Genomic DNA, 57,355 nt, shown 5'->3' on the forward strand with positions numbered 1-57,355 from the left:
ACCTTCCGGCACCACTATTTTATTGGGGAGATGACAGATATGAGAAAGAATGTCACGGTCGCGTTGTTGTTGGCGACTTTTTTAGCGGCGATTGAAGGGACGGTCGTCTCGGTCGCGACGCCGGTCATCGCGAGCGAGTTGAACGGGGCCGCCCTCGTGAGTTGGGTGTTCGCCGCCTTCTTGCTGTTCACGGCGGTGTCGACACCGATTTATGGAAAAGTGGCCGATTTGTTCGGTCGCAAGCGGGTCCTACTGTTCGGGATCGGTTTGTTCACCCTTGCCTCGCTCTTATGCGGTCTCGCCACATCGATGGAGCAATTGATTATCTTTCGGGCGCTCCAAGGACTTGGTGCCGGGGCGGTATTGCCGATTTCGATGACCATCATCGGCGATTTGTATAAGTATGAGGAACGTGGCAAGATTCAAGGCATCTTAAGCGCGGTCTGGGGGGTCTCGGGCGTGCTCGGGCCGGTCATCGGCGGGTTCTTGGTCGAGACGTTGTCTTGGCGCTACGTCTTCCTCTTAAACGTACCGTTCGCACTGTTATCGTTCATCATGATCATTGTCTTCTATAAAGAGACGGTGACCGAGACGACGGAGCGGATTGACGTCAAAGGGGCGCTGTTGTTCGCGTTCGGTACGACGGCATTCTTATATGTACTGATCACGTTCAGCGAAACGAACGTCTGGACACCATCGATCATCGTCAGTGCCGTGTTCAGTGTCGTTCTGCTTACCAGTTTCTTTTTATCAGAGCGGCGTGCGAAAACACCGTTACTACCGCTCGATTTATTGAAACAACCGATTATCGCATCCATCAATGGCGCCGTCTTCTTCGCGGCATGGGTGCTCGTCTCGATGTCGGCCTATATTCCAATCTGGGCCCAGGCCGTACTTGATAAATCGGCGACGGAAGCCGGATTCATGCTGATGCCGCTCTCGGTCGCTTGGACGTTCACATCGATTATCGGCGGCCGTACACTTGGCGCGGCCTCGCCACGGCGTCGAGCCGTGACAGGAATGAGTCTCTTGTTGATCGGGACAATCATCTTGACGCTGCTCACGCAATCAAGCCCAGATCTGTTCGTCTACCTCGCTGTCGCCATTATCGGCGTCGGGTTCGGCTTGTCGCAGCCGATGTTCATCGTCGTTTTACAGACGGTCGTGTCATATCGTCAACGCGGGACCGCGACGGCGGCAAACTCCTTCTTGAGTACCGTCGGTCAGACGCTCGGTGTCGCCGTATTCGGTGCCGTGTTTAACTTCATCGTCCTTAGTGGCTTCCGTGACGAGCCCGGGTTAAGCGGTGTGTCACTCGAATCGTTCTTCAATCGGAGTATGACCGAGGCGCTAAACGCGACAGTCAGGCTCCAAGGCGAACAACTCATCGCCACAGGATTGAACACCGTCTTCATCGGTGCGGCACTTGCCGCATTCATCGCACTGTTGATTGCACTACGTTTACCGGTTAGCCCACCTGAACCTTCACGCGATAACTAAAGACACGGTATGATGGTGAAAAGGAGGCGATCATGTTGAGACGATGGATGTTCATCTTGTCGCTCGTATTTGTTGCCGGTTGTGCCTCGGAATCGACCGAGGCGCCGGAACCTGAACAGGCACCAGTCGAAGAGTCGACCGAAGAAGCACCGTCTGATACGGCACCAGAGCCGGAACCAACTGAGCCGGAAGGCGACGTGTCGACCGGTGCAACCGAATCGATTGTCGAACAGTTAGAGGCACCGTGGTCAATCGCAAAAACCGATGACGGATGGCTCATCTCGGAACGCGGCGGCACGATTGCCGTCATCGATGCGGACGGGAATCTCGACCGACAAGCGGTCATCTTGGACGAGGACGTGCTTGAAATCGGGGAAGGCGGTCTCCTCGGACTCGCGTTGACCGCAGATTTTGCGACGTCACGCCAACTGTACGCTTATCATACGTACGGGACACCCGGGAACGTCAAAAACCGGGTCGTCGAGTTGACGTGGGATGGCAATCAGTTTGAAGAGACGGACGTCGTGCTCGATGAGATTCCAGGGGCCCAGTTCCATAACGGCGGACGGTTGTTGCTCGACGGTGACGTGCTTTGGGTCACGACCGGAGATGCGCTCGTGCCGGAACTGGCTCAAGACGAGACATCGATTGCCGGAAAAGTGTTACGGGTGCCATTATCCGGAGCGGGCAATCCGACCGATTGGATTTATTCGTCCGGACACCGCAATCCTCAAGGTTTGACGAAAATCGAGGATACGTTCTATGCGAGTGAACATGGGGCGTCCGGTCACGATGAAGTGAATATCATCGAAGAGGGTAACAACTACGGCTGGCCGCTCATCGAGGCAGACCAAGAACGAGATGGGCTCGAGACACCATGGTTCGAGGTCGGGGAGACGTCGTGGGCACCGTCGGGCATCGTTGCCGACAATCGTTACGTGTATATGGCGACGCTGCGCGGGAATCGCCTCATTGCCATCGACCGGGAATCACGTGAGGTCATCCCGCTCGTCGAGGATAAAGGTCGCATCCGTGACGTCTGGTTGGAAGACGACGGACTTTACTACATCACAAACAATACGGACGGACGTGGCAACCCTGGAAGTGGGGACGACCAGCTGTATCGCCTCACGATCGAATAGAAACTGACATACGTGTCAGTTTCTATTTTTTTGTTGAATACATCCATTTATCCGGTATAATGGACTTCATATGGAAAATGAAGGGGATTTTTACATGAAACAATCGCAATTGGTACATAAGAACGAAACATTGTATTTTGGACTGCTCGTCGCCGCCAGCGTGTTGACGGTGGTGCTAGGAATTGTCTTCACGATTGCCTCGCTCGGCATCTTTTTATGGGTGATCGGATCAATTTTAGCACTGTCTCTATTCACACACTGGCTCCAAATCGGATATATTCGCACGAACGGCGTCAAAGTCACGGAGCGTCAATTCGCCGACCTGTATCAGACGTATCAGCGTGTCGGGCAGGAAATGGGAATTCGCTTACTCCCAGACGTGTACATTCTTCAAGCCGGAGGCGTCTTGAACGCTTTTGCGACTCGTTTCTTCCAAAAGAACATGGTCATTCTGTATTCGGATGTCGTCGAGTTGTCACGTGACGGATATACGAAAGAAGTTGAATTTGTCATTGCCCATGAGTTGGCACATATTCGCCGGAATCATGTCCAAAAACAATGGGCGATGATGCTCGGCGGTTGGATTCCGTTTTTAGGGTCGGCTTATTCGCGTGCTTGTGAGTTTACGTGTGACCGTATGGCCGCCCATCATATTCAAGATCAGGCGGCATCGAAACGTGCTCTCACGATTCTTGCGATTGGTGGGAAATTGGCAAAAGAAGTGAGCGAGTTTGACTACTTATATGAAGCGAGTCGTGAGAACGGATTTATCGCCAAGTTGAGCGAGTTGTTATCGACACATCCGCCACTCCCGAAACGAATTGCGGCCATCGCGACGAACGCCGGTGAGACGAACGTTCCGGTCTTCAAGACGGCAGGGTATGTCAAAGGGTCGATTATCGGGACGATTGTATTGAGTGTCATTGTCAATGTGGCCATTGTCGCCTGGTTGTTCACGAGCGACGGATTGACTGGCTTCTCAGAAGGGTTCGGCTCGCTTGATGCCATGGCAGAAGAGCCGATTCAAGAACTTGCCTACAACGCCGCAACGTACGAAGAGTTTGAGGCCTTACTGGCAGACGGGGCTGACGTCAACACGCAAGACTTGTACGGCGACACGCCGCTTCATAACTTGCTCTATAATGAAGGCGTGGACATCGATACGGTTGGGTTGTTGCTTGAGAACGGCGCCGACGTCTCGCTTGAGAACGAGGATGGCATGACGCCGGCCGAACTCGCAGCTGACTCCGGGCAACCGACAGGCATCATCGAATTGATTCAATCATACGAATAAATAACGAGGTTTATGGCCGGAACAAAGGTCATAGACCTTTTTATTTTCAAGTATTGCAAACGCTTGCATAAGCCGTGATATAATGACAGCGAGGAGGCGATACGTGGATGAGCATTCGGACGAAGCTGACGGGAATGATCGCATTGACGATTATCGTTCCCGTCATTTTGGCGACGATCATTTCCTTTTGGTACGTCAAAGACCGGGAGCGGGAACGGGGGCTTCAGCTCACGGAATGGTCGCTTGAGCGAGGCACACTACAGATGGAACGGTATGTCTCGGACTTGAGTCGCTTGCCGACGAGTCTGTATGCGAATCGGGATGTGCTCGATATTCTCGAGTACGGCCCGGGACTGTCGCTCGAACAGACTGAACTCGAGGTACGACGGGCGCTGCTCGGGATGTACTTATCCCGTGAGGATGTGGCCCAAATCCAACTGCTCATGCTTGAGGATATGGATTCGTTCGCCGCCTATAAGATGAAAGTGTCCCCGCGCTCGAAACGGCAGCCAAGTGAGATTCAGCAACAACTATTGAAATATGAGGAGAGCCGCGTCCTGCTTGAGGCCTCGCATCCGCTCGTGCCCTATCATGATTTCGGGCCGCTCGTCTCGGAAGAGCAGGTCGTCACACTCCATTTCCGACTCGACAAAATCGAGACGGATCAGCCACTCGCGATATTGTCGATTGATATTCCGGAGGACATTTTCATCGGCCAACTCGCCTCACTACAGAACAATCCGAGCGAGAGCCTCTGGTTCGTCGGGGGAGGCAATCAAGTGTTCGCACAACTCGGTGACGGTGAAATCCCGCAAAATGTATCGACGAACTCGCTGTCGAGCGATGGAAAGCATCACCGTATCGTCAAATCGTTCGAGTTTGAGAACCAGACGTTCTACGTCGGAAAATCGATACCGGATCGATTGTTGACCGAGCCGGCGTCGCGGACGTCGTTCATCATCTTTGTCGTCGGGATGGTGTCGCTCGTATTGGCATTGATTGGGGCGACCTATGCCTCGATGCGTTTGACGACTCCAATCAAGACGCTCACGTCGAACATTTGGCGAATCGAACAAGGGGACATGACGGTCTCATTCGATTCCCTCGGAAATGATGAGTTCGGCGTGCTCGGACGGCAGTTCAAGCGGATGATTGAACGAATCGATGATTTGATTCAACGGGAGTACCGATTGGCGCTCGAGAATCGGACGAATGAGCTGAGGGCGCTCCAAGCCCAGACGAACCCACACTTCCTGTTCAACGCCTTGCAGTCAATCGGGACGCTCGCATTGAAAGGCGATGGCAAGACGGTGTACCGTCTCATCACGCAGCTCTCCTCGATGATGCGCTATACGATGCACCCTGATGAGTCGCTCGTGACGCTAAAGCGAGAAGTCGATCACCTCACGTCCTACATTCGCTTGCAACAAGTCCGGTTCCCGGATCAATTTGAGATTGAGGTCGATGTGCCGGAGCCGCTCCTCGATTTGATTGTGCCGAAGATGATTTTGCAGCCGCTCGCCGAGAACTTTTTCAAGCATGGGTTTGAGCGCGACGGTGCGACAGCGGCCAACCGTTTCTCCGTGCGAATTCATCAGTCGGGACAAAATCTTGTGATTCATTGTGAGAATAGCGGACGCGATCTCTCGGATGAAGAGTTGACGCTATTGAAAGAACGGATCGAGGTATCGACCGAGCCATTGAATGGGGCGGAAGGTACCGGTTTAAAGAACATTCGGGATCGACTCATGTTAAACTATAATCGGGAGGCTCAATTTATGTTGGCTACACCAGAGACAGGCGGATTTCGTATTGTCATGCGTTTCCCGGCCGTAAAGGAGGCGGATGCGTCATGACGAAAGTGTTGATCGTTGATGATGAATCGCCGGTACGGGAAGCGGTGAAACTGCTCGGGGAGTGGGACCGGCTCGGCGTCACGAAAGTGATTGAGGCGCAAGACGGGGAAGAAGCGAAACGGATTATCGTCAAAGAACGGCCGGCGTTGATTTTATCGGACCTTCAAATGCCTCGATGTAACGGCATCGAGTTGATGGAGTGGGTCCATATGGAGGCGGAGACGGCCAAACTGATCGTCTTGACGGGCTATGACGAATATTCGTACATGCGGCGCGCGATCCAGCTAGGCAGTTTCGACTACTTGCTGAAACCGATTGACCCGGATGTCTTGAACGAGACGCTCGCACGTGCCCTCGCCGACGTCATTCCTGACGAAGACGATCCGATTCTACAGATTGGCGCGTTCATCGAACGCCATTATGCGGAAGAACTCAGCTTACAAGGGATGAGCGAGCGCTTTTACTTGAGCCGCGAATACATATCGCGTCGCTTCAAACAGCAGTACGGCGTCAACTTATCCGAATACTTGCTGTCGATCCGGATGCTCGAGGCGAAACGTCTCCTTGAGACGAGTAGACAACGTATTTATGAAGTCGCCCAAGCGGTCGGCTTTTCGGATGATAAGTATTTCCGGAAAGTCTTCAAAAAACAGATTGGTATCACCCCGAATGAATATCGGGAGCAGTGCCAACGACTATCTTGAAGGAGGAATTTAATCATGAGTGTACACATTGGGGCAGAAGCAGGACAAATCGCAGAAACGGTATTATTGCCAGGAGATCCGTTGCGTGCGAAATATATCGCGGAGACGTTCCTCGAGGATGTTGAGTTATACAACGAAGTCCGCGGCATGTATGGCTTCACAGGAACATATAAAGGAAAACGTATTTCCGTTCAAGGGACTGGGATGGGTGTTCCATCGATGTCGATTTACGTGAACGAATTGATTATGTCATACGGCGTAAAAAACTTGATTCGTGTCGGTACGGCTGGCGGAATTCAAGAAGACGTCAAAGTACGTGACGTCGTCATCGCGATGAGTGCATCGAGTGAGATGGCCCAAAACCGGGTTCGTTTCAACGGCATGGACTATGCACCGACAGCGACGTTCGACCTCCTACATCGTGCATATTTGAACGCCGAAAAGGCTGGTATTCCGGTCAAAGTCGGTCAAATCTTCACAGCCGACCAGTTCTACCAGGATGATTTCCACCATTTCAAGAAGTGGGCCGACTTCGGTTGCCTCGCCATCGAGATGGAAGCGGCAGGTCTCTACACACTCGCTGCGAAACACAAAGTGAATGCGTTGACGATCCTCACAATCTCAGACCACTTGTTGACAGGTGAAGAGACGACATCGGAAGAGCGTCAATCGACGTTTGACGAAATGATTCGTGTCGCACTCGATACAGCGGTCGAAGTCACAAACTAATGAACACGCCTTACAGACCATTGGTTTGTAAGGCGTTTTTGTGTCCGCGCGCCTTGTCTTGTATACAAAGTGAAACTGGCAGGCTAGACTGAAGCTGAAACGAACAGTTCCCGTATCGGGCTGGATCAAGGAGTTGTCATCATGAATAAAGCGTCCGCTTTTGTCATTTATAGTATCGTCTTTTTTGCCTTCTTTGATTTATTCGCCCAGCTTCCGGTCATGAGCACGTTTGCGACATCGGTTGGTGCGACACCGTTCATCGCAGGGCTCGTCATCGCCGTCTACTCGTTGTCGAATACGTTCGGCAACATTTTATCCGGCATTTGGACCGACCGGATTGGTCCGATCGTCATCTTGCTCGTTGGTCTTGCGCTGTCGAGCCTCAGTCTCTTGTCGTATCATCTCGTCGACACAGCGACGACGCTATTAATTGTCCGGATCGTGCACGGCTTTGTAGCGGGTTTGATTGTCCCAGCCGCGTTCACGTTGTCCGCCAATCTGACTGCCGCGAACCGACAAGGTAAAAAAGTGGCATTGACCGGCAGTTTTGTTGGTTTGGCAGCCATCGTCGGTCCGGCGTTCAGCGGCATCATGGCCAGCCAGACGACCGTGCCGATCGTCTTCACGTACGTCGCGCTGTTCGGGGTAGCCGTCGCGCTCCTCGCACTCGTCTTTTTGCGCCCGTCGAAGTTAACGCTTGAACCTTCCCATCGTACAGATGAAGGGACGTCGCGTCTGGAACGAGACGTAGTGAAAGCGTATATCGGCGCCTTCCTCTTGATGTTCTCGCAAGGGGCAATCGCGTACTTGCTTCCCCTTTACGTGCAGGCGCTCGGGTATGACTCTCGTCTGAGCGGGACATTGCTCAGCACGTTCGGTATCATGGCGGTGCTCGTGTTTGTGTTGCCGACGAATCGCCTATTCGACCAAATCGAACCAGCGAAGCTCGCGGCACTCGGTGTCGGCATTCTCGGTGTGAGCCAACTGTTGATTGGCCAATCAGAGACGTCGCTCCTCTTGTACGCTGTCCTCGCCTTGTATGGCGTCGGGTTCGCCATCTTATTCCCAGCCATCAATACGATGTTGATTAAAGCGACGAATCAGGCCAATCGTGGTAAGTCGTACGGCTATTTTTATGCGTTCTTCTCGCTCGGGACAGTGACGGGCTCGGCATTGTTAGGCTGGCTCTCGATTACGCTGACACAAAAATTCGCGCTGACAGGTGGCATCCTGCTCGTCGCCGGTTTGATATTTGTCGTCATGCAACAAACGAAGAAACGGGACGTGCCTGTCAGATAGGACGGACGCATATCGAAGGTTCAAAATGGTCGCTGACCGAGTGAAGATGATAAGATGAAGCTAGCGTTATCATCCAAGGGAGGCAGATTTATGCTCGCACCAATCGAACAGTTGACCATTGAAGAGCTCATTCGTAAACAGCGTCGCTTCTTTCGGACGCAAGCGACCAAGTCGCTCGCATTCCGTCTCAGCATGTTGACGTTTTTAAAAGAGTCAATCAAGCATCATGAAGCAGAGATTCTTCAAGCGTTGGAGCAGGATTTGAACAAATCAGAACTCGACGCGTTCACGACGGAGATCGGTTTCGTCTATGACGAAATCACACGGACGACACGTGAGTTGAAGCGTTGGATGCGCCCGAAACGTGTCCGTGGCGCCTCAATCCATCTGGGGACGCAAAGTGAGGTCATGTATGAACCTTACGGAACGGTACTCGTGATCGCTCCGTGGAACTATCCGTTTCAATTGGCGATGGCGCCGCTCATCGGAGCGATTGCCGCAGGCAACACGGCTGTCGTGAAACCTTCGGAATTGACACCGAACGTCGCCCAAATGATCACGAAAGTGCTCGAACGGGCGTTCACCGACCGCTACGTCGTCAGCGTCGAAGGGGATAAGGACGTTGCGACCGAGTTGCTTGCCCAGAAATGGGACCATATCTTCTTCACAGGGTCGACGCCAGTCGGGAAAATCGTCATGGAAGCGGCGGCGAAGCACTTGACGCCCGTCACGCTCGAACTTGGTGGGAAATCACCGGCCATCGTCCATGAAGATGCCAATATCGAAATTGCAGCCAAGCGCATCGCCTGGGGCAAATGGATGAATGCCGGGCAGACATGCGTCGCTCCGGATTACGTCCTTGTCCACGAATCTAAACGAGAGGCATTCCTCGAGGCCATCAAACGGGAGGCGTTCACGATGTTCGGAAACGGCGTCGGGACGAAACGGTTCACACGAATCGTCAATGAGACCCACTTCGACCGCTTGACCGCATATTTGACAGAAGGAGACATTTTCTTTGGTGGCCAGACGGACCGGGATGAATTGAAGATTGCCCCGACCGTGTTGACGGATATCGAGGAGGACGCGAACGTGATGAAAGATGAGATTTTCGGACCGATTCTACCAGTCCTCACGTACCGCCAACTCGACGAAGTGATTGAGTTTGTGTCATCGCGTCCGCATCCGCTCGCGCTCTATTTGTTCACCGAGACGAAAGCCGTGGAGCAGACCGTGATGAAACACCTCACGTTCGGTGGAGGCTGTGTCAATGACGTGCTCATGCATTTGACGAACCCGAACCTGCCGTTCGGCGGCGTCGGCGAGAGCGGGATGGGCTCGTACCATGGACGTTACAGTTTTGAGACGTTTAGTCACGCCAAATCGATTTTACGAAACACGACGAAATTTGATTTACCAATTCGTTATCCGAACTTCAAAGCGGCCGAGAAGTTGATTCGACTCGTCTACCGTTGACCAGACTAGACTGCAGGGAGCCTGCAGTCTTTTTTTGTGGGCAAAGAATAAGAAGATTGTTTGAAATGTCACATACTTTTATGAAACTAGCTACATACCTCTTGTATAATATAGCCATACACATGACGTACGAGACTTAATCAGATATACGATTAGTGGAGGGAGCAGATAACATGACTATGAAATGCGGAACGACCAAACCGAACAGCTTTGTCTTTTCGCAAGAGACGAAACAGCTCTTGCTCGAGATGATGACGTTTCAAGATCATTCGAAAGGGAGCATCGTTTGTTGGGAAGGCGAGAAGTGCAACAAGTTCTTTTATTTGAAGAGCGGTTCCGTCAAATTCACGAAGCTGACGAAAAAAGGGAGCGCACTCATCATGTTCATCTATGGGGCGGACGACTTCTTCGGGGAGTTCGATATCGACGAGGTGTTCCCGAGTTCGTATAGCATCGAGACGACATCGGACAGTGTCATCGGTTGGATCTCGAAGCAAGAGATGGATGAACTCGTTCGGCGCGATGCGCAGTTGGCCACTGAAGTATTGCGGTGGACGTCGATGATGCGCAAGCAGTCCGAGATGAAACTCCGTGACTTGCTGCTATATGGGAAACCGGGTGCCCTCGCCTCCACGTTATTACGCATGGCGGCGATGGACGGCGTCGAGTCAGCAGAAGGGATCGTCGTGCCGAAACATCCGTCAGACGGGGAGCTCGGTCAGCTGATTGGCGCACCTCGCGAGACGGTGAATCGGATGATGAACCAGTGGCGGAAGGAAGGCATGTTGACGACGACGGGGACAGAGATGATTTTGCATGACATCGATTTCTTGAAAGAACTATGTTACTGCGAAGGCTGTCCCGCCGGTATCTGTCGGCTTTAATCTTTCAAGAGAGCTGCAACATTTCACCTTGTCAAAGCGCGTGAAACCGAACAGGTGGTTGACTCGATTCGTGTCGGGACAATCGCCTTTTTTGTATGCCTTTATACCAAATGTGAACTTTATGTGTGGAAACTACGCAAATTTGATGTGATTGTCACTTTTGGAGTGATAAATGTCACATATTAATCCCCATCCCATTTCATACAATAAAAGTGGAAATCACAGGGAAAGGGGTCCTTCACGTGGAGAAAAACGATGGACAAGAACCGAACTTAAAAGGCACGTTCACATCGGTCATGATTGTCGCGGGCGTCATCATTGCCATGTGGTCGTCAGTGTTTTACCTATTTATGACGCGATAACGAGCAGGAGGAGAGCAACAGATGCATATTCATAAACTTGAAAAATATTGGCTTGTATTCGGCATCATTTTATTAGGTGTGTTTTTAACCGTGCTTGGTATCTCTGCCTTTGCGGCAGGAAATCAACCGGCTTCGGACGCGGATTTAATCGATCCGGCGAAAGTACATCAAACCGCACCGTTCGACAAACCGGGACTTCATAAAATTGACGACAACGAATATGAACTTGTCATGGTCGCGCAAGCGTTCACGTTCACGCCGGGCAACGTCGAGATTCCAAAAGGGGCGAAAGTCACGTTTCTCGTCACGTCACCGGACGTCGTTCACGGTTTCCAGTTGACGGGCACACCGGTCAATATGATGGTCGTACCTGGTCATATCAACTCGCTCACGTATACGTTCGATGAGGCGGGCGAATTTTTAATACTTTGTAACGAATATTGTGGTACCGGACATCACATGATGTCGACAAAAATTAAGGTGGTGGACTAAATGAATGACGTAGCCTCAAAACTAAAGCAGTGGGAAATGGAACGCGGCGTACCGGTACCGAGTATCGGTGTCAAAGAAGCACGCCTCGCCTATGCCCACGTCGTCATCTCGGTCCTCGCCGTCTTAATCGGTGGACTAGCCGGACTCATGCAGACGCTCATCCGGACCGGTGTCATCCCGGAAGTGTTCGGCTATTATCAACTGTTGACTGCACACGGCATCATGCTCGGTCTCGTTTTCACGACAATGTTCATCATCGGTCTGCTTTACGCGCTCCTCGCCAAGTCGTTCGGACGCTTTGAGTCGTTCCCAACGAGGGTTGCTTGGCTCGGGTTTTGGATGATTATCGCCGGCGCCGTGCTCGTCACGATCATGGTGCTCGCCAATAAAGCGACCGTTTTGTATACGTTCTACGCACCACTCATGGCCGACCCAGTGTTTTATATCGGTCTCGTCTTGTTCGTCGTCGGTACGTGGTTATCGGCGTTCGCCATGTTCCGGATGTATGCGGACTACAAACGGGAGAACCCAGGTATTCATCCGCCGCTTCCGGCGTATATGAGTATCATGACGATGCTCTTGTGGGTCATCGCCACGCTCGGTGTCGCCGGAACGATTTTATTCCAACTGCTCCCGCTCTCGCTTGGTTGGAAAGACACGGTCGGAATCGAGTTGTCACGGACGCTCTTCTGGTATTTCGGTCATCCGCTCGTCTATTTCTGGCTCATGCCGGCCTATATTGTCTGGTATACGGTCGTGCCGAAAGTCATCGGCGGAAAGATTTTCTCCGATGCGCTCGCCCGGATGGCATTCCTGTTGTTCCTGCTATTCTCGTTCCCGGTCGGCTTCCATCACCAGTTGACGGAACCAGGGATTGAACCGTTCTGGAAGTTCGTTCAAGTCATCTTGACGTTCCTCGTCGTCATCCCGTCTTTTATGACGGCGTTCTCGCTTTTTGCGACGTTCGAGCTGCGCGGCCGCGCACTCGGAGCTCGCGGTTTATTTGGTTGGGTCAAGAAGATGCCATATGGGGATGTCCGTTTCCTCGCTCCGTTCGTCGGCATGTTGTTCTTCATTCCGGCTGGAGCCGGCGGAATCATCAACGCATCGCACCAATTGAACGCGATGGTCCACAACACACTTTGGGTCACGGGCCACTTCCATATCACGGTCGGAACGGCCGTCGCCTTGACGTTCTTCGGAACGGCATATTGGCTCGTGCCGGTATTGCGCGGTCGTATTCTAACGAAAAAGATGAATCGAATCGGATTAATTCAAGCAGGCACGTGGGCGTTCGGAATGTCGATCATGTCTTACGCAATGCACATCTCAGGACTGCAAGGTAATCCGCGTCGGACCGGTCCGGCAACGTACTTCTCGGATGCGCTTACGCGCGAATGGATTCCATACCACATCGCGATGGCGATTGGCGGGACGATCCTCTTGATTTCGGTCCTCATCTTCGTCTATTCAATGTTCAACTTGTCGTTCCTCGCTCCGAAGGGAGAAGAGGAGTTCCCGCTCGCCGAGACCGAAGAGGCGGCGATGGAGACACCGCGTTTCTTCGAGAATTGGAAGCTTTGGATTACCGTCACGTTCGTTTTAATTGCCTTCGCCTATACGATTCCGATTTGGCACTTGATTGAAAGTGCGCCGCCGGGAGCGAAAGGTTGGGTGCTCTGGTAAACTGAAGTCAGCCCTGTATTTTAGGGCTGACTTTTTCATGTGAGGAGATGGAAAGATGGAGCTACTTCGTGCAGATATTCACCGTGAATATGTTAGACGCGAGCCGGATCGGCCGTTCCTCGTCGCGATCGACGGGTTGAGCGGGGCAGGGAAGACGACGATGGTCGAACAACTACGCGGGATTGCAACGAATGAAGTGGTGTTACATATTGACGACTTTATCGTCGAGCGGCACCGACGTTACGCGACGGGACAGTCAGAGGCGATGGAATATTATGCGCTCCAATGGGACGTCGAGTTGCTCGTGGAGACCTTGTTCAAACCGCTTCGGGAAGGGCAGACGAATCTGATGTTGCCGTATTATGAGCGAGACCAGGACGCGGTCAACATGCGAACAATTGAGATTGCTCCGAACACACTTGTCTTGATCGAAGGGATCTTCTTATTGCGGGACGAGTGGCGTCCTTATTTTGACTACATCGTCTATCTCGACTGTCCGCGGGAAGTCCGGTATGAACGGGTCTTGAATCGTGATACGTATATCGGCGACTTGTCGGAGCGGCTTGCTAAGTACGAACGCCGGTATTGGCCGGGAGAAGCGCATTACATCAAAACGATCAACCCGCAAGCCCAGGCCGATCAAATCGTTCCATCTAGTTGACGCATCCATTTATAGGGGATGCGTTTTTGTTTTGGAAAAAACTGTTGACTCCGTTAGTGTACTATGGTGATAATACAGTTAGATAGTGTATTATTCGCATCATACACTTAGAGAGGTGACAACATGATCATACAATTCAACACGAGAGCCCCGGTTTACATTCAAGTCGTCGATTACTTCAAAAAGAAGATGGCGCTTGGCGAACTGCAGGCGGGCGAAGAGATGCCGTCGCGACGTGAGCTCGCGACCGAACTGAAAATCAATCCGAACACCGTCCAAAAGGCGTTCAAAGAGATGGAGGAACAACAATTGATTACGACCGAACGGAACCGTCCGAGCCGCGTGACGACCGATGAACATGTATTGAAACGCATCCGCACGGAACTCGTCGATGAGGCAGTCGCTGTCTTTGTCGAATCGATTCAAGAACTTGACGTCACGATGGATGAGCTCGTCGATAAAATCAAACGGCAATACGGGGAGGGGAATATTAATGATCGAAGTACTGGGAGTTAAGAAGCGTTACCGCAAAAAACAAGTCATCGAAGAGGTGTCGTTCACGGCCCCAAAAGGGGAAATCACGTGCTTGATCGGGTTGAACGGTACCGGGAAATCGACGATTTTAAAAGGCATCATGGGACTGACTCCGTTCGACCAGGGGTCGGTGCTTGTCGACGGCAAACCGATTGATTTGAATCGTGTCGCGTTCGTACCGGACCATTCGACGTTTCCCATCCATTTCACCATTGAACAGTGCGAGGCGTTCATGCGCGACTTTTATCCAACGTTCGACCCGAAATTGTTTGCCCGTCTCGTCGACGAGTTCAAGCTGTTCCCAGAGGACAAGTTGAATGAGCTGTCGAAAGGGACGCTCGCCAAAGTGAATTTGGCGCTCGGGATTGCCCAAGATCCGGACTATCTATTGCTCGACGAACCGTTCTCGGGCATCGACGTGTTCTCGAAAGAACAAATTGTCGAGTTGTTCTCGAGTGACATTATGGAAGACCGCGGCGTCTTGATTACGACGCACGAGATTGAAGATATCGAATACTTGGTCGACAAGGCCGTCATGTTGAACCGCGGCCGGATCGTTCGTGAGTTCGACGTCGAGGACGTCCGCTTCATTCATGGGAAGTCGATTGTCGATGTCATGAGAGAGGAGTATGGCGCATGAATTTGTTGAAACTACTCGGATGGGAAGTCGAGCGGTTGACGAAACCGTATCTCATCTTAATCACGTTACTCGTCGTCACCCAGTTCGCCTGGCTCGGCGTCTTCCTATGGAGCGAGACGAATATGTATGAAGAAATGCGTCGTGCTGGAACGCCGGATTACACTTTGACGTTCGGGAATTATCTTGGTGGCACACCGTTCATCTTGTCGATTGGGGTTGCTGTCACGGCGATGGTATTCTTCAGTTTTTGGATTTGGTACCGTGACTTCCAAGGCCGTGGGACGTTCATGATGCGCCTATTGCTCATGCCGCAACAACGGATGCTCGTCTTCGGTGCGAAGCTAGTGACGATGATGTTGATGATCCTTGGCTTGTTCTCCGTCCAGTGGATTGCGCTCAAACTCCAGTACATAGCGTTTTCGAGTTGGTTGGACTCGCAAATGATTCCGATGAGTGGCTCCTTCGAACAGGCCATCGGCTACGATGGGGCGCTTTCGGTCATGTTCCCGGCGTCACTGTTCAACTTCTTTGTCCATCAAGTATTAATTGCCCTCGCCGTCTTATTCATCTTCGCATTTGTGTTGATTGAACGGAGCCTGTGGCAACGGACGGTGTGGGCGCCGTTCCTCGCCTTATTGATGATTGGGGTTGTCGTAGTTGTGCCGATGATTGGGTTCTTTATCATTGAGAACTATCTGTTCATGGAAGAGACGCTGGCCGTCTTCACTCTTATTTTAGTGATTTGGTTTATTGGGGTCGTTTGGATTGGATATCGTCAGTTGACGAAGAAATTAAGTGTGTGAGGTGAGCAGATGAAACGAATGTGGAATGTGGCCGCGCTCGGTGCGGTCGTCATCATCGGGCTCGGTACGTTCGCCATTGATTCGAAAGCATCAACGGCGGAGTGGGTGCTCGATGTCAAAACAAATGAAAGTGTATGGGAAAATCAAAAGATACAAGCATTTTATGAAACCGAGGATGAGGTCCAGGAACGGTTTGAAATCACCAGGTCTGGTAGCGAAGTGACGACCCATTTAAATTACGTCGAAGAAGCGCTTAAACAACGCGAACGGGTCAATCCTACGATGCGAAAGTTCTATCGTCAAATGACAAACCTTAGTTTCACCCAATCGTTACGCACGAAAGAGGAGTATGTCGGCATCGGACAAAAAGGAAACGATGAAATCGTTCTTTTCCGAACCGAAGGCAACGACATTGCCACGACAACGTTCCCGTCAAATGTCAGCGGTGCAGTGGAAGTCATGGAAGGGAACTGGCACGGCATATTCGTTCAAGATGGTCGTGTTCATTTGATTTATCGTGACGGTTATGACAGACAGGCAGCAACAAAAATCGCCGTATTTGATGAAGGGGCGGCTGAAATCACCCTTGAAGAAATCTCAATAGAAGACGGCTTTATTTCTAGTGTTGTCGGAACATCTAGGTTTTACGATGAGAACCGGATGACCATCGCAGCCGATAATCGTTTCCTCCCGGTACGTCTTGGGACATACGAAACGATAACCGAAGATGGTCAGACGTACACGAACGAGACGGAACGTCCAGGCGTGTATGCCTATGACACCGAAGAGAAGCGTGTCGTCGAGTTAAAAGCTGAAGGGGATATGTGGGGCGCAACCGTCTATGAGGATCAATTAATCGTCTTGCAGGAAGATGGGACCGAATTCGTTGTCGACTTGAAGACAGGGAAGCAATCGACGCGACAAGTCATCGATGGTTCGGTCGGTACGACTTGGTATGTCGATAACCAACTGTATCATATTCGCCCGACGAAAGATGGGGCCGTTATCGACGTCTATCAAGATGGGAAAGCCATCTCGAGCGCCGTCGTGAAGGCGACGAACGATGCGGCGAAGGCATTGTTATCCAACACGAAATATTATGTACAATAACAAATAACCGAGAGGCAGCCGCCTCTCGGTTATTTTGATGGTTTCGGGACGATGACCCCGTCTTCTAAATCGAGCAACATGTCGATCAGTTCTGCACAGAACTCTGGGAACTGATCGAGGAACGCACCCGGACCGACCTCATCGGTGAAGTCGATATACAGGTCCGATACGTTACCGGCCATTTTCGCCGGAAGAGCGAGGAACGCCGACCCGAAACGCCAGCTGCCTCGGATATCGAGCAGCTTGCCGAGCATGATGTCACCGACCTCACGTTTTTCCGGGAGATTGACGCGATACGTCTCTTTCGTCTCCCAGTCGCGCAGTCCTTCCTCGGTCACTTCAAACACCGAGCAACGCGGGACCGCCAAGCCACGGAGCGCGTGATACAAGGCAGGGGACATGTCGGCTTTTTGATCTGCCAAGTAGCGGCCGTGCGGTGTCATCCCGTCCTCGTCCGTCTCGAAGAAGACGGCCCAGTCGATGAACAGGTCGCGGAATAGCTCGGCGTCTTTCAACTGCCATGTGCCTTCCGAGGCGATCTCTTGAATATAGTTCGTCCAATGTGTGCTGCGCGCGAGCGCGGCTTGCTCATACAACTTTTTCAGCTCGGCCAGCAATTCGGACTCTTCTACAAGCAAAGGGAATGGAATTACTTTCCGGTCTTTTTTCATCGGCGCGGTCCTCGTTTGTTCGCAGGACGCTTCACGACCGGCGGTTTATCCTCAATCCGTTTCTCGATGACGTCGCCACGATAAATCTCGAGTTCTTTCAATTCGACGCCGAGTTGGCGAGCGAACGATTTCAAGTGCGTCAAGTCTTCGTCCGTCACGAGCGAGAGCACGGTCCCGGCCGCATTCCCGCGTGCCGTCCGGCCGGAGCGATGAATGAAGTCATCAATCGATTCTGGCAAATCGAAGTGGACGACGTGCGTCACTTCTTCGATGTCGAGACCACGGGCCGCGAGACCCGTCGTGATGAGAAGTGGATAGTCGCCTTTCCGGAATTCGCGGAGCGTCTCCACGCGTTCGCGTTTCCCTTTTAGGCTGTCGAGCATCCGGTAGTTCACTTTCATTTTGTCGAGTTCACCTCGGAGTGGTGGCAAGAATGAACGGTTGTTGATGAAAGCGAGTGCTTTGACGCCGTTGACGTGTGACAAACGACGAAGCAGTTCCGGCTTATAGCGGCGTGTCGTCAACATATAGCCGTACGTCACTTGACTGCTCACGGCTCGTTCGATTTTCACGTGTGCCGGCTCCTTCAAGAACGGGGCCGCCCATGCTTGAAGCGTGTCTGTGAGCGTTGCCGATACGAGGGCGATTTGATGTTCGTGCGCCGTGTGCTTGATGATGCGTTCGGCAGCTTCTGTTAATCCGCTATCGATGATTTGGTCAGCTTCATCGAGGACGATTGTGTGCGTCTCATGAAGCTTCAATTTTTTCTTGTCAATCAGTTCGACGAGTCGGCCCGGTGTCCCGACAATCAAATGGGGCTTTTTCTTCAAGCGGTCGATTTGACGTTTCAATTCGACACCGCCAATAAATGAAGCGATGCGGACATCACCTTTCTCGGTGAAGCGTTGCGCGACCGTTTGAATCTGCATGACGAGCTCACGCGTCGGCGCGACGATGACGACTTGAATCCGGTCGTTCGAGGCGTCGATTTTTTCAATGGCGGGTAACAAATAAGCAAGCGTCTTCCCGGTACCTGTCGGCGCTTCGATCGTGACGTCTTTTCCGTCAAGAAGAAGCGGGAAGGCTTCGGCTTGGACCGGCATTGGTTCAGTAAAGCCAAGGCGATCCCAGGCTTCGTTAATAAATGGTTTTGTAAAGTTCATATCAATTCTCCTTATCGTGGGGCAAAAACAAAGGAAGCATAAGCGCTCCCTGTCTTAGATATAGCGAACATGTTCCGTGTCTTGGTCGAATGAAGAACGGAGTGTCTGTGTGAACGTCTGTCCGTCCTCGATGAGTTTGATGTGCACATCGATTTGGTCAGCCGACGCCTCGACGCCTTCGACGGTGAAGCCTTGATAGACACGATACTGCAATTCTTTCGTCAACCGTTCGTATGAAGCGAGCTCTGGATACGTCGCTGCCACGTCAATCGGGCGCGAGATGAGAGCAACGAGCAAGTTATCGCGGTAGTCGATGAAATCCTCGTTTTCGATGTCGTCGTCAAACCGAATCCAAAAACCTGCGTCTTCAAATTCTGTGATAAATCCATCACGTTGTTCACCGTTCGCTTCTACTTTAAGGGAGATGCGGTCACCGGCTTTCAAGTCGTGATCAGCTGTCAATAATTCGTACGTCATGGGAAGAACCCCTTCCTCTTCTACAATGTTCTGCCTTCATTGTGTCCGATGTAAGGCAAAAATTCAAGTTCTATCCCCGAGTCGTGATATACATCACACTAAAAACTGTATAAATCGTCACATCCGAATTCAGATGATACAGAATCGATGTAAATCCTATCGTGACGTGAATTATCTGTTTCATAGTGAATGAGAAATGCGTTATAACAGATTTTAAAGCGCTTACAAAAATGGCTTTAAGCCAACGTTCATGAGATTGTTACAACTTTCACAAGAATGTAAAACATAATGTTCACGTTTTCACGTACACTCAACTTATAGAAAGCACGCAGTTATCTCAACTATGAGGAGTGACCCACAATGGCAACCGAAATTAAATCAGCCTGGTCAGGATTTGTACCTGGGCAGTGGACGAACGAAGTGAACGTCGGTGAGTTTATCCGTTTAAACCGACATGAGTACACAGGAGACGACCGTTTCCTCGTCGGACCGACGGAAGCGACGAATCAGCTTTGGGCACAAGTGATGGAATTGACGAAAGAAGAGCGGGAACGCGGTGGTGTTTGGGCGGTCGATCAAAACAACCCATCGACAATCGTCTCGCACGGACCGGGATACTTAAACAAAGAGCTCGAGAAAGTGGTCGGCGTTCAAACGGACGAGCCGTTCAAACGTTCGATTCATCCGAACGGCGGCATCCGGATGGTCGACGCTGCACTTGAATCGTATGGCTTCGAGCCGAACCCTGAAATCACAAAGATTTATTCGGAAATCCGCAAAACGCATAACCAAGGTGTCTTCGATGCGTATACACCTGAGATGCGAGCAGCACGGAAGTCAGGGATTATCACAGGACTTCCTGACGCTTACGGCCGTGGACGGATTATCGGCGACTACCGTCGCGTTGCCTTGTACGGGTTAGACTTCTTGATTGCCGCACGTAAAAAAGATTTGGCGAACCGTGGCGGTTTCTTATCAGAGGCAGATATTCGGACACGGGAAGAAATGTCTGAGCAGCTCCGGGCCCTCCAAGAGTTGAAACAACTCGGTGCGGCGTACGGGTTTGACCTCGGCCGTCCGGCGGAAAATACACAAGAGGCGTACCAATGGGTATACCTTGCATATCTCGCAGCCGTCAAAGAACAGAACGGCGCCGCCATGTCACTCGGGCGTGTCTCGACATTCCTCGATGTATACGCAGAGCGTGACATCGAAGCGGGTCGTTTGACCGAGTCGGATGTTCAAGAAATCGTCGACCACTTCATCATGAAGCTCCGGATCGTCAAATTCTTGCGCACACCAGACTATAACGAATTGTTCTCGGGTGACCCAACATGGGTGACCGAGTCAATCGGTGGGATGAGCGAAGACGGACGCTCGAACGTGACGAAGAGCTCGTTCCGCTTCTTGCATTCACTCTCGAACCTTGGACCAGCACCAGAACCGAACTTGACGGTGCTTTGGTCGACGAAATTGCCAGAAGGCTTCAAACAATATTGTGCGAAGATGTCGATTGAGACGTCCGCCATCCAATATGAGAACGATGACCTCATGCTTCCAGAGTTCGGTGACGATTACGGCATCGCCTGCTGTGTGTCACCGATGAAAATCGGGAAACAGATGCAGTTCTTCGGAGCCCGCGCCAACATGGCGAAAGCACTCCTTTATAGCATGAACGGAGGCCGCGATGAGAAGAGCGGCGACCAAATCGCGCCGGTTTGGGAGATGAACACCGAGGACGTGCTCACGTACGACAAAGTGTATGCCGACTTCGACCGGACGCTCGATTGGCTCGCCGAGCTCTACGTCAACACGCTTAACGTCATCCACTTCATGCACGATAAATATGCGTATGAACGGATCGAGATGGCACTTCATGACCCAGAAATCCTACGGACGATGGCATGCGGTATCGCCGGTCTCTCGGTCACAGCAGATAGTCTGTCAGCCATCAAATATGCGACCGTGAAACCGGTCCGCAACGAGCAAGGCATTGCTGTCGACTTCGAGACAGAAGGCGACTTCCCTAAATTCGGCAACAACGACGACCGTGTCGATGCGATCGCCGTCGAGCTTGTCGAGTCGTTCATGCAAAAAGTACGCAAGCATAAAACGTACCGCGATGCGCTCCATACGCAATCGGTCTTGACGATCACATCAAACGTCGTTTACGGCAAAAAGACAGGGAACACACCGGACGGACGTCGCGCCGGCGAACCGTTCGCACCTGGTGCGAACCCGATGCATGGCCGCGATACGAAAGGGGCAGCTGCGTCGCTCTCATCAGTCGCGAAACTCCCGTTCGAACACGCACAAGACGGAATTTCATACACGTTCTCAATCGTACCGAAAGCGCTCGGTAAAGAAGAAGTGGCCCGTGAACTCAACTTGGCGGCACTCCTTGACGGTTATATGGGCGGCGAGCATAAAGGACATCACTTGAACGTCAACGTCTTCAACCGTGAGACGTTGCTCGATGCGATGGAGCACCCGGAAGAATATCCACAGCTCACGATTCGTGTCTCTGGCTATGCGGTCAACTTCATCAAGTTGACGCGCGAACAACAAATCGACGTCATCAACCGGACGTTCCACGGTTCATTGTAAACAAAGGCTTGGCGGCCTTCACTCGAGGGCCGCTCATTCGTTAGGAGGTCATTTCGATGACAATGGGATATGTACACTCGGTCGAATCGTTTGGAACCGTTGACGGCCCGGGAATTCGTTTTATCGTCTTTTTACAAGGTTGTGCGCTTCGTTGCTTGTATTGCCACAATGCTGACACGTGGGATTTCAAAAAGAATAACCATCGTTCGGCCGAGGACGTCATTCAAGAAGCGCTCAGCTATCGTCCGTTCATGGAAGCATCAAAAGGCGGCATCACGATTTCAGGGGGCGACCCGCTCGCGCAGCCAGAGTTTTTAGAAGCGCTCTTGCGTGAAGCGAAGAAACACGGGCTCCACACGACACTCGACACGTCGGGTGCACTTCGTCCCCCTAACTTGGACGCCATCTTAGATCATACGGATCTCGTGTTGCTTGATATCAAACATATCGACGATGACATGTGTAAGAAACTGACAGGACGGAGCAACGTCAACACGCTCGCGCTCGCTGAACATTTATCCGAGCGCGGAACGAAAATGTGGATTCGCCACGTCCTCGTCCCGGAATGGACACTTGATGAAGGAGCGCTCCGCCGCACGGCAGCGTTCATTCAAAAGCTCGACCACGTCGAGAAAGTCGAAATTTTGCCGTACCATGAGATGGGCGTCTATAAATGGGAGGCGCTCGGTCTCGACTATCCGCTCAAAGGAATTAAACCCCCGACGACGGAAGAAGTCGAATGGGCGGAAGGGATTTTACAAGGAACCGTTTAAAAAAACTGCGCAGACCGTCATGGTCTGCGCAGTTTTTGGATTACAAATGTTTTTGACTGACGTGCTGACGGATGGCGGCCTCATCGAGCGGACGTTTGGCGACGCCGGTCTCGACGGCAGCTTTGGCAACCGCGACCGCCACGGCCGGTGCGATTCGTTCATCGAATGGGCTTGGGATGACGACCCCGTTCGCCAAATCTTCTTCGGTCAATAAATCGGCAATCGCGTGGACGGCCGCTTCCTTCATCTCCTCATTGATTTCGCTGGCGCGAACGTCAAGTGCGCCCCGGAAAATACCTGGGAAGGCGAGGACGTTGTTCACTTGGTTGGCGAAATCGGAACGGCCGGTCGCGACGACACGCGCCCCGGCTTTTGTCGCGAGGTCTGGCATAATCTCCGGAATCGGGTTCGCCAGAGCGAAGATGATTGGATCGACGGCCATCGAGCGGACCATGTCTTCCGTGACGGCCCCGGCCGCCGAGACACCGATAAAGACGTCGGCACCTTGAAGCACGTCGGCGAGCAATCCTTCGTGTTGCTTCCGATTCGTCGCTTTGGCGATTTGATCTTTGAACGGGTTCATCCCTTCGACGCGTCCTTCGTAAATCGCGCCTTTCGTATCACAGATGACGAGGTCCTCGACACCGAAACGCTTCAACAGTTTGGCGATGGCGATGCCCGCGGCTCCGGCACCGTTCATGACGACACGGAGTTCAGGCATCGTTTTATCGACGAGGCGCAACGCATTGACGAGACCGGCCAAGACGACGATGGCCGTCCCGTGCTGGTCGTCATGGAAGACAGGAATCGGGAGCGATTGTTTCAACCGGGCCTCGATTTCAAAGCACTCGGGTGCTTTAATGTCTTCTAAGTTGACGGCACCAAACGTCGGTGCGAGCAGTTCGACCGTCCGGACGATTTCATCGACGTTATGCGTATCGAGACAGATAGGAAACGCATCGACGCCGGCGAAGCTTTTGAACAAGACGGCTTTTCCTTCCATGACCGGCAGTGCGGCTTCTGGACCGATATTGCCGAGACCGAGCACGGCGCTCCCGTCCGAGACGACGGCGACCGTGTTGGCGCGGAGCGTGTAGTCATACGACAACTCTTTATCTTCAGCGATGCGACGGCACGGTTCAGCGACGCCAGGCGAGTAGGCGAGGCTGAGCGCTTCTTTCGTGTCGACATCGACTTTCGGTGTCGTTTCCAATTTTCCGTGATGGAAGGCATGCATCTCGAGTGCGCGTTCGTTCAATGTTTTCATAAGTCTCTCCCTATAATTAGCGATTTTAATCTGTGACAATACGAGTCCATTGTAACGGAGAAACCGCTTACTTTCGAGGGTTTTACCTGCATTCGGACGAACTATTTCTGAACGATTGTTCACAAATGTCGGATTGCTGATAGGAGTTGATGCTAAATTTCGGGAAATGACAAAGGAGCCACAATATTTCTGTGACTCCTTTCGTAGATTAAGCTTTCGTTTTTCGTTTCTTCTTCTCGGCGAGACGAGCCGCTTCCGCTTGTCGTTTTTCGGCGTAGCGGAGTTCACGCTCGAGCTTGACGAAGCTTTGATAGCGCTTCGCGTCGAGTATCCCGGTTTCAATCGCCTTGCGGACCGAACAACCGGGTTCGGCCTGGTGTGAACAGTCCCGGAACCGACACGTCTCGGCGAGCGCCTCGATATCTCGAAACGTATCGTCGAGGTAATCGGCACCGTCCCAAAGGCCAAATTCACGCATCCCGGGTGTATCGATGACGAACAAATCGTCAATCCGGAACAGTTCGCGATGCGTCGTCGTATGCTTGCCGCGTTCATCGCTCTCGCGGACGGCCTGTGTCTCGGCGACGGTCGTCCCGGCGAGCGCGTTCGTCAGCGTCGATTTCCCGACACCGGACGAGCCGACGAGCACGATGGTGCTTCCGCTCGGCAGTGCGGCTCGCAACGCTTCGACGCCGTCACCAGTGACTGAACTGACAGGGAAGACGTCGACCCCAGGCACTGTCAACGTAAGTTCGTCGACGAGTGCATCTGCGTTGTCGACTTGGTCCGATTTCGTCAAGACGATGAACGGCGTGGCACCAGTTTCCCACGCGGCGAGCGAGTAACGCTCGAGCCGACGCAGATTGAAATCGTGTCCGCACGCCATCGTGATTAAGATAAAGTCGACGTTCGCACAGATCAGCTGTTCGCGCGTCTCGTTGCCGGCGGCTGCCCGTGATAGGACAGTGCGCCGTTCAAGGAGACGTCGAATTACGCCTTGACCGTGTTCGCGAACGGTGAACTCGACGAAGTCACCGATGACCGGATAGTCGCGCTCGCTTTCGGCCTCATGTCGGAATTTCCCGGTGACGCTGCACGTGTAGGCTGCATTTTCGGTCGTGACCGTGTACATATGTTGGAACTGTGCCGTGACACGTCCCGTTGTGATTGTTGTTTGATTCAAATAGAATCCTCCTCTTAGTGATGGAGGACAGTCGCCCTCCGATTGGCTGACAAGGTGTATACTGCGTTGAATACGGTGCTCATAAAACATCATCCTTTCATTGTTCGATGCCTCTAGTATAGCACAGGATTTGAGAACGCTATCATCTCAGTCTACAGACCGAGGGAAAACGGGCCTTGCGCTCGTCGCGCTATAAAAAATAACGTATTATGATAAGAGTGTACTTAACGAGGAGGGATGATAGATGAATCGCCAGGTGAAACAAGTGTTGTTCATCGTGGCCGCGATCTCTTTAGTTCTCGTTCTAATCGGCTTTTTACCGAATATGATCATGTTCGGTTTGGGGGCGCTCTTAGCACTGTGGGCTGGAGTCAGATTCATGGCCGTGACACATGTCGGCGCAAAAATCGGTTACGGCGCGCTTGCCGTGATCGGGATCATCACAATTTTATCGAATATTTGGGCGTTAATCGGGATTGTGGTGGCATGGGTATTGTTTAAAGGGTATATGATGTATGCCAACCAAAAACAAGACGTCGAGATTTTGAATGCGGACGGTTCGCGTGCGAACCGGAGCAGCTTTCAATCGTTTGATCAAGTGTGGCAGAAGTTTGTAAACCGTCGCTAAGCTTCACAAGGAGGATATTATGATGAAAACACCATTTGACCAGTTTCGTGATTTAGCTAACGAGTTGACGAAAGAATTGTCGAAAGAGATGAAGAAGTTCCAAGATAAAGAGGGTCCACGTTCGGCACCGCGTTCGAGCGGGGAGGCCGAGTTGAACCGTCACATCCGTGGTGCTGAAAAAGAAGCGATGTCTGTCGAACGTCTCGTCGAACGTCAAAAGGCGCTCCTCGATGAGCTGGCGACAAAACGTGATGACGCTAAACTGATGGCGGATAAGCGTTACGAGCAGACCGAGCTCGCCAAACAAGCGGGCGAAGAAAAACTCGCGGAGCGGGCCGCGCTCGAGTCGAAGCATTACGGTGAGCAGTATCGTTACTTTGAAGGGTTGCTCGACGAAGGAGCGCGTGAACTCGATGCCCTCGAGCGCCGTGCCCTCGAGATGCGACTGAAACTCGATGAGATGCAAAACAAACGCTATGAGTTCGCGATGCGAGAAAACCTGGATTTATTGAAAGGTGCGCTCGATCAAATCTTCGGAGCGGAGACGTCGAAGACTCATCCGTTCACGGAAGAAGAGAAGAAGCAAGAACCGGCCGCTGAAGAGAAAATCGATGCAGCGGATGAAGATGATTTCGAAGCAAAACTAAAAGAACTTGAGCGTCGTTTCAAACAAGACTGACGCAACGGTTCAGCGATGGTCCGGCGAATGAGTTGGGCCATCGCTTCTTTGCTTCATTGTACATACTGTCAGAGAGGGGGAAGCAACGTGGAACGTTGGAACACACGCCAAATCATCGGATTCATGATTATTTTGTTTGCCATTGGACTATTTATCGATATCGTGACGGGTGGAAACAGCGTCCTCTTCAGCATGGTCGTCCCGTTATTGTTGCTTTATATCGGACGACGTTTCAGCCGCAAAGGCAATCAGCCGGTCAGCTATATCTTTTACGGAATTGGCGGCATCATGCTCGTCGGACTCATCTTTTCGTCGGCGGCATTTGGTTTCGTGCTGTCGGGTCTATTGCTCATGTTCGGTTATCGGCTGTATAAAAACCGTCCGCTCGAATCGAGCCGATTCAAGTCGCATATCCGTCAAGAACAGGCGTTTACGTTCGGGACGAAAGAAAGTGGTCACTACGTGCTCCAAGACACGAATGAATTTTTCTTGTTGCGTGACGTTGAACTCGACTTGTCGCGCGCGATTATTCCGGAAGGAGAGACGTTCTTACTGTTGAATGGGCTCGCCGGGGATATCCGGATTCTCATTCCGGCCGGTTACGATTACTCGATTGACGCCTCGATCGGGTTCGGCAAGATTCAAGTCGACGAATCGAATTATTCGCCCGTGTTCAATCGTCGCTTTTATACGGCATCGGACGATTACGCGTCAGCGACGCGAAAAGTCCGGATTCATATCGTGCTCATGAGCGGAAGTGTCGAGGTGATGACTGTATGAAGAAGGACTCGTATCCAAGGACCGTTGTCTGGCATCAACTGTTCAGTAGCCTCTTGACGGCACTGTTCGTCACGATTGCATTTTTAATAGGTGACTCGACTTCACTCCGAGATTTGTTCACACGTGAAGAAGGGTTGCCTTTCGGTGTGTCTATCCTCGTCATCGCCGTCTTGATCGGCAGCGTGTTCGGGGTCGGTTCGTACTTTTATTTGCGCCGTGACTTCCGGGAAGTGGCGATTGCCTTATGGAAGCTCGAGAATCAAAAAGAAATCACGTTCCGTCCGCTGTCGCCTTATCGCGATACACTCGAACGGATTGCACGCATCTCGAAACAGCGCGCAGAAATGGTCGAGATGGCGAAACGGGTCGGTGACCGGCCTGTCAGTGTCGAGGAAGCACGTAGTGAAGCCGTCGTTGAGGAGCGGCGCCGTGTCGCCCGAGAGTTACATGATTCGGTCAGCCAGCAACTGTACGCCATCTCGATGATGACGACGGCAGCCAAGCAGACGATCGAGGCGAAGCCGGACGTGGCCGCCAAACAAATTGAACAAGTCGAAGTGATGGCGCAAACGGCTCAGGCCGAAATGCGCTCGCTCTTATTGCAACTTCGTCCGGTCGAACTTGAAGGGATGACGCTCAAGACGGGTATCGAGCGATTGTTAGAAGAGTTGTCGCGCAAACAATCGACCGAACTTATCTGGCGCCTCGAAGAAGTCGAGTTGTCGCGTCACACCGAAAATGAACTGTTCCGCATCGTTCAAGAAGCAATCAGCAATACGCTTCGACATGCGAAAGCGAAGCGACTCGAAATCGAAATGCGGACCGTGCAACAGACGGTCATCTTAAAAATAAACGACGACGGCATCGGCTTTAATGTCGATGATACACAAGTCGCCTCATATGGCTTACAATCGATAAGAGAGAGGACGGCTGAGGTCGGCGGGACGTTACGACTCGTCAGTGTGCCCGGCGTCGGTACTCAGATTGAAGTGCGTGTGAAACAACAAGTGGAGGGGTTACAATGATTCGAGTCGTATTGATTGATGACCATGAGATGGTGCGGGCCGGAGTCTCGGCGTTCTTGTCGACGCAGCCTGACATCGAAGTCGTCGGAGAGGCATCGGACGGCGCGACTGGGGCGGAACTCGCGATCCAAGAAAAGCCGGATGTGGTCTTGATGGATTTAGTAATGGAACCTGTCGATGGGGTCGAGTCGACAAAACGGATCAAGGCGAGTTGGAAAGACGCCAAAATCTTGGTCGTGACGAGCTTCTTAGATGATGAAAAAGTGTATCCCGTCATTGAGGCCGGGGCGATGAGTTACGTCTTGAAGACGGCAAACGCCAATGAAATCGCCGATGCGATTCGTCAAACGGCAGCGGGCAATCCCGTCATGGCCGCCCAAGTGACGGGCAAGATGCTTGAGCGGCTCCGTCACCCGGAAAAGACGTTGCACGAGAGTCTGACGGCCCGGGAACGTGAGATTTTGCAGTTGATGGCGGAAGGAAAATCGAACCAAGTCATCGCCGACGAACTATACATCTCGTTGAAGACGGTAAAGACGCACGTCTCCAATATTTTGACGAAGCTCGACGTCTATGACCGGACGCAAGCTGTCGTCTATGCATTTCAACATAACATCGTCAGTAAAGGGTGAGCAGCATGCTACCGATGCTTGAAACGGAACGGCTCCGATTACGACAACTCGACGTGACCGACGCTGAACGGCTGTTTACCATCTTTTCAGACCCGAACGTCTTGCGCTACTACGGAATGGAACCTCATAGGTCCATCGTGGAGACGCAACAGATGCTAGCCGGTATGCTCGAAGGGATTGAATCCGGTGCGGTGATGCGCTGGGGCATCGTGACGAAAGAGTCGTCTGACTTGATTGGAACGATTGGATTCCATAACCGAGCGCCGCGACATCGACGTGCCGAAGTCGGCTATGAAATTCACCCGAACTATTGGCGTCACGGATATGCGACCGAAGCACTCCAGGCCGCGTTAAGCTATGCCGCGCAGACAGGCGAGATGGAACGGGTCGGGGCCATCGTCTTCACCGAGAACGTCGCGTCGCAACAAATGCTCGAAAAGACCGGCTTCTCGCGGGAAGGGACGCTTCGCCGCTATATGCGACAAGGCGAACGCGCGCACGATGTGCATGTATATGGCTATACGACAAACAAGGATCACGCCGACGCGTGATCCTTGTTTTTATTTCTTCTGTGCTTGAATTTGTTCATCAATCTCCGATAAATATTCCCAACGCTCCATCTTCGCATCGAGTGCTTCTTTCAACGCGGCAATTTCGGCGTACAGTTCATTCACTTTGCCGAGGTCGCTTCCGGCTATAGCGAGCCGAGCTTCCGCTGCTTCAATCTCGGACTCGAGAGAAGCGATACCTTCCTCGATCGTCTCCCATTCCTTCTGCTCTTTGAAAGTGAATTTGACGACGTCGACTTTGACACGCTCTTTCTTTTCTTTCGATTCTTTCTTCACTTGTTGCTTCGTCTGTTCTTGGAGTGTGGCCAAGTAATCACTGTATTCGGCGTGATAGACGTTGATCGTCCCATCTTCGAAGGCGATGAGCTGCTCTGCAATCCGATCTAAGAAATAGCGATCGTGACTGACGGCGATGACCGTACCTGGGAACGACTCCAAGTAGTCCTCGAGGACGGACAGTGTCTCCGTATCAAGGTCGTTCGTCGGTTCATCCAAAAACAGTACGTTCGGCTCGTCCATCAAGACACGGAGCAAGACGAGGCGGCGTTTCTCGCCACCGGATAGTTTGGCAATCGGTTTGTATTGCGCGTCCGGGGTGAACAGGAACCGTTCGAGCATCTGACTGGCCGTGATCGTCTCGCCGTCCGGCGTATAAATGACTTGAGCGATGCGTTCAATCTCATCGATGACGCGGCGCGATGTGTCCTCAAACTCGACTTGTTGCCCGTAATAGCCGAGATGGACCGTCTCGCCATGGACGACCGTTCCTTGCGTCGGTTGAAGGCGATGGGCGAGCAAGTTCATGAGCGTCGTCTTCCCGCTACCGTTTGGTCCGACGATGCCGTACCGCTCACGTCGTCCGAACAACCACGTGAAGTCTTGGATGAGCAACTTGTCGTCGTAGCCGAATGATAAGTTCTCGACTTCAATCACTTTTTTCCCGAGACGACGTGATCCGACGGACACTTCGAGCGCCTCATCCTCGGCGAGCGTCTCTTGGTGTTTCAAATCTTCGACGCGTTGGATACGCGCCTTCTGTTTCGTCGTCCGGGCTTTGGCGCCTCGGCGCAACCAGGCGAGCTCGCGGCGCAAGATGTTTTGGCGTTTCTGCTCCATCGAATGCGACCGGGCTTTTCGTTCGGCGCGTTTTTCAAGGAAGAGCTCATAGTTCCCGTCATAAAAATAACTTGTCCCGTCGGCGATCTCGAGAATGTGGTTCGTGACTCGATTCAAGAAATAGCGGTCGTGGGTGATGAGTAAGATGGCGCCTCGATAATCGGCCAGAACCGTCTCGAGCCAAGCAATCGTATCGGCGTCGAGTTCGTTTGTCGGCTCATCGAGCAACAACAGGTCGGCTTCATCGAGCAGGGCGGCGGCCAAAGCGACCCGTTTCTGCTGTCCACCGGAGAGCGAACTGATTTCCGCCGTCACATCCGGAAGGCCGAGCCGATTCAAAATCGATTTCAACTTGGCCTCTGTCTCCCAAGCGTCGGCTGCATCGACTGCTTGTTGGGCTTTCATGAAGCGTCCCAACCACTGTTCACTCGTCGGGTTTGCCTCGAGTGCTTGGCGGGCCAGTTCATATTGCTTCAATGCTTGAACGGATGGGGTGTCACTCGTGAACAAGGCGTCCAAAATCGTTTGACCCGGATCGAAATCGACCGTTTGCGTCAAATAGCGAATCCGATAGTCGTTTGGATGTTGCATCGAACCGCGGTCTGCCGTCTCGACGCCAGCGACGATTTTTAAAAACGTCGATTTTCCGGAGCCGTTGACTCCAATCACACCGATGCGATTGCCTGGATGAATCGTCATCGTGACGTCATCGAATAACACTTTATCTGCAAATTCTTTGTGGATACCTTCAATCGTTAATAAGCTCATGATTCTTCTCCTTCAACAACGCGGCGAATCATCGTCTCCGCAAGCGCGGCAATTTCTTTGTTCGGGACGTCGGCCGGATCGATGACCGGTAAAAAGGTGACGTCGACCGTCCCAGGGGTGATGCGGTTTTTCGTTTCGAGCAAATGATGACTGCCTTTGATGGCAACCGGGACAATCTTGGCGCCACTTGATGTGGCGAGCGTCAGGCTGCCGGCTTTAAACTCTTTAATCGGCCCGCCTTTCGAGCGGGTGCCTTCCGGGAAGACGATAATCGATTGGCCGGATTGAATCGTCTCGACGCCGGAGCGGATGGCTTTAATCGACTGGCGGCGGTCGCTGCGGTCGATGAAGATACAACCCATTAGTTCCATCCAACGTGGGATGATTGGGAACTTTTGAACTTCGATTTTTGAGATGAACGCTTTCGGATGTTTCGTCGCCGTGATCATGATCGGGACATCGAAGTTCCCTTGGTGGTTCGCGACGTAGACGACCGGTTCATTCGGAATGTTCTCTTGGCCGTGAACGCGGACGCGAGCGCCGGCAATCCGGAGTAGAAAGCTTGCCCATGTATAGGCGACGGTTTGAACGTACGCGTAACGTTCGGGCGGCGTCAGCCGTTTCGCTTTCGGATAGAACGGAAGCGTCAGCGGTAAGACGGCAAAAAAGGTGATAAACCAGATGGCGGTGCGGATCATGAGTCATTCTCCTTTCAATCGTACAACTGTTAGTCTGGACACGAAGAAAGAGTCTTCTTCTCTAAGCGAGAATCCGACTCTTCGGCATGAATCCTTATTCCCAGAAGCGAGATTCGCTTTCCTCTTCTTCTTCCTCGAGTTCGAACGTGATTCGTTTATTCACCGGGTCCACGGCAAAGTAAGCCCCGTCTTGATCGATGCTCTTGAACTGCATGACGTGATCAGTGCCGATTTCGAGGGTGAGTCGAATCCGGTTGTCATCGTCGACGAGCAAGATGCCGTCTTCTTTCAGCCATAGCTCCATGACAGGTGAATAACGTAATAGCCATTCGTTCGATAAAGGGATTTCATTCATACGTGTTTGTGCCTCCTACGGGTTGAGTCCGTTTTGCTCTCTGTCTACAATAGGATAACAAAAGTGGAGGGTGAAGACGAGTGTTATGTAGAACGTTTACGTGTACTTGAATGCATACGTGCCACGATGCGTTTGATTTTTTTCTGGTTGCGGCGTTCAATCAATAAGACGTTCGTTTGTGCGACTAACTGTTTAAATGAAGATAAGCCCATGGCGAGCAATACGGCGAACAGGAATGTACCGATCGGGTCTTTGAAAAAACCGGTTTGGAGCGAGACGGACAAACCGACGACCGAAAGAATCGTGGTGAGAAAATAAAATAGCATGAGTGGCTCTCCCTTCCCAGATGATTCAATAGTAAAAGCCGAACGTTATGTTCGTTCGACAGCTGCACAAAAAATCCCTTTTTTTGTCGGAACAAAACAAAAAAACGCCTTCTGTCAGGAGAGGGCGTTTACTCTTGGACCATCGTGACGGATGAAGATACGTTTGTATCGACTCCGTTTGAGAAAATGAAGCTAAGTGAAGCGAGTAGCGCGAAGAAAGCAATCAATAAGCCTTTCATAAAGCGCTTCGCAAATGATCGAGATTGAACATCAAACATTTATTATCCCCCGTTCGGCCATGGCTGAAACCTAATTCGTTAAACAACACTTCCTTAATAATAACGTTTTCAAAATGTGGATACTAGATGGAAAATGCACGTTCACAAAATTGTCACAAAATTTGAAATAAAGACGTTAGAATGCTCGCCAATCGGTCATATGCGTCTCCGCCTCTCGTTCACAATTTAGACACAATTAAGCGGAGCAATGAAATCGAACATGATATGATTAGGAACGTGTGTAGGTAGGTATACTGACAGTAATAGATGAAAAAGGATGTGGATTGTATGGCATTACGTGCAGGAGAAGTAGTAGACTTGGTCGCGGAACGTTCAGCTGATTTTGGAGTGTTTATCGGTAATGGTCGCGAAGAGGTACTCCTTCATCGAAAAGAACAAACAGAAGAAGTTGCGGTCGGACAGACGGTACGCGTCTTCCTTTATCACGACTCGGAAGGACGTCTCGCTTCGACGATGACGATTCCTAGTGTCACGTTCGATGACTATGAATGGTATGAAGTGACAGGGGTCCGGTATAACACAGGTGTGTTCGTCAATATCGGGATTCAAAAAGATGTACTCGTCTCATTAGATGATCTTCCTGAGAACCGGTCGTATTGGCCGAAAGAAGGAGACAAGCTATGCATTCGTCTCAAGTACGACCAAAAGAGCCGCCTCCTCGGCGAACCGGCTCATTATGCGTACTTGAACTTATTGGCGCGTCCCGCCAAAGAAGAGTGGGGCAACCAAGATGTGCAGGCGATTGTCGTCAATCGACGCGACGTCGGTGTGAACGTCTGGGTCGAGAACGAGTCGCTTGGCTTCCTACATGAAGCAGAGATGACACGTTGGCCGCGCCTCGGTGAGCAATTGACGGTGCGCGTGACACAAGTGAAGCAAGACGGGACGGTCCTCGTCTCAATGAAACCTCGGGCCTATGAGGCGATCGACCCGGATGCGGAAAGTATCCGTGCCTACATTGAAGAGCGCGGCGGCCAAATGCCTTACGGCGACAAGACGGCGCCGGATGTGATTGATCGTGAGTTCGGGATGAGTAAAGCAGCGTTCAAACGGGCGCTCGGGAAACTGCTGAAAGAAAAGCAAGTTGAAAAACTCGACAATGGCTATAAATTGAAATAAGATAACTCATGTCCAGGTGGCTATAAAAAGTTTTAGAATGTATTTCTTTCATTTTAGAAACAAATGCGTTATAGTAGTAAGAGTTGACTACGAGGAAACATTGTAAAAACGTCTGTAGAACTAAACCTCAGACGTTTTTTGTATGAAAAAAGGAGAATATAATTTGACAAAATTCCAAGATTTACAGTTAAGTGAAGTATTAGTAAAAGGTGTACTCAAAATGGGCTTCGAAGAAGCTACACCGATCCAAGCTGAGACAATTCCTGTCGCACTCACAGGAGTGGACGTATTAGGTCAAGCGCAAACAGGTACAGGGAAAACAGCAGCTTTCGGTATTCCGACAATTGAGCGAATCGATACAAAGGCACGTCAAGTCCAAGCACTTGTTCTTGCACCGACACGTGAACTTGCGATTCAAGTTGCAGAAGAATTGAACAAAATTGGTGAAGCGAAGCGCGTTTACGCACTTCCAGTATACGGTGGCCAACAAATCGACCGCCAAATCCGTGGTTTGAAAAAGAACCCACAAATCGTCGTTGCGACACCTGGACGTCTCATGGACCACATGAAACGCAAGACGATCAAACTCGACGAGATCCAAACAGTGATCTTGGATGAGGCAGATGAAATGCTCAACATGGGCTTCGTTGAAGATATCGAGATGATTTTGAAAGGCCTTCCGGCTGAACGTCAAACGCTTCTCTTCTCTGCAACAATGCCACCACAAATCAAGAAGATTGCTGAGCGCTTCATGAAGTCGCCGACAATCATCAAAGTCAAAGCGAAGGAAATGACAGTTGAGAACATCAACCAACAATTCCTCGAATTGCGCGAAGGCCAAAAATTCGATACGCTTTGCCGTTTGATCGACATCGACTCACCAGAACTCAGCATCATCTTCGCTCGTACGAAGAAACGTGTTGACGAAGTGACAGAAGCACTTATCAAACGTGGTTACACGGCTGATGGTCTTCACGGTGACTTAACGCAATCAAAACGTGACCAAGTCATTCGTCGCTTCAAAAACAGCACGATTGACATCTTGGTCGCAACAGACGTAGCGGCACGTGGTCTTGATATCACAGGCGTTACACACGTTTACAACTTTGACGTCCCACAAGACCCGGAAAGCTACGTGCACCGTATCGGACGTACAGGCCGTGCTGGTAAAACAGGTACAGCTCTTACGTTCATCACGCCACGTGAATTCGGTCAAGTCAAAGCAATCGAACGCGTAACAAACAAGAAGATGAACCGTCGTCACGTTCCGACAATCGCAGAAGTGCTTGAGGGCAACCAAAAGCAATCGGCTGAAGATTTGATCGAACGTGTACAAGCGGGCGACTTCAAAGCTTACACGCAACTTGCGACTGAGCTTCTTGAAGAGTACGAAGCAGTCGAGCTTCTCGCAGCGGCACTTCGTGGATTGACGAAAGAGCCAGATTCAACTCCGGTTGAAATCTCGTATGCAGAACCAGTTCGCGTCAAACGTCAAGGTGGACGCAACGACCGTGGTGGATACCGTGGAAATCGCAGTGGCGGCGGCGAACGTCGTGGCGGCGGTGACCGTGGTGGACGCAGCGGTGGCGGCGGTGGATACCGTGGCAAACGCACGGGTGGAGAAGACCGTCGTCGTTCAGACGACCGTGGCCCACGCCGTCCGCGTGACTAATCAATAACCCAAAACCGCATCTCCCTAAGTGGATTTGCGGTTTTTTTTTTGGTGTCATGCTACACTAAACGAGTAGAGACAGAAAAATGAGGTGTCAACGGATGATTGAACTAGGTTTTGGTCTCGTCATACTATTGGCGTGCGTCCTGGCTTTGAAACCGATTATAACGCGGACCGAGCGTCCGAATTTCCGATATATCCCGGTCGCCACGCTCCTGTTCGGCGCCATGATTTGGCTGGTGATGGCCATCGGCGTCGGTGGGAAGATGGGAATCGGGTACGGTGTGATGAGTATCGTATATTTCATTGCTTGTTTCGGTGCCTATATGTATGTGCATACACGAGCGAGCTGAGCCCAGCTCGCTTTCGTGTTTAGAAAAAAAGACGAGGTGATCAAGGTGGATGCAGTGGATGTGATGATGAACGCAGAGGAAGTCGAAGTGACATTTGAACCGATTCTCGGGGCTGCTACCTTTCAAGTAGAGGGGTATATGGTGCATGGGCAGTTCAGGGGCGAGTCGCTCACGCCTTTCTTTTATGACGATGACGTTCCGCTTGAGTACCAGCTCGATATCGCTAAACGAATGGAGCGTCTTGCGGCCGAACAGTTGCGGGACGAAACGCAATTCGTCACGTTCCGATGTCGGTCGGAATGGATTCTCGATCAAGGCGGCGAGGCGTTTTTGGCCCCGCTGCGGGAGTTGAACTTCCCGCTCCATCGCATTTATGTGACGCTTCAAGGGACCGATCTCGTCGACGTGTCACGTTTGTCGCGAGTCGTCCAATATTATCGTTCGTCCGGTGTCAAAGTCGCGCTCGACTTCGCTGAGTCGACAAGCATTGAAGATATCATGACGGTGGCGCCTGAGATGCTACTCGTCGATTTGGCGACGATGGTCGAGAAGAAGACGTTATCGGTCACGTATCCGCAAATGCTTCAGACGATGGAATATATCGCTTCCCGTCTCGGGGCACCGCTCCTGTACAAATCGATTGATCACCTCGGACAGCTGCGTTATGCGTGGCGTCACGGCGGACGTTATTATATGGGTGGACTCCTTGGTCAAGGTGATGCGACACCGCCGCGCGAAGCGAAAGGCATGAGCGTCTTGACACAAGAAGTGCCGTCATTTTTCTTGCACGATCAAGAGCGGATCAAGCGATTGTATGAACTTGAGTTCGAACTCCATAAACAAATTCACGACCTCGTCCAAAGCGGGAAGTGGTCGCGCGATAAAAAAGATGAATGGTTGCTCCATATTGCGCCGAAACTCGAAGGAACGTTCGTCCGTTACTATTTGACGGACCAAACCGGGTTCCAGACGAGCGCGAACGTCTATCAGGCGCAGTCGAATTGGACGGTCGACAATACGTATCGCGGCTATAACTGGAGTTTCCGGCCGTACTTCATTCGCACGATGGCGGCGATGGACGTGCGCGGACGAGGCTACTTGTCCGAGGATTATCGTGACTTCAGCTCGAACGAAGTGACACGGACGTTCAGTTATCCGTTACCGGATGGCATGTTCTTGTTTGCGGATTTATCAGAAGAGTTCTTATATCAAAATCGACTATTAGATTGAGAGGGAAAACGATGTTAGATTATGATTACGATGCATTGCGTGAGATTGGACGGATTGTCGCCTTGGCGCGCGACGAGATGGCGAAAGCGGTCAAACCGGGCATGACGACGAAACAGTTGGATGAGATTGGACAACGTATTTTGGAAGCGGAAGGGGCCGCCTCGGCCCCGATTACGATGTATGAGTTCCCAGGCTACACGTGCATCTCCATCAATGAAGTCGCAGCCCACGGGATTCCGGGCGACCTTGTCATCCAAGACGGGGACGTGGTCAACGTCGATGTATCGGCCGTGAAGGATGGCTACTATGCCGACACTGGGCGTACGGTCATCGCGGGCACGCCGAAATCGGCTAAACACGAGCGTTTGGTCGAAGTATCATTGACCTCGCTCGAAGCAGGTCTCAGTAAAGTGAAGGCGGGCGTCAAGGTCAACCAAATCGGCAAGGCGATTTATGCCGATGCCCGGAAGAACGGCTTCACGGTCATCCGCAACTTGGCGGGCCATGGTCTTGGGCGCACCCTTCACGGAGAGCCGGAGACGATCTCGAACTACTATAGTCGTGAAGAAAACGACATCTTGAAAGAAGGTCAAGTTATTGCCGTCGAGACGTTCATCTCGACGCAAGACGAAATCGTCTATCAATCGGAAGAAGACGGCTGGTCGTTGTTCACCCCGAACAACAGCCTCGTCTCTCAATTCGAGCACACGGTCGTCGTCACGAAAGACGGCTATGAAGTGTTGACGGGCACATTCCGTTAACGATGAAAAGGCGGCAGACGCGAGGTCTGCCGCCTTTTTTGCGGAGTTTTTACAGGAGTCGAATCGTCTGTTCGCTCAGTTGCTCGATTGTCGTCCAATCCGGTGCGACTTGATCGGGAAGCATCAACTGTCCGTTCTCGACCTCGAGCGGGGTATCGAGCAAATCGGTCTCGAAGTAAACGCTCGTCCCGGCCATATCGGCCGGGTAGGCGGCTCCGCTCATTGAGGCGAATAAGAGCGTGTGATAACGGCCGATGGAGGACTCATACATACCACCGACCCAGTAGGGGGTGCCGCTATCGCGAATCGCGAGTGCCTCGCTCCAGCCGCCGACGCGGGCCGGTTTGATATTGACGATGCGACCGGCTCGAAGTCGATGCATCGTCGCCACGTCTTGAGCCGAGCTAATCGATTCATCGAGACAAATCGGTGTGGCGAGCCGTGCCTGCAAGTCTGCTGTCTCGACCCAATGTGTGCTCGGATAAGGCTGCTCGATCATCAAGAGACGGTAGGTATCTAATGCCTCGAACCAGTCAAGCGGTTGCTCGGAGCCACTTCCGTTCAAATCAATCATGAGCGGGGCGTCCGGAAAATTGTTCCGAATTTCGCCGAGCGCAGGGAGTAGTTCATGCGGGGACGCTTTTAACTTGATCCGGTCGAATCCGGACGCGAGCGCAGACTCGATGGCGTTCAATGTTTGACTGAGCAGACCGATGCCGATGGTCCGGCCACAGGCCACGGTGTCGCCGGCTTGGACGTATTGTTTTAATGTCTGATTCGCGCGGGCCGCTTCCACTTCCCATAGAGCGCTCTCCCACATCGCTTTCGCCATCGGGTGGCCGATGATGGAGCTGACATGGGTACCGAACGAGGCGGCGGACAACGTCATTCCTTTCAACAGTTGGATAATTAAAGCGGACGTATCGATGACGGAGCGGACGGTCTCAGCCGTATACCATGGCGTCTCGAACGCGACACCTTCCCCGTAGCCGACAACACCGTCGACCGTCTCCAGACGGAGGATGGCCGTCCGTCTCGTCGTCAACACGGCGTGGGCGGTGACAATCGGATGTTTGAACGTGAGGGGGACGATATACAGTTCAGCGCGACGAATCATGGTCAGCCTCCTTTAAGCGATGACGCATCAATTTACCGTTGGCGTTACGAGGCAACTTGTCGACGGCAATCCATGCTTTCGGATGTTTATAAGACGCCAGATGGTCGTGCAACAGCTGAATTGCCTCATCGAAATCGAACGTACCGACCGTGAAGGCGACAGGTATCGCTCCCCAAGTCGGGTCGGGACGACCGACGACCCCTACGTCTTGAATGCCCTGGCAACGCAATAACACGCTCTCGATTTCGGCTGGATAAATGTTCTCGCCGCCAGAGATAATCAAGTCACTGCGACGGTCATGGACGTACAAGTAACCGTCCTTGATTGTGCCGAGATCACCGGTCTGCCAATAGCCGTCGGGCGTCCAGGCGTCGGCCTCTGGCTGTCTATAGTAACCAGGGGTCACCGTCGGTCCGTTCACTTCAATCTCCCCATCCGCATTGATACGGAGTTGGGTCGGCGCAATCGATTGACCGCTCGAACCGATGTGGGCGAGCGCCTCGGATGGCAAGAGCGTCGCGACTTGCGAACACGTTTCCGTCATTCCGTACGTCTGGGCGACCGGTAACTGCCGCCGCTCGGCTTCTTCGAGCAACGGGCGCGGTACGGGACCACCACCGACGAGCAGAAGTCGTAGCTGATGGCGGGAAAGACCTGCGTCGAGGAGACGCTGAAGCATGACGGCGACAAGCGAGATGTGGGTGATTCTTGCCGTCTCAATCAACTCGAGTGTCCGGACGACATCGAACTTCGGTTCGACGTATAATGTCGAACCGAAACGGGCGCTCCGATACACTTGGGCGAGTCCGCTCATATGGAAGAGTGGCGTGACGATGAGCATCCGATCACTCATCCCATATCCGAGGCGCGTCTTGGCCGCCTCGGCGCTCGCGATGTGATTGCCGAACGTCTGCTTTACGGCCTTGGCTCGACCGGTCGTGCCTGAGGTGAACATGAGCGACATGACTTCATCGTCTGCCCACTCGTGCGGTGTGGCGAGTGACGCCTCATCTCGTGACGTCAACGCGAATTGGGTGATCGACAGTTCAATCGGTTCATCGACGAGCAATACATCGATATCGGCCGTCTCGATTTGTCCTGCCAGTTCGCTCATCGTCAACCGCGTGTTGAGCGGAACGAGCACTTTTCCGAGTAACTGGATGGCATGGACAGCGATGACATAATCAGCGCTGTTCGCAGCGCGTAATCCGATATGGCGGGCTTCGGGTGCGACCCGTTCCAAGAAGTGGGCTAAACGGGCACTCTCCGCGCTTAACTCGGCCCAGGTCAAACTGACGGACGCGGTGACGAGTGCCATGGCGTCACGTCGATGTTGTGTCACATAACGATTCATCATCAGGACCTCCAAAAAAAGAGTAGCGAAGTCGCTACTCTTTGTCGATTTACGGGAAACGCGGGAACTGACCGAAGTCTGGGTCGCGTTTTTCTTTGAAAGCGTCGCGTCCTTCTTTCGCTTCGTCTGTCGTGTAGTAGAGAAGCGTCGCGTCGCCGGCAAGCTGTTGAAGTCCTGCAAGTCCGTCCGTGTCGGCGTTCATCGCTGCCTTCAAGAAGCGAAGGGCCGTCGGAGAGTGTTGCAAGATCTCTTGGCACCATTGGATCGTCTCGGCTTCAAGTTGCTCGAGTGGGACGACCGTGTTGACGAGTCCCATGTCAAGCGCTTGCTGTGCGTCGTATTGACGGCAGAGGTACCAGATTTCGCGTGCTTTCTTGTGGCCGATGATGCGAGCCAAGTAACCTGAACCGTAACCGGCATCGAACGAGCCCACTTTTGGTCCGGTTTGACCGAAACGGGCGTTGTCGGCTGCAATCGTCAAGTCACAGACGACGTGCAAGACGTGTCCGCCACCGATCGCATAACCGGCTACCATGGCGATAACTGGTTTCGGGATGACGCGAATCAAGCGTTGAAGGTCGAGGACGTTCAAGCGTGGAATCTCGTCGTCACCGACGTAGCCGCCGTGGCCTCGTACTTTTTGGTCGCCGCCTGAGCAGAAGGCTTGATCGCCTTCACCAGTCAAGATGATGGCACCGACTTCTTTATCGTCACGGGCGCGTGCGAACGCGTCGATGAGCTCGTTTACCGTGAGTGGACGGAACGCGTTCCGTACTTCCGGACGGTTGATGGTGATTTTGGCGATGCCATTCCACTTCTCGTACTTGATATCTTCGTACGTGCGGACCGATGTCCAGTTTGCTACTGATTCCATTTAAATTCCCCCTAAAATCAATTTCTCTATCATTGTACCAAATTGTTGGGCATTCTCGACATGTGGAGCATGAGATGCGTCCGAAATTTCATGAATTTCAATATCGGGACGAATCAACTGCATGTTCCGAGCAATCTGTTGAAACTTCACATCGTGTTCCCCGACGATCAAATCGGTGCGAGGTAAGCGCTCGAGTAGCGGCCAGAGCGACGGCATGCTGCCCGTCCCGATAGCGCGGAGGCTGTCCGCGAGTGCGGCTGGACGTTGGGCCAACCGCTCAGGACGGAGTGCGGCACGCATCTCATCAGTCTGATGCCAGAGCGGAAGCTGTTCCCAACGGTCGACGAACGCCTCAAGTCCTGCTTGCTCGATGAATTCGGCGAGCTTTTCGTCTTGAAGCCGGCGTTGTCGACGTTCGGCCGCACTGAGTCCGGGCGTCGTGCTAATGCCGATAAAATGGGTGACCCGATCATCATAGGCGGCGAGTGTCATGCCGACACGTCCGCCGAGCGAGTAACCGACGACCGTCCACGGACCTTCGTCCGTGTCGAGTAGCGCCGACAAGTCTTTTACCTGTTGACTCATCTTGGCACGCTCGACCGGCTGATGGCCCGTTTCACCATGTTGCAACAGTGTCGGGGCGACGAGTCGGACGGGTAGTTCCGGGAAGCGGGAAAGCCATCCCGCGTTTCCTGTGAAGCCGTGCAACAGCAAGACCGGCCGGCCGTTGCCGCGTTCGAGCACCTCGTACGAGACGCCTCGCAGCGGACGCATCACGACTCATTCCCCGTCGCCAAGCGGTCCGTGAGCGAAGCAGTCCAACGACGGTGCTCCGCCACGTTCGTCGTACGGTCGGATGGGAACTCGATGAGTTGGACGCCCGCCTCGATGGCGGCCGTGACGTCTTCAGGCTGCTCGAGCCGTTGATAGCTGAGCCCGTACGTGTCAGCGAATCCACGTAGATTCAACTGCAGCGGCGTCCCGAACAAGTCCTCGAACATTTGCGGTGCGATCGAAGCTTGTGGCAAGAAGGAGAAGATGCCGCCCCCGTCGTTGTTGACGACGACGATGGAGAACGTACCTGGGTGCGATTTGACGAGTTGGAGCGCGTTGCTGTCATGATAAAACGCCAAGTCGCCAATTAACAGGGCAGCCTTGTCCGTATCGTGACAGGCACCGAGCGCGCTCGAGATGATGCCGTCAATCCCATTCGCCCCGCGGTTGGCGACGACGTCAATCGACTGACCGGCTGAAAGTGCCGTATCGATATCACGAATCGGCATGCTATTGCTAACGAAGATGCGTTCGAGACGTGACGCTAGCAAATGACGCGTCAATGCACTTTCTCCGCTCAAAGCAGGTTTCGCGGATTCGGTGATCTGTTCGAACAACGCGAACCGATCGAATAAGTCGACGTCATAGTTTTTGTTGATGGCGGCTACATAATCAATCGCATCTCCGTACACGACCGTAGCATGATTTGACGGGTCGCGGAACGAGCCCGGTTGCTCAATCAAGACGCACGGGACGTCCTGGAGCCACTGGTTCAATCGTTTCGAGACAGGAGCGGCGCCGAAGCGGACGACCGTGTCAGGCGTCCATTCCGTCCGATGCTCGCTCGCGAGCCACGTGTCGTAGTTCGTCAGCACGTGGTCAAATCGGCGCATCCCGCTCAACGGGTCGGCGAAAATTGGGATATGATACGTTCGCGCCGCTTTATAAATCGGCTCAAGCCATGACGCCGGTGTCCCGGGACCGACGAGGAAGGCGAGACGGTCAACATCGATGTCTCGTTTGAAGCGGTTGACGTCACTTGTTGTCGGTTTGAGATAGGTCGGTTCAGACAATTCGGTGTCCCCTTCAAGCAGTGACGTTAAGCGTTCGATGTCCGGCAATAACGGCTCGCGGAACGGGATGTTCACGTGGACTGGTCCGAACGGCGCGTGCATGCTCGTTCGAACGAGCCGTGTCACCGCTTGTTCCATGTAGCGCTGGCTGGCGGCTTCAGGAACAGGGAGGTCGATGCTCGCTTTGACGTGCTCGCCGTACAGCCGGACTTGATCGATTGCTTGAGGAGCGCCGACGTTCCGTAGTTCATGCGGACGGTCTGTCGTCAATACGATGAGCGGCAACTGCGAGATGTTTGCCTCGGCCACCGCGGAAAAGTAGTTGGTCGCGGCGGTGCCACTCGTGCAGATGAGCGCGACCGGTCGCAACGATGAGGTCGAGCGGGTCAAGCCGAGAGCGAAGAAGGCGGCCGAACGTTCATCGACGATGATATGATGACGGACGCTCGGATGAAGATAAGCGGCCATGGCCAGCGGGGTCGAGCGCGAACCGGGACTGATGACAATATCCTCGACGCCTTGTTCGACGAGCCGGTTCATCATCTGGGCGACCCAATCCGTTAACGTTTCATTCATGCTTGATTGCCTCCTGCGCTTACTTTGTCCAACCCGAGTGCTTGCTTGATTGGACTGAGCTTGATTTCCGTCTCGGCGAGTTCCGCTTCGAGCTCAGACTCTTGGACGATTCCACAGCCTGCGTATAGCGCCACGAATTGGTGATGCACGAGGGCGGATCGGATTGAGACGACGAATTCGCCTTCTCCTTCCGTATTCAACCAGCCGAACGGCGAACCGTACCAACCGCGGTCGAAGCGCTCAATCTCACGCAATAAGCGGACGGACGTCCGTTTCGGTGAACCGCCGAGCGCGGGGGTCGGGTGGAGCGACTCGATGATGGACAGCAATGATGCGTTCGTATCGAGTGTCGCTTGAATCGGTGTATGCAGATGGAACACCGAGCGATTTTCTAATATACGCGGCGTTTCGGGTGCCTTGATAGTAGCCGCGTATGGAGTGAGGGCGTTTTTAATGTCCTTCACGACGATTTGATGCTCATCTAAATTCTTGGCATCGTGCAACAGCGTCTGTTTGGCTACATCCGCCTCGATTTCTGTGTCCGGTCGTTTAATCGTTCCGGCGATGGCTGCCGTTTCGATGTACGGCCCTTGTTTTTTGACGAGGCGCTCCGGGGTCGCCCCGAAAAAGCCGATTTCTCGCTTCGGTTGATATAAGAAGACGTAACTGCCCGTTTGATGTTCTGACAAATGGCGTAACGTCGTCGCGAACGGGAACGGCTCTTCTGATGTTTGATATATCTCTTCACGGGCGATGACGATTTTCTCGACGCGTTCTTCCGAGATGTTCAGTTTGGCTTGTTGGAAGCTCGACTTGAAGTGGTCGACGCCATCTTTCACTTGAGAGTAGGTCGGTGCCTGCTCGTCGGGAGCGTGCAACGCGTTGAACTGGGCGAGCTGATCGGCCAATTGAATCAAATATTGTTCGACCGAACGTTTCGCGGAGACGAGCGTCGAGACGGTCAACGTGTGTTTGTCACCCGAACGGCGATATAAAAATTTAGGCACGACCAATGACGCTTCGCCGAACGCTTCCCACATATTTTTCTGGGGGCGGATGAACGTGTCGAACGAGAAGCCCGAGAACGCATAAATGACCGCGTCGACGTCCCGGCGGTGCAGGCTCCAATCATATTGCAACCGTTGGAACCGTTCCGGGCCAGAAGCCGTCAACACGAGCGCATCGGCACATCCGAGCATCTCGAGGGAGCGGTCGGGTGTCGAAAAATAATAATGGGACGTTTCCGTGTTTTGAATGATATGAAACGCATCGAACGAAGGGATCTCCCACGTGTAGGAGGCCAAGACCGGCCGTTGCCAAGCACGTGCCCGTTTATGGGCTTGCTCGATTCGTTGTTTAATGTGTGTTTGAGTATCTGGCATGTAAGAAAAGCCTCCTCAATCCAATGGAATTCTCATTCTTTAGTGTATCATGACTTCACGGCAGAACTGGCCGTCAAATGCTCGGGAAAGTGAAGGGAACCGTTCGAGCGACGGGCATTGACAGATTTTTTTAAAGAGACGTAAACTAACGAAGGGAGGGAAGTGCATGAAGAAGAGAGAGAAAGGTGCCTATTGGCGCATGATTCGTCCGCACACATTGACGGCGAGCTTCATACCGGTGCTGTTAGGGACGTTCATCGTCCTCGGGCAAGTCGAATTGAAATGGGGACTGTTCCTGGCGATGCTCATCGCCTCGGTCTTGATTCAAATCGCGACGAATTTATTCAATGAGTATTACGATTATAAGCGCGGGCTCGACCATGAAGGGTCAATCGGAATCGGTGGTTCAATCGTACGCGATGGATTCACACCGGGCCAAGTCCTCGGGATTGCCCTTGGGATGTACGGGGTAGCGGCCGTGCTCGGTCTTTATATCGCCGCTTCGACGAGCTGGCACTTGATTTGGATCGGCGTGTTGTCGATGGTCGTCGGGTTCCTCTATACAGGAGGTCCGCTTCCCATCGCCTATACACCGTTCGGTGAACTCGTCGCCGGTCTGTTCATGGGGTATGTCATTATCGGGATTTCAGGATACCTCCAAATCGGAACGGTGACGACGGAGCTGTTGCTCGTGTCGTTCCCGATGGCGCTGTTAATCGGGGCCATCTTGCTCGCGAACAATATTCGCGACTTAGATAACGATAAAGTGAACGGGCGCAAAACGATTGCCTGTCTCGTCGGACATCGACGTGCGGTTCTCGTCTTAGCCGGATTCTTTATCGCGGCGTTGATTGGCATTATCGTCGCTGTCGTCGGGTTTGGCGTGACGCCTTGGGTGCTGTTGTCACTCTTGACCATTCCGATTATGATTCGGGCGGTGAAACGCTTTTGGATCAAACAGGAACCGGCTCAATTGATGCCAGCGATGGCGATGACCGCAAAAGTGAACACGTTGTTCGGTGCTTGGATGGTCATCGGTTTGATGGTCGCGCGATTCATCGCGTAAATAAAAGGAGGGAACCATATGTCAGTCGTTCAAGAAATGTTAGCGTTCAATGAAAAATTCGTCTCGGAGAAACAATACGAAGAGTTCGTCTCGGACAAGTTCCCCGATAAGAAAATCGTCATTTTAACATGTATGGATACACGTCTGACGGCGTTACTGCCGAAAGCTCTCGGTTTGAAAAACGGGGATGCTAAAATCATAAAAAATGCGGGTGCTGTCCTATCGCATCCGTTCGGTTCGGTCATGCGTTCCATTCTTGTCGCGCTGTATGCGCTCGGAGCGGAAGAAGTCATCGTCATCGGGCACTATGATTGCGGGATGGCAGCCATCGACCCGAACGCGGTCATCGGCGAAATGGAGCGTCGCGGAATCGAACCGCAAACGCTCCAGACGCTCAAATCGTCGGGTATGGATTTGGAGAAGTGGTTACACGGGTTTGACTCGGTCGAAGCGAACGTCGTCAACTCGGTCAGTCTCATCAAAAACCATCCACTCTTGCCACCGGGCACGAACGTCCACGGATTCGTCATCGATCCGGCGACGGGACGTCTCGATGTCGTCGAAGCATAACGTAAAAGGCGGTCTCTCCTGCAGAGACCGCCTTTCTTTGGTTACCCGTATGTGTTGACGGGAATGTCTTTATACTCGTCCTCGTCCGAATCTTTCGATTTGGACTTTTTATTTTTCTTATAGTTTTTCTCGTACTCACGTTCGCTCGGCGTTTTGAAGAAACGTTGCCAAGTAGCATTGATTTCTGACCCGATCAAAATGATCATGCCGGTCAATTGTAACCAGAGCAACGTGACGATAATCCCCCCGAGTGAACCGTACGTCGAATCGTAGTTGCCGAAGTTTGAGACGTACAGGCTGAATCCGAGTGAGACGAGCTGCCAGGCGATGACGCCGAAGATCGCGCCTGGAATCGTGCTCTTCCAAAACACGTGTTGTTGAGGAGCAATCTTATAAAAGATCGAGAGCGTCAAAATCAAGATGACGGTCGTCAACACGTAGCGGAACACGTTAATCAAGATGACGTCAGCCCCTGAGATTGGGATGAAGCGCATCAAAAAGTCGATGATTTGTGAACCGAACACGTTCGAGACGATGAGCAACAGTACGCCGACACCGAGCAAGAGCGTCAAGCCGAGCGCGATGCCTTTGCTGACGAAAAAATTTCGTTCGTTGTCTTCCCCGTATGCGTGAATCGCCATGTTAATCAAGCGTTCGACCCCTTTAGCGGCCGACCAAATCGCCAAAATCGCACCGATTGAGAGGAGTCCGCCGCGCGGTTCGCCAATCGCGTCAAAAATCCCGGTCAAAAAATCAGTCGCGGCCGCCCCAGGCGCCAAGTTGTTCAACTGTTCTTGGAACGATGCCTGGGAAATGTCGAAGAACGACAGCAACGCGAGAATGAAGATGATGCCCGGGAAAATCGATAAGAACCAAAAAAAAGCGAGCGTCGCGCCGTAATCTTGAACATCATGTTCTTTGAAGCGACGAAGCAGCTCCTTCCCGAAGGCGAACCAATTCTTTTTTTCTTTCACTTCTGTAGTATCCATGTATGAGCCTCCTGAACGTTATCGTTAGAAACTTTCTTTCCCGAAATGTCAGAAGGCTACACATAAAATCAGTCTTCGGCCAGCGTTTTATTGAAAAAGCGCTCGGCCTCGTTCGCGAGCAAGTCGGCGAGTGACGGCGGTCGTACCGGCAAATGGCTGAGCGCGCTGCGTTTCACCCACATCGGTGTGTATGAACCGTTCGTCTGTTCGGCTTGAAACTCTTCGCCTGTGCCGGTGCCGAATTCGCCACCGGTCACGCGAGCCCAGTAATACGGGTTCAACTCGCCATTGAAAGCGACGTGAGCGGCGACCCCTTCGAGTTCGACGTGGACGCCGAGCTCTTCGAACGCCTCACGGACGGCCGTCTCTTCGGCGGTATGGCCGAATTCGACTCCGCCACCTGGGAAGACATAATACAAGAGGTTCTCTTTTTCTCGGCGAATGAGCGCGACTTCATCATGTTCATTCACGAGGATGATGGCACTGCGTAATTTCGTTCTGACCAATGGAATCGTTCCTTTCGATTTCGAATCGTGAACAAAACGCATCGACTCGCGGCCGATGCGTTTTGGTTAATCTGCTGCTGGTTGTTCGAGTGATGCATACATATCAGGCGTCAGGCCGTTATCGTGCGAGGCGATGACTTTCCCGGCGACGCGCATGCCGAGTCGGAGCGCATCCTCAATCGGATGACGTTTCATCAACTCGGAGATGACAGCGGAGAAGAACGAGTCACCGGCACCGGTCGAGTCGGCGACTTTCACTTTCGTCGTCGGGACGTGGCCTTGTTCGTTCGTACGCAAGTCGACATAGACCGCACCGAGTTCACTCATCGTGACGATTGTGAGCGGGGCACCTTTCATGGCGAGCACTTCGGCGACACGTAACGCATCGTCCACCGTGACGATTGACATGTCAGATAAAATCTCTGCTTCTTCACGGCTACAGATGAAGCCGGTGAAGCCTTGAAGCAAATGGCGGTTCCGTTCGATGACAGACAGATGGCCACACACGCCGTAAAGCGGGAGTTTCATCTCGCGGCATAGCTCAATCGTCTCGTTGAGCACGTTGACCGACAAGTCGAGGTCGATGGCGACCGCCTGACTTTCGGCGAACACCGTATCGATGCGACGAAGGATACATTCTTCCATCATCGCCTCGTCCGGTTGCTTCGAGATCGACGTTTGAAGATCGCCGTTGTTATCCATGACGGCCAGCCACATGCCCATGCCGTTGTCATCGAGCAAATCGACGTGATCGACGTTCACATTCAAACCGCGGAGTTCCTCGAGGACCCCCATCCCGATTTGATCGTTCGTCACGGTCGACACGAAACGGACATCATTGCCGAGGACACCTAAATTTTGAGCGACGTTACGGCCGGTTCCGCCGTTTGAGAACGCGATGTCACCGACGTTCTTGGCATCTTTATGGAGCGGGGCGAACGAGGTTCCTTTAATATCGACAAACACTTTGCCGATTACTGCTATCGTATTCATACACTGTACCACCTTTAGCCAATCTTCCTAATCAGTTCCGGTCTAATTAGACACATTGTTTCAATTATAGCGAAATCGCCAACGGCTTTCAATGACGGTTTCGGAAGGTGTCGAATTTTGTCAGTCCCATGACGTGCTGAGCAAGCGCAGGCCGTTCAAAATGACGAGGATGGTCGATCCTTCGTGCCCGACGACGGCGAATGGCATGACGAGCAATTCGAAGATGTTCGTCGCAATCAATACGAGGATGACCCCTAATGCGAACACGACGTTTTGGAGGACGACCCGATTCAACTTACGCGACTGTTTGATGGCCGAGCTTAGGCGGTTCAAGTCGTTCTTCATCAAGACGACGTCGGCCGTCTCGAGAGCGGCGTCCGTCCCTTCTCCCATCGCAATCCCGACATCGGCCGTCGCGAGGGCAGGGGCGTCGTTAATCCCGTCACCAATCATGCCGATGCTGCCATACTCTTGTTTCAATCGTTTAATGTGCTCGACTTTCTCTTCCGGAAGACATTCGGCAATATAGCGGGTCAAGCCGGCCTCGGAGGCGATGGCGCGTGCTGTTGCCTCGTTGTCACCCGTGATCATGATGGTGGCGATGCCGAGGTGGTTGAGTCGCTCGATCGCTTGCTTGGCCTCGGGACGTAACGTGTCTCGAAGCGCGAACGCCCCAATTGTCTTCTCTTCGTCACTGATGAATACGAGTGTGTGGCCGGCCGCTTTCAAACGTTCGACTTCGTCGCGGAAAAAGTCGTGGCTGCGATCGGCGAATTTCTGTTTACCGACCCGGTAAGCGACACCGTCGATGGTCGCTTCAATCCCAGACCCGGTCACGTCTTTAAAGTGTTCCATCGCCCCCGTATAACTGCCCGTGTACTGAACGAGCGCCTCAGCGAGCGGATGCATCGAATGTTCTTCAATCAAGCTGACAATGCGATACACGTGTTCTTGTGTCGTATCGGGATGAATCAACGCCGCTTGGACTTCTGGTTTACCGATTGTGAGCGTACCGGTCTTATCGAACGCGACGGCTTTCAAACGTCCCATATTTTCGATATGGACGCCGCCTTTGAATAAAATCCCGTGTTTAGCAGACGAGGCAATGGCTGCGAGTGCCGCCGGAGTGATGGCGGCAACGAGGGCACACGGCGAAGCGACAACGAGAAGGATCATCCCGCGGTAAATGCTCGTCTCGAGCGACCATGACGTCAATACCGGGCCGAACAAGATGATTGCCGTGACGGAAGCGAGCACGACTTGAACGTAGCGTCCCTCGTACCGGTCGATGAACTGGGCGGACGGTGATTTTTCTTCTTGCGCCTGCTGGACCATTTGAATGATTTTTTGGAACAATGTCTCTGTGGCGAGCTTTGTCACTTCGAGCGTCAAGACACCGTTCAAGTTTACGCTTGATCCATATACCTCATCGCCGACGTTCCGGTCGACCGGAATCGATTCACCGGTGATGGCGGCTTCCTCAATCGAGGCGCTACCTTTCAAAATCCGACCGTCGACCGGGATGCGCTCGCCGGGTCTTACGTAGATGTGGTCACCGACGCGCAGTTCGTCGATATGGACGACCTCGAGGCCGCCCGAGCTGTTCAATCGGGTCGCTTGCTCAGGTTGGAGTTCCATGAGCGATTCAAGGGCACGCTCATTTTTATTCATCGTATACGTCTCAAGGGCGCCTGATAACGCGAAGATGAAGATAAGGATGGCGCCTTCCATCCAGTACCCGATTGAAGCGGCACCGATGGCGGCGATAATCATGAGTAGCTCGACGTTCAAGGAGCGCGTCTCCCATGTATCGGTCAAGCCTTCCTTGGCTTTGGCATATCCGCCGATTAAAAAGGCGGTCAAATACAGAGTGACGTAGAGCGCAGGAGCTCCGTCTTGTCTTTCCGCGATATATGCGAGTACAATCAATACACCACTGATGAGCGCCATGATGAGCTCGATATGTTCGACCCAGCTGGCCCGTTTGAAGACGTGGCTTTTTTCGTGTGTGACGGTTGATGTGTTCATGTGAGCACCTCTTTCTAATTGAGAATATATATCAGTTAAATGATAATGAATGAGGATGATTATCATTATCCATTGTTGATATTATTAGGTTTTACGCGAATTAAAGGTGAATCCCTTATTTATAATGATTATCGTGTAAGTCTATTTTAGCACCAAACGTAATCACTCACAAACTAAAAGATTAAGGAGTTTTTGTGTCATGCCGAATGTATTTCAACGCCCTTGGACGGTCACGTTCTTGGCCCTATTCAACACGTTCTTATGGGGGAGCGCCTTTCCGTTCATCAAACTGAGCTACGAAGCGCTCGATATCCAGGACCACGAATACGGGCAACAGCTGTTCTTTGCCGGGGAACGCTTTTTATTGGCCGGTCTGCTCTTACTCGTCATCAGTCGACTCGTCTTCAAGCGCCCGATTCGCTTAACTGCTGAAAAGCTAAAGGCGTATGCGCATTTAGGGGCATTTCTGACGTTCTTACAATATTTGTTCTTCTATATCGGACTTTCCATCTCGACGGGGGTGCAGGGTTCGATTATCGCGGGGTCGACGTCATTTTTCCAGATGGCACTCGCTCATTTTCGTTATGAGGATGATCGCTTGAATCGTTTGAAAGGGATTGCCCTTACGCTCGGATTCTCCGGAATCGTCATCGCCAACTGGCCGACGGCAAGCGCGGAAGTCGGGTTTGGGATTGGAGAGATTCTGCTGATTATGGCGATGATCTCAGGCGCGTTCGGGAATTTGGTTGCCAAAGATTATTCGCGCTCGCATGACGTCGCTCCGATGACGGCTTGGGCGATGGTGATTGGCTCGCTCGGACTACTCATCGTCGGTTACGTGCTTGCGCCAGGGGATGTGTTCCTGCCTTACACCGTGACGACCCTCTTCTTCTTGTTGTATCTCGCCCTCTTGTCGGCGGTCGGGTTCACATTATGGAATACGCTGATGAAATATAATCCGGTCAGCCGGGTATCGCTCTATATGTTCTTTGTTCCCTTATTCGGTGTCGTCCTATCGAGCGTGTTACTCGGGGAGACGATTCCATGGAACGCGCTTGTCGGGTTGTTGTTCGTCATCGCTGGGATTTATCTCTCCACATATTTTCAAGGACGAGCGAATCGGGGAGTGCGATGACAAAGTGAGGGAGAGGCATGGTTGACGGAATCTTGTTCCCATGGCAAAATATATTAAAAATTCTGAATTCTTTCAGTTGAAATCGGTCTTCGTTGTAAAGACTTGCGTGCGAATCGAAAAGAAAGGAGGGTGCTACCGTGGCAAGAAATCCAATCGTCCGAAACATACTCATCTCTCGACAACCGCGAGACGAGTATGTCAAATACGTGATGAAGTGCGTAAGTCGCGGGTTGAAGGAACATCATGAGCAAGTGGACGCGCGTGCTATGAGGCATGGCGAAGACATTCAGACGAAATGGCAAATCAATGATCGAGTCATTGAAGTCACGCTCAAGTCCGACGTGTTGGCCTCGCTCGAGACGGAACCGTTCGCGCTCGATGAGGTGTTCATGCGGGCGTTCGAACGAAACGATGTCAGGCTCGGTCCGGTGAAAGAATAACGTGAAACAGGGAGGGTCTCGGCGGAGACCCTCCCTTTTAGATGTCAATCGGCTTGGCTTTCGCCGTGAATAAACTGATGGCCAAAATCCCAAGAATGAGCGTATACATCAAGAAATACACTTCTTTTGGCAACGCGATCCAAAATGCGCCAATCATCGGTCCGCTAATCGAACCTACGCTGAACGAGATGCTATAGAGCATATTGCCGGTCGGTAACAACGAACGTGGCAACACTTCCGTCATATGGGCCAGTCCGAGCGAATATGTCGAGCCGAGCCCGGCGCCTGCGAGCGCGAACAAGACGAGGAGCCAGACGTAATGGTCGACAGCCAGGTTGGCGATCGCAAAAACGAGCGTGCCGAGTGTCAGGACGATTTGAAGAATCCGCTTTTTCCCGAAGTGATCGGCGAGCCGACCGAGCGGTAATTGCACGACAATCGAGGCGACGATGAACGTCGTGATGAGCGTGCTCGTCTGCGTGAGCCCGATATCGTTGCGGACTGTGAAAATCGGTAAGTTGGCATTCAAGCTCGCTTCAAGGAACCCGTATGTAAAAGCAGGTAAGAGCGTATACCCGCCGCCGATGAGGACGAGTCGGATGCGTCCTTTCGAGTCGGTCTTCACTTTCTCGGCCTCAGGATACTCATTGTCGACCTTGAAGATCAAGAACAAGGATGCGAGACAGAAGACGATCAAGACGAGGAACGGCAGCCAAAAGTGAAGGTCGACGAGCGGCGCGATAAGCGGACCGACCGCGAAACCGAGGCTGAACGCCATCCCGTAATACGCCATTGCTCGTCCCAGGCTCCGCTTATCGCTCGCGGACGTGACCCACACTTGGGATCCGTAATGGAGCGCCGAGTCACCGAAGCCGATGACGAAACGCATGAGCGCCCACATGAGCAGGGACGGCCAGAGCGGCAAGAAGAACGTAGCGAGCGCCGTCAAGATGATGCCAAGGACGATGGTCGGACGAAATCCGTACTTGCGGACGAACCGTTCGAGTAGCGGGGCGGAGACGATGACCCCGAGATAGAGCATGGTCGCGTTCAACCCGTTCAACCAGGCCGGGTTGCCGTCCCGTTCGATGAGTGTCGACAAGAGCGGGATGAGCGCACCTTGAATCAAGCCGGAGATAAAGACGACAAGTAATAAAATTGAAAATCGAAAGCGTTGCATAGTTCACCTCATCATTGATTGCATAGTAAAAAGCTGAGAAGAGTCTCAGCTTTTTGGCTCGTCAATCGGTTGGGGTACATGGTTCAAGTGTAAGAGTTCATCGTCCCAACTGCCTTGACTGAATACTTCATCACGGTCTACTTTGTCTGAAACGAATGCGGCTGTCAATAAGATGCTGAGCACACCACCGAAAATGATGATGGCCATGACGGTGATCATAAATACATAGATGGCTGTCATCTTCAAACACCTCGATTCAGTTTATATACTGAACATTTCCCGAATCGAAGCAATTAAAACGGTTCGGCCACACGTTCCCGGAAGTTCACTTCAGGATAGTACGCTTGTTTGACGAGTGCGTTCGGGCCGAGGCATTTGACAGCCGGACAGTGGCAGGACAGTGTGGCGTTCAAACTGCTGTTCGTCCACGCCTCATACGCGTCTTGGAACGAGGTGTCATACAACGTCCCGAGCGTGCCGAGCTCATCACCGAAGTCGGTGACGATGATTTGGCCGTCGAAGATGTTCGTGTTGAGGCGTGAGCGGCCATCCGGGTCGTTTCGCACGGTCACGTTCTTCGCCTCGTGGAGCCGTTTCAATAAAGCGCGGTCTTCCGGTAACTCGGAACAAGCATAGAACGGCAACGTTCCGAACAGCATCCAAACGTTCTCATCCCGGACATCGAGCAGGTCGTGAATCGCCTGGCGGGTGTCAGGGAGCGACGCCGACTCGAGCGCACTTGCAAAATCGGCGGGGTACATTGGGTGCACTTCATGACGTTGACAGCCGAGTGCGACAATCTCTTCATGGATTGCCTTCAAGTGCGGAATCGTCCGTTTGTTGAGCATCGTCTCGGCCGATACGATTACACCCTCGGCCGTAAGCGCACGGGCGTTGTCTTTCATCGTCTGAAGCATCTTCAAACGTGCCTCCGCGCTCGGTTTTCGGTCCATCATCGCGAAACCGCCCTCTAAGAAGTCGGCGTCCGTTCCCCAGTTATGCGAAATGTGCAAAACGTCGAGGTAAGGGGTAATAAGATGGTAGCGAGAGAGCGGGAGCGTCAAGTTTGAGTTGATTTGCGTGCGGGCGCCGCGCTCCTTAGCGTAACGCAAGAGTGGGACGACGTAGTTGCGCACCGATTTCATCGACAGCATCGGTTCGCCGCCCGTAATCGAAAACGCGCGTAAATGCTCGATTTCATCCAAACGCGAAATCAATAAGTCGAGTGGGACTTCGGGTTCTTCTGTCTGGTCGAGCATATAGCCGACCGCGCAATGCTCGCAGCGCATATTGCATAGTTTGGTCGTCGTCACTTCTACGTTCGAAAGGACGAGGCGACCGAACTCGGTTTGATCGAGGTATGCTTCCCACGGATCAAACGTTGTCGAGATGTTTTGCATATCAATTCCACCTTTTCTTCAAGTCACACGAAATAGTATGCTATAATAACAACTCTTTGTCACGAACCAAAGGAGCGATCACGAGATGGGTAAATCACGAACAGATACGGCAGGAAAAATGAACGTGTTAAAATCGAGAACGGAATTACTGTGCTTATCAGTCAATACGTTGGACGAATTCACGACGCCAGAGGATTTGCATCGATTGTTAGCTGATATTGATTCCTTACGTGCGAAAGTCGTACGTTACGCCAAAGATTTAGAACAAGTATCTCGAAAGGATGAAACACATTGAAACTGATCGTAGGAGAATACACAAGCGCCCAAGCCGAGCGGCTAGGGATTAACGGAGAGGGCATCGCGACGATTGATCGCATGGTCATCTTCATTCCGAACTTATTACCTGGAGAAAAGGCGAAAGTCGAAATTACGCGCGTCGAGCGGAACTACGCCGAGGCACGCGTCATCAAGCGCGATAATGATTCACCGGACCGGGTCAAGCCACCATGTCCGATTTATGACGAGTGTGGCGGTTGCCAGATTCAACATATGAGTCCGCGCCTGCAGATGGACTATAAAGAAGAAATCGTCCGCAACGCCTTCCGTCAAAAGACGAAATTGAACGTCGACAAATCGGATATCCGTGGTACGAAAGGGATGGACAACCCTTGGTATTACCGCAACAAGTCACAATTCCCGCTCTCGACGCGCCGCGGTGAAATCGTGTCAGGGCTCTACAAGCCGAACACGAATGAGCTCGTGCCAATCGAACACTGCATGGTGCAGCAGCGCGACACGACGAACATCAACAACGCCATCGTCCGTATTTTGAACGAACTCGACATCCCTGTATACGATGCGCGCCGTGACGTCGGTTTTGCCCGTACCGTCATCGTCCGCTCGGGCTATAAGACGGATGACGTTCAAGTCGTACTCGTCGTCGGGAATGAAGATGTCCCGCGTTTGGACGAACTGAGTGACCGCATCATGGCGTTGCCGAACGTCGTGTCGTTCCACTTGAATATTAACTCGAACCGTTCAGGCGTCATCTTCGGGTACCGCACGGTTCATATCGCCGGGCAAGACAAGATGGACGAACAGCTTGACGACGTCCATTACCACTTGTCACCGCGTGCGTTCTTCCAACTCAATCCGGCTCAGACGGAAGTCATGTATCGGGAAGTCGTCGAGGCGGCTGGCCTAACGGGTCAAGAACGGGTCATCGATGCGTACGCTGGTGTCGGTTCAATCGGGCTATGGCTCGCGCCACATGCAAAAGAGATTCGCGGGATGGAAGTCGTCCCAGAAGCAGTCGAAGATGCGAATGCGCACATGCGTGAGAACGGGTTCAGCCATGCAACCTATGTTGAAGGCCGGGCCGAGCACTGGATTCCGCGCTGGGTCAAGGACGGTTGGATTCCAGATGTCATCGTCGTCGATCCGCCGCGCACTGGTGTCGATCATCAGCTCCTCAACGCAATGATCTCATCGAAAGCGAAACGCATCGTCTACGTGTCATGTAACCCGCAGACACTCGCACGGGATGCGGACCAACTCATGAAAGCCGACTATAAA

At 52.5% G+C, this 57,355-nt stretch carries 59 protein-coding genes (1 of these 59 cut by a window edge); 36 read left to right on the forward strand and 23 right to left on the reverse strand.

Going from position 1 to position 57,355, the window contains the following annotated elements; genetic code table 11:
* Window positions 1-39 precede the first annotated feature (39 nt).
* From KNP84_RS12040 to KNP84_RS12120, 17 genes are all read left to right on the forward strand, one after another.
* Window positions 40-1,500, forward strand: coding sequence for an MDR family MFS transporter (locus tag KNP84_RS12040; RefSeq protein ID WP_215114863.1), 1,461 nt, complete (start codon window positions 40-42; stop codon window positions 1,498-1,500).
* Between the two features lie 35 nt (window positions 1,501-1,535).
* Window positions 1,536-2,642, forward strand: a complete 1,107-nt coding sequence (locus tag KNP84_RS12045; RefSeq protein WP_251131240.1) for a PQQ-dependent sugar dehydrogenase — start codon at window positions 1,536-1,538, stop codon at window positions 2,640-2,642.
* A gap of 94 nt (window positions 2,643-2,736) precedes the next feature.
* Window positions 2,737-3,936 carry a M48 family metallopeptidase gene (locus KNP84_RS12050; protein ID WP_021067824.1) on the forward strand — a complete coding sequence of 400 codons (1,200 nt, stop codon included), beginning with the start codon at window positions 2,737-2,739 and terminating at the stop codon, window positions 3,934-3,936.
* Window positions 3,937-4,043: 107 nt separating this feature from the next.
* Entirely contained in the window at window positions 4,044-5,792 is a 1,749-nt protein-coding gene (locus tag KNP84_RS12055; protein ID WP_021067823.1) for a sensor histidine kinase, read from the forward strand.
* A complete protein-coding gene (locus KNP84_RS12060; RefSeq protein WP_021067822.1) occupies window positions 5,789-6,496 on the forward strand; it encodes a response regulator transcription factor in 708 nt (235 codons plus the stop codon). The genes KNP84_RS12055 and KNP84_RS12060 overlap by 4 nt, the downstream gene beginning before the upstream one ends.
* A 15-nt stretch (window positions 6,497-6,511) precedes the next feature.
* Entirely contained in the window at window positions 6,512-7,225 is a 714-nt protein-coding gene (gene deoD / locus KNP84_RS12065; protein WP_021067821.1) for a purine-nucleoside phosphorylase, read from the forward strand.
* A gap of 141 nt (window positions 7,226-7,366) precedes the next feature.
* Window positions 7,367-8,524: an MFS transporter gene (locus KNP84_RS12070; RefSeq protein WP_021067820.1), complete on the forward strand. Its 1,158-nt coding sequence runs from the start codon at window positions 7,367-7,369 to the stop codon at window positions 8,522-8,524.
* 90 nt (window positions 8,525-8,614) lie between these two features.
* On the forward strand, window positions 8,615-10,000 hold the full coding sequence (locus KNP84_RS12075; protein ID WP_021067819.1) for an aldehyde dehydrogenase: 1,386 nt from the start codon (window positions 8,615-8,617) through the stop codon (window positions 9,998-10,000).
* Between the two features lie 173 nt (window positions 10,001-10,173).
* Complete coding sequence (locus KNP84_RS12080; protein WP_021067818.1) at window positions 10,174-10,884, forward strand: Crp/Fnr family transcriptional regulator; 711 nt, start codon at window positions 10,174-10,176, stop codon at window positions 10,882-10,884.
* Between the two features lie 242 nt (window positions 10,885-11,126).
* Window positions 11,127-11,246, forward strand: a complete 120-nt coding sequence (locus KNP84_RS12085; RefSeq protein ID WP_021067817.1) for a hypothetical protein — start codon at window positions 11,127-11,129, stop codon at window positions 11,244-11,246.
* Window positions 11,247-11,267: 21 nt separating this feature from the next.
* Window positions 11,268-11,738 carry a cytochrome c oxidase subunit II gene (locus tag KNP84_RS12090; protein WP_021067816.1) on the forward strand — a complete coding sequence of 157 codons (471 nt, stop codon included), beginning with the start codon at window positions 11,268-11,270 and terminating at the stop codon, window positions 11,736-11,738.
* Window positions 11,739-13,424 (forward strand): b(o/a)3-type cytochrome-c oxidase subunit 1, encoded by a 1,686-nt coding sequence (locus tag KNP84_RS12095; protein WP_021067815.1) that lies wholly within the window; start codon window positions 11,739-11,741, stop codon window positions 13,422-13,424.
* Window positions 13,425-13,479: 55 nt separating this feature from the next.
* Entirely contained in the window at window positions 13,480-14,085 is a 606-nt protein-coding gene (locus tag KNP84_RS12100) for a kinase (RefSeq protein WP_021067814.1), read from the forward strand.
* Window positions 14,086-14,208: 123 nt separating this feature from the next.
* Complete coding sequence (locus KNP84_RS12105; protein ID WP_021067813.1) at window positions 14,209-14,601, forward strand: GntR family transcriptional regulator; 393 nt, start codon at window positions 14,209-14,211, stop codon at window positions 14,599-14,601.
* Complete coding sequence (locus tag KNP84_RS12110; RefSeq protein ID WP_215114864.1) at window positions 14,579-15,259, forward strand: ATP-binding cassette domain-containing protein; 681 nt, start codon at window positions 14,579-14,581, stop codon at window positions 15,257-15,259. Before KNP84_RS12105 ends, KNP84_RS12110 begins: the two co-directional genes overlap by 23 nt.
* Window positions 15,256-16,062 (forward strand): hypothetical protein, encoded by an 807-nt coding sequence (locus KNP84_RS12115; RefSeq protein WP_029596051.1) that lies wholly within the window; start codon window positions 15,256-15,258, stop codon window positions 16,060-16,062. Before KNP84_RS12110 ends, KNP84_RS12115 begins: the two co-directional genes overlap by 4 nt.
* Before the next feature lie 9 nt (window positions 16,063-16,071).
* Complete coding sequence (locus KNP84_RS12120; protein ID WP_214756677.1) at window positions 16,072-17,172, forward strand: hypothetical protein; 1,101 nt, start codon at window positions 16,072-16,074, stop codon at window positions 17,170-17,172.
* A gap of 29 nt (window positions 17,173-17,201) precedes the next feature.
* Here KNP84_RS12120 and KNP84_RS12125 read toward each other — a convergent pair whose 3' ends face one another.
* The 3 genes from KNP84_RS12125 to KNP84_RS12135 are packed head-to-tail and all read right to left on the reverse strand — an operon-like array spanning window position 17,202 to window position 19,483.
* Window positions 17,202-17,843, reverse strand: coding sequence for a hypothetical protein (locus KNP84_RS12125; RefSeq protein ID WP_021067809.1), 642 nt, complete (start codon window positions 17,841-17,843; stop codon window positions 17,202-17,204).
* Window positions 17,840-19,006, reverse strand: a complete 1,167-nt coding sequence (locus KNP84_RS12130; RefSeq protein ID WP_021067808.1) for a DEAD/DEAH box helicase — start codon at window positions 19,004-19,006, stop codon at window positions 17,840-17,842. Before KNP84_RS12130 ends, KNP84_RS12125 begins: the two co-directional genes overlap by 4 nt.
* 54 nt (window positions 19,007-19,060) lie before the next feature.
* On the reverse strand, window positions 19,061-19,483 hold the full coding sequence (locus KNP84_RS12135) for a hypothetical protein (RefSeq protein WP_021067807.1): 423 nt from the start codon (window positions 19,481-19,483) through the stop codon (window positions 19,061-19,063).
* 360 nt (window positions 19,484-19,843) lie between these two features.
* Between KNP84_RS12135 and pflB the strand changes: the two genes are divergently transcribed.
* Together pflB and pflA are read left to right on the forward strand one after the other, a co-directional pair.
* The gene (gene pflB / locus KNP84_RS12140; protein ID WP_058765729.1) at window positions 19,844-22,090 is read left to right on the forward strand and encodes a formate C-acetyltransferase; all 2,247 of its coding nucleotides are present in this window, start codon (window positions 19,844-19,846) and stop codon (window positions 22,088-22,090) included.
* A gap of 56 nt (window positions 22,091-22,146) precedes the next feature.
* Window positions 22,147-22,863, forward strand: coding sequence for a pyruvate formate-lyase-activating protein (gene pflA / locus KNP84_RS12145; RefSeq protein ID WP_021067805.1), 717 nt, complete (start codon window positions 22,147-22,149; stop codon window positions 22,861-22,863).
* Between the two features lie 40 nt (window positions 22,864-22,903).
* On the opposite strand, the gene KNP84_RS12150 is transcribed toward pflA, so the two are convergent.
* Entirely contained in the window at window positions 22,904-24,130 is a 1,227-nt protein-coding gene (locus KNP84_RS12150) for an NAD(P)-dependent malic enzyme (protein WP_021067804.1), read from the reverse strand.
* A 208-nt stretch (window positions 24,131-24,338) separates the two neighbouring features.
* On the reverse strand, window positions 24,339-25,313 hold the full coding sequence (gene rsgA, locus KNP84_RS12155; RefSeq protein ID WP_215114865.1) for a ribosome small subunit-dependent GTPase A: 975 nt from the start codon (window positions 25,311-25,313) through the stop codon (window positions 24,339-24,341).
* A 244-nt stretch (window positions 25,314-25,557) separates the two neighbouring features.
* Here rsgA and KNP84_RS12160 point away from each other — a divergent pair, with 244 nt between their 5' ends.
* From KNP84_RS12160 to KNP84_RS12185, 6 genes are all read left to right on the forward strand, one after another.
* On the forward strand, window positions 25,558-25,941 hold the full coding sequence (locus KNP84_RS12160; protein WP_021067802.1) for a lmo0954 family membrane protein: 384 nt from the start codon (window positions 25,558-25,560) through the stop codon (window positions 25,939-25,941).
* A gap of 22 nt (window positions 25,942-25,963) precedes the next feature.
* Complete coding sequence (locus KNP84_RS12165; protein ID WP_021067801.1) at window positions 25,964-26,620, forward strand: PspA/IM30 family protein; 657 nt, start codon at window positions 25,964-25,966, stop codon at window positions 26,618-26,620.
* An 87-nt stretch (window positions 26,621-26,707) separates the two neighbouring features.
* Complete coding sequence (gene liaF, locus KNP84_RS12170) at window positions 26,708-27,400, forward strand: cell wall-active antibiotics response protein LiaF (protein ID WP_021067800.1); 693 nt, start codon at window positions 26,708-26,710, stop codon at window positions 27,398-27,400.
* Window positions 27,397-28,425 carry a sensor histidine kinase gene (locus KNP84_RS12175; protein WP_021067799.1) on the forward strand — a complete coding sequence of 343 codons (1,029 nt, stop codon included), beginning with the start codon at window positions 27,397-27,399 and terminating at the stop codon, window positions 28,423-28,425. The genes liaF and KNP84_RS12175 overlap by 4 nt, the downstream gene beginning before the upstream one ends.
* Window positions 28,422-29,057 (forward strand): response regulator, encoded by a 636-nt coding sequence (locus KNP84_RS12180; protein WP_021067798.1) that lies wholly within the window; start codon window positions 28,422-28,424, stop codon window positions 29,055-29,057. Before KNP84_RS12175 ends, KNP84_RS12180 begins: the two co-directional genes overlap by 4 nt.
* A 5-nt stretch (window positions 29,058-29,062) precedes the next feature.
* Window positions 29,063-29,608, forward strand: a complete 546-nt coding sequence (locus KNP84_RS12185; protein ID WP_131472473.1) for a GNAT family N-acetyltransferase — start codon at window positions 29,063-29,065, stop codon at window positions 29,606-29,608.
* 9 nt (window positions 29,609-29,617) lie between these two features.
* Here the strand turns inward: KNP84_RS12185 and KNP84_RS12190 are convergent, their stop codons facing one another.
* The 5 genes from KNP84_RS12190 to KNP84_RS12210 all read right to left on the reverse strand — a co-directional run bounded on the left by KNP84_RS12190 (window position 29,618) and on the right by KNP84_RS12210 (window position 33,167).
* Window positions 29,618-31,510, reverse strand: a complete 1,893-nt coding sequence (locus KNP84_RS12190; protein WP_215114866.1) for an ABC-F family ATP-binding cassette domain-containing protein — start codon at window positions 31,508-31,510, stop codon at window positions 29,618-29,620.
* Complete coding sequence (locus KNP84_RS12195) at window positions 31,507-32,208, reverse strand: lysophospholipid acyltransferase family protein (protein ID WP_021067795.1); 702 nt, start codon at window positions 32,206-32,208, stop codon at window positions 31,507-31,509. Before KNP84_RS12195 ends, KNP84_RS12190 begins: the two co-directional genes overlap by 4 nt.
* A 94-nt stretch (window positions 32,209-32,302) precedes the next feature.
* On the reverse strand, window positions 32,303-32,563 hold the full coding sequence (locus KNP84_RS12200; protein WP_029596043.1) for a hypothetical protein: 261 nt from the start codon (window positions 32,561-32,563) through the stop codon (window positions 32,303-32,305).
* 83 nt (window positions 32,564-32,646) lie between these two features.
* A complete protein-coding gene (locus KNP84_RS12205) occupies window positions 32,647-32,889 on the reverse strand; it encodes a hypothetical protein (RefSeq protein ID WP_021067793.1) in 243 nt (80 codons plus the stop codon).
* A gap of 128 nt (window positions 32,890-33,017) precedes the next feature.
* Window positions 33,018-33,167 (reverse strand): hypothetical protein, encoded by a 150-nt coding sequence (locus tag KNP84_RS12210; RefSeq protein ID WP_021067792.1) that lies wholly within the window; start codon window positions 33,165-33,167, stop codon window positions 33,018-33,020.
* Between the two features lie 288 nt (window positions 33,168-33,455).
* On the opposite strand from KNP84_RS12210, the gene KNP84_RS12215 reads away from it, so the two are divergent.
* The 5 genes from KNP84_RS12215 to map all read left to right on the forward strand — a co-directional run bounded on the left by KNP84_RS12215 (window position 33,456) and on the right by map (window position 38,323).
* A complete protein-coding gene (locus KNP84_RS12215) occupies window positions 33,456-34,307 on the forward strand; it encodes a CvfB family protein (RefSeq protein ID WP_029596042.1) in 852 nt (283 codons plus the stop codon).
* A gap of 163 nt (window positions 34,308-34,470) precedes the next feature.
* A complete protein-coding gene (gene cshA, locus KNP84_RS12220; RefSeq protein ID WP_087576473.1) occupies window positions 34,471-35,979 on the forward strand; it encodes a degradosome RNA helicase CshA in 1,509 nt (502 codons plus the stop codon).
* 101 nt (window positions 35,980-36,080) lie between these two features.
* Window positions 36,081-36,332, forward strand: a complete 252-nt coding sequence (locus tag KNP84_RS12225) for a hypothetical protein (RefSeq protein WP_021067789.1) — start codon at window positions 36,081-36,083, stop codon at window positions 36,330-36,332.
* Between the two features lie 45 nt (window positions 36,333-36,377).
* The gene (locus KNP84_RS12230) at window positions 36,378-37,562 is read left to right on the forward strand and encodes an EAL-associated domain-containing protein (RefSeq protein ID WP_215114867.1); all 1,185 of its coding nucleotides are present in this window, start codon (window positions 36,378-36,380) and stop codon (window positions 37,560-37,562) included.
* An 11-nt stretch (window positions 37,563-37,573) separates the two neighbouring features.
* A complete protein-coding gene (map, locus tag KNP84_RS12235; protein ID WP_021067787.1) occupies window positions 37,574-38,323 on the forward strand; it encodes a type I methionyl aminopeptidase in 750 nt (249 codons plus the stop codon).
* A 49-nt stretch (window positions 38,324-38,372) separates the two neighbouring features.
* Here the strand turns inward: map and menC are convergent, their stop codons facing one another.
* From menC to KNP84_RS12265, 6 genes are read right to left on the reverse strand one after another with little or no spacing between them, the layout of a single operon-like run.
* On the reverse strand, window positions 38,373-39,440 hold the full coding sequence (gene menC / locus KNP84_RS12240; protein ID WP_021067786.1) for an o-succinylbenzoate synthase: 1,068 nt from the start codon (window positions 39,438-39,440) through the stop codon (window positions 38,373-38,375).
* A complete protein-coding gene (gene menE, locus KNP84_RS12245; RefSeq protein ID WP_215114868.1) occupies window positions 39,424-40,794 on the reverse strand; it encodes an o-succinylbenzoate--CoA ligase in 1,371 nt (456 codons plus the stop codon). The genes menC and menE overlap by 17 nt, the downstream gene beginning before the upstream one ends.
* Before the next feature lie 49 nt (window positions 40,795-40,843).
* Window positions 40,844-41,668 (reverse strand): 1,4-dihydroxy-2-naphthoyl-CoA synthase, encoded by an 825-nt coding sequence (gene menB, locus KNP84_RS12250; protein ID WP_021067784.1) that lies wholly within the window; start codon window positions 41,666-41,668, stop codon window positions 40,844-40,846.
* The gene (locus KNP84_RS12255; protein ID WP_215114888.1) at window positions 41,669-42,442 is read right to left on the reverse strand and encodes an alpha/beta fold hydrolase; all 774 of its coding nucleotides are present in this window, start codon (window positions 42,440-42,442) and stop codon (window positions 41,669-41,671) included.
* A complete protein-coding gene (gene menD, locus KNP84_RS12260; protein ID WP_215114869.1) occupies window positions 42,442-44,091 on the reverse strand; it encodes a 2-succinyl-5-enolpyruvyl-6-hydroxy-3-cyclohexene-1-carboxylic-acid synthase in 1,650 nt (549 codons plus the stop codon). The genes KNP84_RS12255 and menD overlap by 1 nt, the downstream gene beginning before the upstream one ends.
* Window positions 44,088-45,473 (reverse strand): isochorismate synthase, encoded by a 1,386-nt coding sequence (locus KNP84_RS12265; RefSeq protein ID WP_058765741.1) that lies wholly within the window; start codon window positions 45,471-45,473, stop codon window positions 44,088-44,090. The genes menD and KNP84_RS12265 overlap by 4 nt, the downstream gene beginning before the upstream one ends.
* A gap of 166 nt (window positions 45,474-45,639) precedes the next feature.
* On the opposite strand from KNP84_RS12265, the gene KNP84_RS12270 reads away from it, so the two are divergent.
* Window positions 45,640-46,539, forward strand: a complete 900-nt coding sequence (locus KNP84_RS12270; protein ID WP_214802884.1) for a 1,4-dihydroxy-2-naphthoate polyprenyltransferase — start codon at window positions 45,640-45,642, stop codon at window positions 46,537-46,539.
* Window positions 46,540-46,557: 18 nt separating this feature from the next.
* Window positions 46,558-47,109, forward strand: coding sequence for a beta-class carbonic anhydrase (locus tag KNP84_RS12275; protein ID WP_021067779.1), 552 nt, complete (start codon window positions 46,558-46,560; stop codon window positions 47,107-47,109).
* A 41-nt stretch (window positions 47,110-47,150) separates the two neighbouring features.
* Here KNP84_RS12275 and KNP84_RS12280 read toward each other — a convergent pair whose 3' ends face one another.
* The 4 genes from KNP84_RS12280 to KNP84_RS12295 all read right to left on the reverse strand — a co-directional run bounded on the left by KNP84_RS12280 (window position 47,151) and on the right by KNP84_RS12295 (window position 51,625).
* On the reverse strand, window positions 47,151-48,098 hold the full coding sequence (locus KNP84_RS12280; protein WP_021067778.1) for a YihY/virulence factor BrkB family protein: 948 nt from the start codon (window positions 48,096-48,098) through the stop codon (window positions 47,151-47,153).
* A 68-nt stretch (window positions 48,099-48,166) separates the two neighbouring features.
* A complete protein-coding gene (locus KNP84_RS12285) occupies window positions 48,167-48,646 on the reverse strand; it encodes an NUDIX domain-containing protein (RefSeq protein WP_051627749.1) in 480 nt (159 codons plus the stop codon).
* A 24-nt stretch (window positions 48,647-48,670) separates the two neighbouring features.
* Window positions 48,671-49,597 (reverse strand): carbohydrate kinase family protein, encoded by a 927-nt coding sequence (locus KNP84_RS12290; protein ID WP_021067776.1) that lies wholly within the window; start codon window positions 49,595-49,597, stop codon window positions 48,671-48,673.
* A 120-nt stretch (window positions 49,598-49,717) separates the two neighbouring features.
* Complete coding sequence (locus KNP84_RS12295; protein ID WP_215114870.1) at window positions 49,718-51,625, reverse strand: heavy metal translocating P-type ATPase; 1,908 nt, start codon at window positions 51,623-51,625, stop codon at window positions 49,718-49,720.
* 199 nt (window positions 51,626-51,824) lie between these two features.
* On the opposite strand from KNP84_RS12295, the gene KNP84_RS12300 reads away from it, so the two are divergent.
* The gene (locus tag KNP84_RS12300; protein ID WP_214837318.1) at window positions 51,825-52,760 is read left to right on the forward strand and encodes a DMT family transporter; all 936 of its coding nucleotides are present in this window, start codon (window positions 51,825-51,827) and stop codon (window positions 52,758-52,760) included.
* 137 nt (window positions 52,761-52,897) lie between these two features.
* A complete protein-coding gene (locus KNP84_RS12305; protein WP_021067773.1) occupies window positions 52,898-53,200 on the forward strand; it encodes a hypothetical protein in 303 nt (100 codons plus the stop codon).
* A gap of 37 nt (window positions 53,201-53,237) precedes the next feature.
* Here KNP84_RS12305 and KNP84_RS12310 read toward each other — a convergent pair whose 3' ends face one another.
* Genes KNP84_RS12310 through yfkAB form a run of 3 tightly spaced genes read right to left on the reverse strand, consistent with a single transcriptional unit; the run spans window position 53,238 to window position 55,780 of the window.
* Window positions 53,238-54,380 carry an MFS transporter gene (locus tag KNP84_RS12310; RefSeq protein WP_214837322.1) on the reverse strand — a complete coding sequence of 381 codons (1,143 nt, stop codon included), beginning with the start codon at window positions 54,378-54,380 and terminating at the stop codon, window positions 53,238-53,240.
* A gap of 45 nt (window positions 54,381-54,425) precedes the next feature.
* Window positions 54,426-54,620, reverse strand: coding sequence for a hypothetical protein (locus KNP84_RS12315; protein WP_021067771.1), 195 nt, complete (start codon window positions 54,618-54,620; stop codon window positions 54,426-54,428).
* A gap of 53 nt (window positions 54,621-54,673) precedes the next feature.
* Entirely contained in the window at window positions 54,674-55,780 is a 1,107-nt protein-coding gene (gene yfkAB, locus KNP84_RS12320) for a radical SAM/CxCxxxxC motif protein YfkAB (RefSeq protein WP_214828147.1), read from the reverse strand.
* Between the two features lie 85 nt (window positions 55,781-55,865).
* Here yfkAB and KNP84_RS12325 point away from each other — a divergent pair, with 85 nt between their 5' ends.
* Both KNP84_RS12325 and rlmD read left to right on the forward strand, forming a co-directional pair.
* Window positions 55,866-56,075: a hypothetical protein gene (locus tag KNP84_RS12325; protein WP_016510454.1), complete on the forward strand. Its 210-nt coding sequence runs from the start codon at window positions 55,866-55,868 to the stop codon at window positions 56,073-56,075.
* A protein-coding gene (gene rlmD, locus KNP84_RS12330) for a 23S rRNA (uracil(1939)-C(5))-methyltransferase RlmD (RefSeq protein WP_131472984.1) crosses the window boundary here: on the forward strand, window positions 56,072-57,355 show its 5' portion. The gene runs 93 nt beyond the window's last position; 1,284 of the gene's 1,377 nt are visible here — the first part of the coding sequence; the start codon lies at window positions 56,072-56,074; its stop codon lies beyond the right edge, outside the window. The genes KNP84_RS12325 and rlmD overlap by 4 nt, the downstream gene beginning before the upstream one ends.

The organism is Exiguobacterium sp. s70 (assembly GCF_018618315.1).
GTDB lineage: Bacteria > Bacillota > Bacilli > Exiguobacteriales > Exiguobacteriaceae > Exiguobacterium > Exiguobacterium chiriqhucha.

Bases quoted from the DNA above. Each gene is read 5' to 3' on its own strand.
- KNP84_RS12040 (WP_215114863.1), top strand. From the start codon at position 40: ATGAGAAAGAATGTCACGGTCGCGTTGTTGTTGGCGACTTTTTTAGCG.
- KNP84_RS12050 (WP_021067824.1), top strand. From the start codon at position 2,737: ATGAAACAATCGCAATTGGTACATAAGAACGAAACATTGTATTTTGGA.
- KNP84_RS12055 (WP_021067823.1), top strand. From the start codon at position 4,044: ATGAGCATTCGGACGAAGCTGACGGGAATGATCGCATTGACGATTATC.
- KNP84_RS12060 (WP_021067822.1), top strand. From the start codon at position 5,789: ATGACGAAAGTGTTGATCGTTGATGATGAATCGCCGGTACGGGAAGCG.
- deoD (WP_021067821.1), top strand. From the start codon at position 6,512: ATGAGTGTACACATTGGGGCAGAAGCAGGACAAATCGCAGAAACGGTA.
- KNP84_RS12070 (WP_021067820.1), top strand. From the start codon at position 7,367: ATGAATAAAGCGTCCGCTTTTGTCATTTATAGTATCGTCTTTTTTGCC.
- KNP84_RS12075 (WP_021067819.1), top strand. From the start codon at position 8,615: ATGCTCGCACCAATCGAACAGTTGACCATTGAAGAGCTCATTCGTAAA.
- KNP84_RS12080 (WP_021067818.1), top strand. From the start codon at position 10,174: ATGACTATGAAATGCGGAACGACCAAACCGAACAGCTTTGTCTTTTCG.
- KNP84_RS12090 (WP_021067816.1), top strand. From the start codon at position 11,268: ATGCATATTCATAAACTTGAAAAATATTGGCTTGTATTCGGCATCATT.
- KNP84_RS12095 (WP_021067815.1), top strand. From the start codon at position 11,739: ATGAATGACGTAGCCTCAAAACTAAAGCAGTGGGAAATGGAACGCGGC.
- KNP84_RS12100 (WP_021067814.1), top strand. From the start codon at position 13,480: ATGGAGCTACTTCGTGCAGATATTCACCGTGAATATGTTAGACGCGAG.
- KNP84_RS12105 (WP_021067813.1), top strand. From the start codon at position 14,209: ATGATCATACAATTCAACACGAGAGCCCCGGTTTACATTCAAGTCGTC.
- KNP84_RS12110 (WP_215114864.1), top strand. From the start codon at position 14,579: ATGATCGAAGTACTGGGAGTTAAGAAGCGTTACCGCAAAAAACAAGTC.
- KNP84_RS12115 (WP_029596051.1), top strand. From the start codon at position 15,256: ATGAATTTGTTGAAACTACTCGGATGGGAAGTCGAGCGGTTGACGAAA.
- KNP84_RS12120 (WP_214756677.1), top strand. From the start codon at position 16,072: ATGAAACGAATGTGGAATGTGGCCGCGCTCGGTGCGGTCGTCATCATC.
- KNP84_RS12125 (WP_021067809.1), bottom strand. From the start codon at position 17,843: ATGAAAAAAGACCGGAAAGTAATTCCATTCCCTTTGCTTGTAGAAGAG.
- KNP84_RS12130 (WP_021067808.1), bottom strand. From the start codon at position 19,006: ATGAACTTTACAAAACCATTTATTAACGAAGCCTGGGATCGCCTTGGC.
- KNP84_RS12135 (WP_021067807.1), bottom strand. From the start codon at position 19,483: ATGACGTACGAATTATTGACAGCTGATCACGACTTGAAAGCCGGTGAC.
- pflB (WP_058765729.1), top strand. From the start codon at position 19,844: ATGGCAACCGAAATTAAATCAGCCTGGTCAGGATTTGTACCTGGGCAG.
- pflA (WP_021067805.1), top strand. From the start codon at position 22,147: ATGACAATGGGATATGTACACTCGGTCGAATCGTTTGGAACCGTTGAC.
- KNP84_RS12150 (WP_021067804.1), bottom strand. From the start codon at position 24,130: ATGAAAACATTGAACGAACGCGCACTCGAGATGCATGCCTTCCATCAC.
- KNP84_RS12160 (WP_021067802.1), top strand. From the start codon at position 25,558: ATGAATCGCCAGGTGAAACAAGTGTTGTTCATCGTGGCCGCGATCTCT.
- KNP84_RS12165 (WP_021067801.1), top strand. From the start codon at position 25,964: ATGAAAACACCATTTGACCAGTTTCGTGATTTAGCTAACGAGTTGACG.
- KNP84_RS12175 (WP_021067799.1), top strand. From the start codon at position 27,397: ATGAAGAAGGACTCGTATCCAAGGACCGTTGTCTGGCATCAACTGTTC.
- KNP84_RS12180 (WP_021067798.1), top strand. From the start codon at position 28,422: ATGATTCGAGTCGTATTGATTGATGACCATGAGATGGTGCGGGCCGGA.
- KNP84_RS12185 (WP_131472473.1), top strand. From the start codon at position 29,063: ATGCTACCGATGCTTGAAACGGAACGGCTCCGATTACGACAACTCGAC.
- KNP84_RS12190 (WP_215114866.1), bottom strand. From the start codon at position 31,510: ATGAGCTTATTAACGATTGAAGGTATCCACAAAGAATTTGCAGATAAA.
- KNP84_RS12195 (WP_021067795.1), bottom strand. From the start codon at position 32,208: ATGATCCGCACCGCCATCTGGTTTATCACCTTTTTTGCCGTCTTACCG.
- KNP84_RS12200 (WP_029596043.1), bottom strand. From the start codon at position 32,563: ATGAATGAAATCCCTTTATCGAACGAATGGCTATTACGTTATTCACCT.
- KNP84_RS12205 (WP_021067793.1), bottom strand. From the start codon at position 32,889: ATGCTATTTTATTTTCTCACCACGATTCTTTCGGTCGTCGGTTTGTCC.
- KNP84_RS12210 (WP_021067792.1), bottom strand. From the start codon at position 33,167: ATGTTTGATGTTCAATCTCGATCATTTGCGAAGCGCTTTATGAAAGGC.
- KNP84_RS12215 (WP_029596042.1), top strand. From the start codon at position 33,456: ATGGCATTACGTGCAGGAGAAGTAGTAGACTTGGTCGCGGAACGTTCA.
- KNP84_RS12225 (WP_021067789.1), top strand. From the start codon at position 36,081: ATGATTGAACTAGGTTTTGGTCTCGTCATACTATTGGCGTGCGTCCTG.
- map (WP_021067787.1), top strand. From the start codon at position 37,574: ATGTTAGATTATGATTACGATGCATTGCGTGAGATTGGACGGATTGTC.
- menC (WP_021067786.1), bottom strand. From the start codon at position 39,440: ATGATTCGTCGCGCTGAACTGTATATCGTCCCCCTCACGTTCAAACAT.
- menE (WP_215114868.1), bottom strand. From the start codon at position 40,794: ATGAATCGTTATGTGACACAACATCGACGTGACGCCATGGCACTCGTC.
- menB (WP_021067784.1), bottom strand. From the start codon at position 41,668: ATGGAATCAGTAGCAAACTGGACATCGGTCCGCACGTACGAAGATATC.
- KNP84_RS12255 (WP_215114888.1), bottom strand. From the start codon at position 42,442: ATGCGTCCGCTGCGAGGCGTCTCGTACGAGGTGCTCGAACGCGGCAAC.
- menD (WP_215114869.1), bottom strand. From the start codon at position 44,091: ATGAATGAAACGTTAACGGATTGGGTCGCCCAGATGATGAACCGGCTC.
- KNP84_RS12265 (WP_058765741.1), bottom strand. From the start codon at position 45,473: ATGCCAGATACTCAAACACACATTAAACAACGAATCGAGCAAGCCCAT.
- KNP84_RS12270 (WP_214802884.1), top strand. From the start codon at position 45,640: ATGAAGAAGAGAGAGAAAGGTGCCTATTGGCGCATGATTCGTCCGCAC.
- KNP84_RS12275 (WP_021067779.1), top strand. From the start codon at position 46,558: ATGTCAGTCGTTCAAGAAATGTTAGCGTTCAATGAAAAATTCGTCTCG.
- KNP84_RS12280 (WP_021067778.1), bottom strand. From the start codon at position 48,098: ATGGATACTACAGAAGTGAAAGAAAAAAAGAATTGGTTCGCCTTCGGG.
- KNP84_RS12285 (WP_051627749.1), bottom strand. From the start codon at position 48,646: ATGCGTTTTGTTCACGATTCGAAATCGAAAGGAACGATTCCATTGGTC.
- KNP84_RS12290 (WP_021067776.1), bottom strand. From the start codon at position 49,597: ATGAATACGATAGCAGTAATCGGCAAAGTGTTTGTCGATATTAAAGGA.
- KNP84_RS12295 (WP_215114870.1), bottom strand. From the start codon at position 51,625: ATGAACACATCAACCGTCACACACGAAAAAAGCCACGTCTTCAAACGG.
- KNP84_RS12300 (WP_214837318.1), top strand. From the start codon at position 51,825: ATGCCGAATGTATTTCAACGCCCTTGGACGGTCACGTTCTTGGCCCTA.
- KNP84_RS12310 (WP_214837322.1), bottom strand. From the start codon at position 54,380: ATGCAACGCTTTCGATTTTCAATTTTATTACTTGTCGTCTTTATCTCC.
- KNP84_RS12315 (WP_021067771.1), bottom strand. From the start codon at position 54,620: ATGACAGCCATCTATGTATTTATGATCACCGTCATGGCCATCATCATT.
- yfkAB (WP_214828147.1), bottom strand. From the start codon at position 55,780: ATGCAAAACATCTCGACAACGTTTGATCCGTGGGAAGCATACCTCGAT.
- KNP84_RS12325 (WP_016510454.1), top strand. From the start codon at position 55,866: ATGGGTAAATCACGAACAGATACGGCAGGAAAAATGAACGTGTTAAAA.